Annotated in this window: 51 protein-coding genes (2 of these 51 only partly in view); 31 read left to right on the plus strand and 20 right to left on the minus strand. The window is 62.1% G+C overall.

The genetic code is table 11. The features are described from left to right. The 6 genes from AC3WTO_RS01275 to AC3WTO_RS01300 all read left to right on the plus strand — a co-directional run. Positions 1 to 112 carry the end of an IucA/IucC family protein gene (locus tag AC3WTO_RS01275; protein ID WP_492458866.1) on the plus strand. The gene continues 1,706 nt to the left of window position 1, outside the view, so only the last 112 of its 1,818 coding nucleotides appear in the window; its start codon lies beyond the left edge, outside the window; it ends in the stop codon at positions 110 to 112. A gap of 121 nt (positions 113 to 233) precedes the next feature. Continuing rightward, positions 234 to 1,550: a lysine N(6)-hydroxylase/L-ornithine N(5)-oxygenase family protein gene (locus AC3WTO_RS01280; protein WP_492458867.1), complete on the plus strand. Its 1,317-nt coding sequence runs from the start codon at positions 234 to 236 to the stop codon at positions 1,548 to 1,550. A 383-nt stretch (positions 1,551 to 1,933) separates the two neighbouring features. After that, positions 1,934 to 4,972, plus strand: coding sequence for an autotransporter family protein (locus AC3WTO_RS01285; RefSeq protein WP_492458868.1), 3,039 nt, complete (start codon positions 1,934 to 1,936; stop codon positions 4,970 to 4,972). Next, on the plus strand, positions 4,972 to 5,511 hold the full coding sequence (locus tag AC3WTO_RS01290) for an invasion associated locus B family protein (protein ID WP_492458869.1): 540 nt from the start codon (positions 4,972 to 4,974) through the stop codon (positions 5,509 to 5,511). Before AC3WTO_RS01285 ends, AC3WTO_RS01290 begins: the two co-directional genes overlap by 1 nt. A gap of 224 nt (positions 5,512 to 5,735) precedes the next feature. Then, a complete protein-coding gene (locus tag AC3WTO_RS01295; RefSeq protein ID WP_492458870.1) occupies positions 5,736 to 7,421 on the plus strand; it encodes a hybrid sensor histidine kinase/response regulator in 1,686 nt (561 codons plus the stop codon). A gap of 80 nt (positions 7,422 to 7,501) precedes the next feature. Further along, positions 7,502 to 9,208: an ATP-binding response regulator gene (locus AC3WTO_RS01300; protein ID WP_492458871.1), complete on the plus strand. Its 1,707-nt coding sequence runs from the start codon at positions 7,502 to 7,504 to the stop codon at positions 9,206 to 9,208. Positions 9,209 to 9,216: 8 nt separating this feature from the next. Here the strand turns inward: AC3WTO_RS01300 and AC3WTO_RS01305 are convergent, their stop codons facing one another. Then, positions 9,217 to 9,855: a LuxR C-terminal-related transcriptional regulator gene (locus tag AC3WTO_RS01305; protein ID WP_492458872.1), complete on the minus strand. Its 639-nt coding sequence runs from the start codon at positions 9,853 to 9,855 to the stop codon at positions 9,217 to 9,219. A gap of 209 nt (positions 9,856 to 10,064) precedes the next feature. After that, on the minus strand, positions 10,065 to 11,123 hold the full coding sequence (locus AC3WTO_RS01310) for a LacI family DNA-binding transcriptional regulator (protein WP_492458873.1): 1,059 nt from the start codon (positions 11,121 to 11,123) through the stop codon (positions 10,065 to 10,067). Positions 11,124 to 11,495: 372 nt separating this feature from the next. On the opposite strand from AC3WTO_RS01310, the gene AC3WTO_RS01315 reads away from it, so the two are divergent. The 4 genes from AC3WTO_RS01315 to AC3WTO_RS01330 all read left to right on the plus strand — a co-directional run bounded on the left by AC3WTO_RS01315 (position 11,496) and on the right by AC3WTO_RS01330 (position 16,072). Next, on the plus strand, positions 11,496 to 12,479 hold the full coding sequence (locus AC3WTO_RS01315; protein ID WP_492458874.1) for an ABC transporter substrate-binding protein: 984 nt from the start codon (positions 11,496 to 11,498) through the stop codon (positions 12,477 to 12,479). A 106-nt stretch (positions 12,480 to 12,585) separates the two neighbouring features. Beyond that, on the plus strand, positions 12,586 to 14,082 hold the full coding sequence (locus tag AC3WTO_RS01320) for a sugar ABC transporter ATP-binding protein (RefSeq protein ID WP_492458875.1): 1,497 nt from the start codon (positions 12,586 to 12,588) through the stop codon (positions 14,080 to 14,082). Further along, entirely contained in the window at positions 14,079 to 15,074 is a 996-nt protein-coding gene (locus AC3WTO_RS01325; RefSeq protein ID WP_492458876.1) for an ABC transporter permease, read from the plus strand. Before AC3WTO_RS01320 ends, AC3WTO_RS01325 begins: the two co-directional genes overlap by 4 nt. Beyond that, positions 15,071 to 16,072, plus strand: a complete 1,002-nt coding sequence (locus tag AC3WTO_RS01330; RefSeq protein WP_492458877.1) for an ABC transporter permease — start codon at positions 15,071 to 15,073, stop codon at positions 16,070 to 16,072. Before AC3WTO_RS01325 ends, AC3WTO_RS01330 begins: the two co-directional genes overlap by 4 nt. A 136-nt stretch (positions 16,073 to 16,208) precedes the next feature. Here the strand turns inward: AC3WTO_RS01330 and AC3WTO_RS01335 are convergent, their stop codons facing one another. Continuing rightward, complete coding sequence (locus AC3WTO_RS01335; protein WP_492460009.1) at positions 16,209 to 17,228, minus strand: LLM class flavin-dependent oxidoreductase; 1,020 nt, start codon at positions 17,226 to 17,228, stop codon at positions 16,209 to 16,211. 158 nt (positions 17,229 to 17,386) lie between these two features. Between AC3WTO_RS01335 and AC3WTO_RS01340 the strand changes: the two genes are divergently transcribed. Next, positions 17,387 to 17,758, plus strand: a complete 372-nt coding sequence (locus tag AC3WTO_RS01340) for a cupin domain-containing protein (protein WP_492458878.1) — start codon at positions 17,387 to 17,389, stop codon at positions 17,756 to 17,758. A gap of 15 nt (positions 17,759 to 17,773) precedes the next feature. Here the strand turns inward: AC3WTO_RS01340 and AC3WTO_RS01345 are convergent, their stop codons facing one another. Beyond that, positions 17,774 to 19,183 carry an aminotransferase-like domain-containing protein gene (locus AC3WTO_RS01345; RefSeq protein WP_492458879.1) on the minus strand — a complete coding sequence of 470 codons (1,410 nt, stop codon included), beginning with the start codon at positions 19,181 to 19,183 and terminating at the stop codon, positions 17,774 to 17,776. A gap of 112 nt (positions 19,184 to 19,295) precedes the next feature. On the opposite strand from AC3WTO_RS01345, the gene AC3WTO_RS01350 reads away from it, so the two are divergent. The 8 genes from AC3WTO_RS01350 to AC3WTO_RS01385 all read left to right on the plus strand — a co-directional run bounded on the left by AC3WTO_RS01350 (position 19,296) and on the right by AC3WTO_RS01385 (position 27,176). Next, complete coding sequence (locus AC3WTO_RS01350; protein WP_492458880.1) at positions 19,296 to 20,135, plus strand: SDR family NAD(P)-dependent oxidoreductase; 840 nt, start codon at positions 19,296 to 19,298, stop codon at positions 20,133 to 20,135. 78 nt (positions 20,136 to 20,213) lie between these two features. After that, entirely contained in the window at positions 20,214 to 21,233 is a 1,020-nt protein-coding gene (locus tag AC3WTO_RS01355) for a BMP family ABC transporter substrate-binding protein (protein WP_492458881.1), read from the plus strand. A 20-nt stretch (positions 21,234 to 21,253) separates the two neighbouring features. Next, positions 21,254 to 22,759, plus strand: a complete 1,506-nt coding sequence (locus AC3WTO_RS01360) for an ABC transporter ATP-binding protein (RefSeq protein ID WP_492458882.1) — start codon at positions 21,254 to 21,256, stop codon at positions 22,757 to 22,759. Then, positions 22,756 to 23,781: an ABC transporter permease gene (locus tag AC3WTO_RS01365; RefSeq protein WP_492458883.1), complete on the plus strand. Its 1,026-nt coding sequence runs from the start codon at positions 22,756 to 22,758 to the stop codon at positions 23,779 to 23,781. Before AC3WTO_RS01360 ends, AC3WTO_RS01365 begins: the two co-directional genes overlap by 4 nt. Before the next feature lie 3 nt (positions 23,782 to 23,784). After that, entirely contained in the window at positions 23,785 to 24,672 is an 888-nt protein-coding gene (locus tag AC3WTO_RS01370) for an ABC transporter permease (RefSeq protein WP_492458884.1), read from the plus strand. 10 nt (positions 24,673 to 24,682) lie between these two features. Then, a complete protein-coding gene (locus tag AC3WTO_RS01375) occupies positions 24,683 to 25,891 on the plus strand; it encodes a Tm-1-like ATP-binding domain-containing protein (protein ID WP_492458885.1) in 1,209 nt (402 codons plus the stop codon). A gap of 1 nt (position 25,892) precedes the next feature. Next, the gene (locus AC3WTO_RS01380) at positions 25,893 to 26,726 is read left to right on the plus strand and encodes a phosphoenolpyruvate hydrolase family protein (RefSeq protein WP_492458886.1); all 834 of its coding nucleotides are present in this window, start codon (positions 25,893 to 25,895) and stop codon (positions 26,724 to 26,726) included. 12 nt (positions 26,727 to 26,738) lie between these two features. Beyond that, positions 26,739 to 27,176, plus strand: a complete 438-nt coding sequence (locus AC3WTO_RS01385) for an SRPBCC family protein (RefSeq protein WP_492458887.1) — start codon at positions 26,739 to 26,741, stop codon at positions 27,174 to 27,176. Between the two features lie 198 nt (positions 27,177 to 27,374). Here AC3WTO_RS01385 and AC3WTO_RS01390 read toward each other — a convergent pair whose 3' ends face one another. From AC3WTO_RS01390 to AC3WTO_RS01415, 6 genes are all read right to left on the minus strand, one after another. Then, positions 27,375 to 28,970 (minus strand): GMC family oxidoreductase, encoded by a 1,596-nt coding sequence (locus AC3WTO_RS01390; protein ID WP_492458888.1) that lies wholly within the window; start codon positions 28,968 to 28,970, stop codon positions 27,375 to 27,377. Positions 28,971 to 29,043: 73 nt separating this feature from the next. After that, on the minus strand, positions 29,044 to 30,081 hold the full coding sequence (locus AC3WTO_RS01395) for an extracellular solute-binding protein (RefSeq protein ID WP_492458889.1): 1,038 nt from the start codon (positions 30,079 to 30,081) through the stop codon (positions 29,044 to 29,046). A 100-nt stretch (positions 30,082 to 30,181) separates the two neighbouring features. Then, on the minus strand, positions 30,182 to 30,964 hold the full coding sequence (locus tag AC3WTO_RS01400) for an ABC transporter permease (protein ID WP_054309242.1): 783 nt from the start codon (positions 30,962 to 30,964) through the stop codon (positions 30,182 to 30,184). After that, complete coding sequence (locus AC3WTO_RS01405; RefSeq protein WP_492458890.1) at positions 30,961 to 31,860, minus strand: ABC transporter permease; 900 nt, start codon at positions 31,858 to 31,860, stop codon at positions 30,961 to 30,963. The genes AC3WTO_RS01400 and AC3WTO_RS01405 overlap by 4 nt, the downstream gene beginning before the upstream one ends. Then, entirely contained in the window at positions 31,857 to 33,005 is a 1,149-nt protein-coding gene (locus AC3WTO_RS01410) for an ABC transporter ATP-binding protein (RefSeq protein ID WP_492458891.1), read from the minus strand. The genes AC3WTO_RS01405 and AC3WTO_RS01410 overlap by 4 nt, the downstream gene beginning before the upstream one ends. Positions 33,006 to 33,036: 31 nt before the next feature. Next, a complete protein-coding gene (locus tag AC3WTO_RS01415) occupies positions 33,037 to 34,167 on the minus strand; it encodes a branched-chain amino acid ABC transporter substrate-binding protein (RefSeq protein WP_492458893.1) in 1,131 nt (376 codons plus the stop codon). 289 nt (positions 34,168 to 34,456) lie between these two features. Between AC3WTO_RS01415 and AC3WTO_RS01420 the strand changes: the two genes are divergently transcribed. From AC3WTO_RS01420 to AC3WTO_RS01460, 9 genes are all read left to right on the plus strand, one after another. After that, positions 34,457 to 35,374, plus strand: coding sequence for a branched-chain amino acid ABC transporter permease (locus AC3WTO_RS01420; protein WP_492458894.1), 918 nt, complete (start codon positions 34,457 to 34,459; stop codon positions 35,372 to 35,374). 1 nt (position 35,375) lies between these two features. Further along, positions 35,376 to 36,551 (plus strand): branched-chain amino acid ABC transporter permease, encoded by a 1,176-nt coding sequence (locus tag AC3WTO_RS01425; protein ID WP_492458895.1) that lies wholly within the window; start codon positions 35,376 to 35,378, stop codon positions 36,549 to 36,551. Beyond that, positions 36,548 to 37,333, plus strand: a complete 786-nt coding sequence (locus tag AC3WTO_RS01430; RefSeq protein WP_492458896.1) for an ABC transporter ATP-binding protein — start codon at positions 36,548 to 36,550, stop codon at positions 37,331 to 37,333. The genes AC3WTO_RS01425 and AC3WTO_RS01430 overlap by 4 nt, the downstream gene beginning before the upstream one ends. Further along, on the plus strand, positions 37,326 to 38,027 hold the full coding sequence (locus AC3WTO_RS01435) for an ABC transporter ATP-binding protein (RefSeq protein WP_492458897.1): 702 nt from the start codon (positions 37,326 to 37,328) through the stop codon (positions 38,025 to 38,027). Before AC3WTO_RS01430 ends, AC3WTO_RS01435 begins: the two co-directional genes overlap by 8 nt. 293 nt (positions 38,028 to 38,320) lie before the next feature. Beyond that, positions 38,321 to 39,595, plus strand: coding sequence for a flavin-containing monooxygenase (locus AC3WTO_RS01440; RefSeq protein WP_492458898.1), 1,275 nt, complete (start codon positions 38,321 to 38,323; stop codon positions 39,593 to 39,595). A 175-nt stretch (positions 39,596 to 39,770) separates the two neighbouring features. After that, positions 39,771 to 40,184, plus strand: a complete 414-nt coding sequence (locus tag AC3WTO_RS01445; RefSeq protein ID WP_101935965.1) for a RidA family protein — start codon at positions 39,771 to 39,773, stop codon at positions 40,182 to 40,184. Between the two features lie 10 nt (positions 40,185 to 40,194). Continuing rightward, positions 40,195 to 40,869, plus strand: coding sequence for a DUF1028 domain-containing protein (locus AC3WTO_RS01450; RefSeq protein WP_492458899.1), 675 nt, complete (start codon positions 40,195 to 40,197; stop codon positions 40,867 to 40,869). 29 nt (positions 40,870 to 40,898) lie between these two features. Beyond that, a complete protein-coding gene (locus AC3WTO_RS01455) occupies positions 40,899 to 42,389 on the plus strand; it encodes an aldehyde dehydrogenase (protein WP_492458900.1) in 1,491 nt (496 codons plus the stop codon). A gap of 50 nt (positions 42,390 to 42,439) precedes the next feature. After that, positions 42,440 to 43,375 (plus strand): LysR family transcriptional regulator, encoded by a 936-nt coding sequence (locus tag AC3WTO_RS01460; protein WP_129410818.1) that lies wholly within the window; start codon positions 42,440 to 42,442, stop codon positions 43,373 to 43,375. A 55-nt stretch (positions 43,376 to 43,430) separates the two neighbouring features. Here the strand turns inward: AC3WTO_RS01460 and argE are convergent, their stop codons facing one another. Next, entirely contained in the window at positions 43,431 to 44,600 is a 1,170-nt protein-coding gene (argE, locus tag AC3WTO_RS01465; RefSeq protein ID WP_492458901.1) for an acetylornithine deacetylase, read from the minus strand. Between the two features lie 31 nt (positions 44,601 to 44,631). Continuing rightward, positions 44,632 to 45,048 (minus strand): cupin domain-containing protein, encoded by a 417-nt coding sequence (locus AC3WTO_RS01470; RefSeq protein ID WP_492458902.1) that lies wholly within the window; start codon positions 45,046 to 45,048, stop codon positions 44,632 to 44,634. Positions 45,049 to 45,310: 262 nt separating this feature from the next. On the opposite strand from AC3WTO_RS01470, the gene AC3WTO_RS01475 reads away from it, so the two are divergent. After that, complete coding sequence (locus AC3WTO_RS01475) at positions 45,311 to 47,380, plus strand: oxidoreductase (protein ID WP_492458903.1); 2,070 nt, start codon at positions 45,311 to 45,313, stop codon at positions 47,378 to 47,380. Positions 47,381 to 47,443: 63 nt separating this feature from the next. Here the strand turns inward: AC3WTO_RS01475 and AC3WTO_RS01480 are convergent, their stop codons facing one another. Together AC3WTO_RS01480 and AC3WTO_RS01485 are read right to left on the minus strand one after the other, a co-directional pair. Then, positions 47,444 to 48,790 (minus strand): aminotransferase family protein, encoded by a 1,347-nt coding sequence (locus AC3WTO_RS01480; protein ID WP_492458904.1) that lies wholly within the window; start codon positions 48,788 to 48,790, stop codon positions 47,444 to 47,446. Positions 48,791 to 48,845: 55 nt separating this feature from the next. Then, complete coding sequence (locus tag AC3WTO_RS01485) at positions 48,846 to 49,205, minus strand: nuclear transport factor 2 family protein (RefSeq protein WP_492458905.1); 360 nt, start codon at positions 49,203 to 49,205, stop codon at positions 48,846 to 48,848. 96 nt (positions 49,206 to 49,301) lie between these two features. Between AC3WTO_RS01485 and AC3WTO_RS01490 the strand changes: the two genes are divergently transcribed. Then, positions 49,302 to 50,219 carry a LysR family transcriptional regulator gene (locus AC3WTO_RS01490; RefSeq protein ID WP_492458906.1) on the plus strand — a complete coding sequence of 306 codons (918 nt, stop codon included), beginning with the start codon at positions 49,302 to 49,304 and terminating at the stop codon, positions 50,217 to 50,219. Positions 50,220 to 50,277: 58 nt separating this feature from the next. Here AC3WTO_RS01490 and AC3WTO_RS01495 read toward each other — a convergent pair whose 3' ends face one another. Continuing rightward, on the minus strand, positions 50,278 to 51,120 hold the full coding sequence (locus AC3WTO_RS01495; protein WP_492458907.1) for an alpha/beta fold hydrolase: 843 nt from the start codon (positions 51,118 to 51,120) through the stop codon (positions 50,278 to 50,280). 145 nt (positions 51,121 to 51,265) lie between these two features. Between AC3WTO_RS01495 and AC3WTO_RS01500 the strand changes: the two genes are divergently transcribed. Further along, positions 51,266 to 52,174, plus strand: coding sequence for a LysR family transcriptional regulator (locus AC3WTO_RS01500; RefSeq protein WP_492458909.1), 909 nt, complete (start codon positions 51,266 to 51,268; stop codon positions 52,172 to 52,174). Positions 52,175 to 52,186: 12 nt separating this feature from the next. Here AC3WTO_RS01500 and AC3WTO_RS01505 read toward each other — a convergent pair whose 3' ends face one another. From AC3WTO_RS01505 to AC3WTO_RS01525, 5 genes are all read right to left on the minus strand, one after another. Beyond that, positions 52,187 to 53,062, minus strand: a complete 876-nt coding sequence (locus AC3WTO_RS01505) for an ABC transporter permease (RefSeq protein ID WP_492458910.1) — start codon at positions 53,060 to 53,062, stop codon at positions 52,187 to 52,189. Beyond that, positions 53,059 to 54,018: an ABC transporter permease gene (locus AC3WTO_RS01510; protein ID WP_492458911.1), complete on the minus strand. Its 960-nt coding sequence runs from the start codon at positions 54,016 to 54,018 to the stop codon at positions 53,059 to 53,061. The genes AC3WTO_RS01505 and AC3WTO_RS01510 overlap by 4 nt, the downstream gene beginning before the upstream one ends. 64 nt (positions 54,019 to 54,082) lie before the next feature. Next, positions 54,083 to 55,723, minus strand: coding sequence for an ABC transporter substrate-binding protein (locus AC3WTO_RS01515; protein ID WP_492458912.1), 1,641 nt, complete (start codon positions 55,721 to 55,723; stop codon positions 54,083 to 54,085). Positions 55,724 to 55,759: 36 nt separating this feature from the next. Next, positions 55,760 to 56,545, minus strand: a complete 786-nt coding sequence (locus AC3WTO_RS01520) for a DUF427 domain-containing protein (protein WP_492458913.1) — start codon at positions 56,543 to 56,545, stop codon at positions 55,760 to 55,762. Between the two features lie 21 nt (positions 56,546 to 56,566). Beyond that, positions 56,567 to 57,258, minus strand: partial view of an LLM class flavin-dependent oxidoreductase gene (locus tag AC3WTO_RS01525; RefSeq protein ID WP_492458914.1) — the 3' portion only. It continues 667 nt past the right edge of the window; the window shows 692 of its 1,359 coding nt (coding positions 668-1,359); its start codon lies beyond the right edge, outside the window; the stop codon is at positions 56,567 to 56,569.

The raw sequence follows: 57,258 nt of genomic DNA on the forward strand, positions 1-57,258 counted from the left end.
TTTTGCCATCGGCTATGGCGACGCCGGCGAGCGGCCGGTTCCCGCTCTCGGTACCGAACTCGACAACCCTCTCCATATCGGCCTGTCGACAGGCCGAGACAAAGCGGCATGACTAGAGCGTTTCCGTTTTTCACGGAAACGCGGAAACGCTCTAAGTTTTTGTTTTCGTCGCATTTTTGTAACGCCAAGTGATCCCGCTTGGCTACAAAATGCTCTAAACCACGGAGCTGTCCATGACTTCCCCAGTCCTCGACCTCGCAGGTATCGGCATCGGCCCATTTCATTTGAGCCTTGCCGCGCATCTCGATGCGATCCCCTCGGCCAACGTACAATTCTTCGACGACAAACCAGCCTTCGACTGGCATCCGGGCATGATGCTGGAGGGCGTGGAACTGCAGACATCCTTCATGAAGGACCTGGTGACGGCCACATTGCCGACCAGCCCGTGGAGTTTCGCCAGCTACCTCGTCTCGCAGAAGCGGTTCTATGAGTTCCTCAACGCCGATTTCGATGCGATTCCGCGTCGCGAATTCGCCCGCTATCTTTCATGGGTCGCTGCAGGTCTCGACAATCTCCGCTTCGAGCGACCCGTGCGCGAGGTTCGTTTCGAGGAAGGGGCCTTTCATATTCGCTTCGACGGTGAAACGCAGCGGGCGCACAATCTGTCGCTGGGCGTTGGGCTGAAGCCGAACATACCCAACTGGGGTCAAGCCCTGTTGGGCGACACCTGCTTCCACACCAGTCAGGCTGCCTATCGGCTGGGCGGGCTGGACGGACGGCGTATCGTCGTCATCGGCGGCGGCCAGAGCGGCGCCGAAATCATGCAGCATCTGCTGTCGCAGCCGGAAGCGGCGGATCAGTCGATTGCCTGGATCAGCCGTCGGCAGAATTTCCAGACGCTGGATGATTCTCCCTTCACGGACGAATTCTTCACCCCGCAATATGTCGAGCGGTTCCATGCACTGCCGCGCTCGCGCAAGCAGCCGACGGTGGCACAGCAGAAACTGGCGGGCGATGGCATTTCGGCTTCGACGCTGCGGGCCATCTACCAGAAGAGTTATGCACTGCGTCACCTGTCCGGCAAGAAACACGATCTGGCCTTCCTGCCGCACCGCGAGGTTCTCGACCTGCGCCATGAAGGCGGCGAATTCCGCCTCGTCATGCGCAACGGTTTCGACGGCAGCGTGGAGATGGTGAGTGCGGACGCTGTCGTGCTTGCCACCGGTTATGTCTTCACCGTGCCGGAATTCCTGGCGCCGCTCGGCGAACGGCTCGATCTCGACGAACGCGGCCTTTACAAACTGCGCGAGGATTTTTCCGTGGAATGGGAAGGTCCGGAGGCTGTGCGCATCTTTGCGCTCAATGCCGGCCGCCACAGCCATGGCATCGCCGAACCGCAGCTCAGTCTGATGGCGTGGCGCAGTGCTGTCATCGTCAATGCCTTGCTGGGCCGCGAGCATTTCGATCTGGCCCTTCGGCCATCGGCAGTGAAATGGGTAAGCGATTCTGCGGAGGCACTGTCTCAGATGGTGCAGGGCTCCGCGCTGTAGGAACGCGGTTGCAGCAAGAGTGGCCGCCGTCGCAGGCGGCCTATAGCGATTGGACAAGCGCTTGCCTCGCAAGCGCTTGTTTTATTTTGATTTTCTCAATCGGTGTCCGAAGCGGCGGCGCGCGCACCTGCCGCTAGTGCATGTGTGCTAATGGCCGCCGTACTCCTCAAAAGGCTAGATCGCCCCGTTGCGGTTTGAGCGTGGTCGTCGGGCGGGCGGGCTTTGACGGTCATGCTTCGTTGTTCGGCGACGAACGCTTTGCACTTAATGAGGGACGTGTCTTGATCGGAAATACGATCGGAAAATCAGGCGCAGCGCGCTGGACAAAAATTCTCCTGGCTTCCACGATTCTGGGCAGCGGCGGGGCAGGTGTCGCGATTGCGTTGTCTGCGGCTGTGTCGCTGGCTGGTGTCAGCCAGGCATTCGCGGCAACGCCGCCGGATTCAAAAGATACCCTGCTGGACGGTGTCGGCGAGAGTGACACGTGGTCGAGCGATCGTGCGTTCACCGACGACCTGATCATCGGCCTGTATACACAGGGCGCGGTATTGACGATCGACAGCGGTGCCAAGGTCACGGTCGGTGACAATGTCATCATCGCTGGTAACGGTGGTTCCCAGGGTACTGTTGTCGTGACCGGTCCGGGCTCGGAACTGAATATTCTGCGCACCGGCACCGGAGACAAGACACTCAACATCGGCGGTGGCGGTGATGGCTATGCAGCGGTCCCGATCTACGGCGGCGACGGCACCTTGCGCATCGAAAATGGCGGTAAGGCGGACGCCAAGTACACCTATGTCGGGTACGGACAAAAGGCCAAGGGGACACTGGTTGTCACAGGTCAGGGTTCATCGTTGACCACGGACGAGCTTCGTCTCGGCACGGGTTTGGACGCCACCGGAAGCAGCACCATCACGATTGCGAACGGTGGTTCCGTCGCCACCAACTCTGTCGAGACATTCGGCAAAGGTTCGTCGGATCATCTCAGCGCGAACGTGCTTGTCACAGGCGAAGGATCGAAGTGGGTCAATGCCGGCAACTTCAAGCTCGGCGGCGATATGACCATTGAAAACGGCGCTACCGTCACCACCTCGACTGCCGAGATTTCCAACTCCATCATCAATGAAAACACGCTCTATCTGACCGGCGAAAAATCGTCGTTCAACGTCACCGACAAATTGACCATCGAAGACGGCAATCTTTCAGTTGCGAATGGCGCCAAGCTGAACGTCGCCAACGGCATCAAGCTGACCGGCGAAAATGGTTATCTGACCATCGGCGGCAAGATCGACATGTCGGATGTCTTCGATGAACCGAAGCCGCTTGCCGCCGAGGCGGCAGGCAGCATCAACAAGGAAGCTGTCATCACCTTTGGATCGACGAAGAGCGAGGGTCATCTCAGCTTCAACCATACGGGTGCTGGCGGCACTGCCTATACGATGGAGAATGCCCTGGTTGGCAACGGCATCATCACGGCGCTGGCTGGCGAGACCATCCTGTCGGGTGACCTGACGAAGTTCTATTCGACTGCCGGAAGGTTGGGTGGCGGTGTGGTCGTCGATGGCGACGGCGCCAAACTTGTCTTGAAGGGTGACCTGGGCACGGCCGCGTCCGATCCGCATCCAATCAGCCCGACCCGAACGAGCTTCAGGGTGAACAACGGTACGCTGGTTCTCGGCGGCGCAACCGGCCAGCTTGTTGCGAACAATAGCTATTACTCCAGCGTGTTCGATGTGAACGCCAAGGGCCGGCTTGAAGGCTGGGGCACCATCGGTTCGACGGATGTCAATGGCGGTGTGATCGCGCCTGGAACATCGGACAATCGCATCGGCACCATTACGGTCAAGGGCGACCTGACATTCTATGCCAACTCGATCTACAACGTTGACATTGCAGGCAACGGTACTGCCGACAAGATCGTCGTCGAATCCGTGAACCAAAACGGCGTGGTCGACATCAAGAACAACGTCAACGTCAATGTGACGGCGCTGGATGCGGCGGCGAACTACCAGACGGGCCAGACCTATACCATCCTGACGGCGGCTGGTGGTATCACCGGTCAGTTCGCCCAAGCTCTTTCAGAGTCGGCCTTCCTTGATGTCTCGCTGGACCAGCAGGCCAATCAGGTCGATCTGAAGATCCAGGTCAAGAAAGATCCGACGGAACCCGGCAAGCCCGGTGAGCCAAGCGAACCCGGTAAGCCTGGCGAACCTGGCGGCGAGCCTGGTAAGCCCAGCGAGCCGAGCAAGCCCTCTCGTCCGGGCCCGAATGTCAGTGGCCCGTTCGACGACGCGACCGAAACGCGCAACCAGTACGAGACGGCAGTCGCACTCAATTCGCTGCCGCAGGATGGTGGCGCCGGTCATGCGCTCTACAATGCGCTGCTGCCGCTCAACGCTGCCGACGGCCGTGCCGCCTTCGAACAGCTGTCCGGCGAAGTGCATGCGTCCGGCGCGACCGCGCTGATCAACTCGTCGCAATATGTGCGCAATGCGGCCAATGATCGTGTCCGTGCCGCCTTCGGTGAGGTTGCCGCAGCCGCCATGCCGGTCATGGCCTATGGGCCGGACGGCAAGGACATCGAAGCCGCAACCACCGCCAAGACGGCGGCCTGGGGCCAGGTCTTCGGTGCCTGGAGCAGCATCGACGGCGACGGCAACGCATCCCGCATGAAGCAGTCGACCGGCGGCTTCGTCACCGGTATCGACACAGAGCTGGCGGAAGCCTGGCGTGTCGGTGTGCTGGCAGGCTACAGCCGCACCTCTTTCGATGCCAAGGACCGCTCGTCCTCCGGTGACAGTGACAACTACCACCTCGGCCTCTATGGCGGCACGCGCTGGGGTGCACTCGCACTGCGCACCGGGCTCTCCTACACCTGGAGCAACATCGAGACTGGCCGCACCGTCTCCTTCCGTGGCTTCAATGACGGCCTGTCGGCGGACTACGATGCCGGTGCCTTCCAGGCCTTCGGTGAACTGGGCTATCGCCTCGATGCGGCCGGTGCTGCCTTCGAGCCGTTCGTGAACCTTGCCCATGTCAGCCTGCATACCGACGGTTTCACCGAAAAGGGCGGTGCCGCGGCCCTGAGTGCCGAGGCGCAGACGACCAACACCACCTTCTCGACGCTTGGCCTGCGTGCTTCGACCGACTTCATGCTGGGCTCGGTCGCCGCATCGGCCAACGGAACGGTCGGCTGGAAGCATGCTTTCGGCGACACCACGCCGTTCACCACGGTCGGCTTCGCCGGTTCCAGCCTGTTCACGGTGGCCGGTGTGCCGATCGCCAAGAACACCTTCGTGCTGCAGACCGGTCTCGACATGAAGGTGACCGACAATGCCACGATCGGCATCTCCTACAATGGCGAGTTCGGCTCCGGGTCATCGACCAATGGCGTCGACGCAAGGCTTGGCATCCGTTTCTGATGCCAGCCATCCGATTGTTGATTGGCGCGGCGGCCTTCCTGGCTGCCGCGTCTGCCGCTTCCGGGCAGGAGCAGCAACCAGCCGCCGGCGCTGCCGGTGGTCCGTCGTCGCTGTCGGAAACCTATGACGACTGGCGCGTCGCCTGCGTGGCGGCGGCAGACAACAAGAAGCAGTGTGCCTTCTCGCAGGGACAGGTCAGCCAGAACGGCCAGCGTGTGCTCACCGTCGAATTGAGCCCGGCCGACGATGGCGGCCTGAAGGGCATCCTGGTCATGCCGTTCGGGCTCAATCTCGACAAGGGCGTGACCTTCTCGGTCGATGACACACCACCGGGCAAGCCGTCACGCTTCCGCACCTGCCTGCCTGGCGGTTGCATCGTACGGCTCACCTTCACGCCGGCGACCACCGCGGCGCTGAAGACCGGCACCGCGCTCAAGCTTGGCGCCTTCGCTTCCGACACCGAAAAGGATGTTGCCTTCTCGATCTCACTGAAGGGCTTCAGCCAGGCCCTCGAAAGAACCATGCAACTGGGGAAATGACAAAGGGAGGCTGGCGCAGTTCCAGGCAAACCGTGTAACGGTTCTCCATCTCGAATTGCGTAAAAACAAAGAGTTAGAGCATTCCTGCGCTTCCGTGAAAAACGCAAACGCTCTGACTCTCTTTTTGCATTCAGGAATGTCGCCGGTCCAATGGCGGCATTCGAAATGCCCTGATTGTCGAGCCCCGGGCGATCAGCTTCTGCCCCCTGATCGGGAAGCACATCATGCCTGGTGGCTTGCGTAAAAAATTCGCTGACCTTTTCGTTACCCGTAACGACAGGCCGACCGATGCCGAACGGGCGCAGGCGACCTTTCGTCTTGGTGCCGCCACCCTGTTCACGGTCGGCATGCTGAGCGTCTTCTCGTCGAGAGGCGATACGGCGTTCAGCACGACCCAGACGATCCTGTCGTTCTCATCCTACATCCTTGTCTCGGCGCTGATCCTGTTCTGGATCGTGAAGTGGCCGGGCGAGAACCTGCTTCGGCGGGCTATTTCGATGGTCAGCGACTACATCGCTGTGGGCGGGATCATGACCTTTGGTGGGGCCGCGCTGCTGCCTGCCTATGCTCCCTTGTTATGGGTGACCGTGGGCTACGGCCTGCGCTTCGGCTCGCGTTATCTGATTGCTTCCACCGGCATGGCTCTCCTGAGCATTCTGGTGACTGCCTATCTCAACCCGTTCTGGCGCGAGAACCCCTATGTGACGATCACCCTTCTCTTCACGACGCTTCTCGTTCCTGCCTATGCCTACAGCCTGCTCGAGCGGGTCTACGCAGCGTTTAATGCCGCGCGCGAGGCCAATGTCGCGAAGTCGCGTTTCCTGGCGCAGGCAAGCCACGACCTGCGCCAGCCGATCCATGCCATCAGCCTGTTCACCGCTTGCCTCAAGGATACCAGGCTCGACCGCGAGCAACGCCAGATGGTCGAGAATGTCGATCGCTCGCTGCAGAGCGTGTCGCGCCTGTTCCGCTCCCTGCTCGACATCTCAACGCTGGACAGCGGCAAGGTGATACCGGTTTTCGAGCCGGTTGCGGTGAAGGATCTGTTCGAGGACATCATCCGGCAGAATTCCGAAGCGGCGCAATGGGCTGGTGTCGAACTACGGGCGGTTTCGACGCGAAGCTATGTTACCATCGATGCTACCTTGATGACGACCATCCTGCAGAACGTCATCTCCAACGCCTTGAAATATGCACCGGGTCGCCCCGTTCTGATCGGTTGCCGTCACCGCCAGGGGCAGTTGGCTATCGAGGTCCATGATCGCGGCAACGGCATCGCCGCGCATCATCTGCCGAGGGTGTTCGACGAGTTCTATCAGGTCCGGGAGCGCGGCGACCGCGACGTCGATGGTGTCGGTCTCGGCCTGCCGATCGTCAAGCGGCTGACGCGACTGATGGGCTTGTCGGCCTATCTGCGCTCCGTGCCGGGGCAGGGCACGACTGTCATCATCGAGGGCCTTCAGATCGCATCGCAGACCATCGCGGTGAAATCGCAAACGGAGGGACCGAGACCGGCGATCGAAGGCCTGCGTGTCCTGCTTGTCGAGGACGACGAGGATGTTCTGCAGGCTACCGCCACCTTGCTGCGGCGGTGGGGCTGCGTTGTCGAGATTCAGCCGACGATCCCGGACGAAGTGGCCGAGTGCGACCTGATCGTGACCGACTTCGACCTTGGTGCGAAAGCAACCGGGGTCGATTGCATAGCGCGCGTCCGGAACCTGTTGAAACGCAAGGTGCCGGCGATTGTCATGACCGGTCACGACGAGAACAGGGTGAGAGATGATCTCGGCGATCCGGAGATCGCGATCCTGGCAAAACCGATCCGTCCGGCCGAGCTTCGTTCGATGATGACGGCAGAGAAACTCAAGATCGATCGTTTGGTCAGCCAGGCTGGTGCGCGTTTGCGCTGACTGCGGATGTCGGCGAGTTCACAGGAGGCGGGCATCGGTGTAGGGGGAATACCGATGCCACACGACCCATGGAGGGGGCGATGCTGAAGCGGCGCGATCGCCGGAGGTTTTTTCCCGTTAAGATGGCAGGCACTTTCGAAGCCAGGGAGCACGAGAACTACGAAGCCGAGCGCTCCCAGGCGATCGTGCGGATCGTCCTTGTTCCGATCCTCGCGATCTACATCTGGATTGTCGCCTGGCTCGACAATGCGGCAACATCCTATGCCAATGGTTTTGCCGCGTATTATTCCGCCTATGTTCCCTTTTCATGGCTGTTGCTGTGGTGGGTGGTTGCCAAACCGGTGGTCTATAAGCCGCGGCGGCTGGTTTCGATGGCCTGTGACTACCTGGCATTCTGCTCGGCAATGTCGATCGGTGGTGCAGCCCTGCTGCCGCTCTACGCGGCGTTGCTCTGGGTTACGGTCGGAAATGGGCTCCGTTTCGGACCGCGGTACCTGCTCCTTGCCACGGCGATGGCGTTGGTGACGATCGCTCTGTCGTGCTATCTCAACACCTACTGGCGCGCGAACCCGTATGTGGCGCTGACACTGGTGATGACCACCATCCTGGTGCCGGCCTATATCTACGCACTGCTGCAAAGGGTCTATGAGGCCTACGACGCTGCGCATGAAGCGAACCTTGCCAAGTCGCGCTTCCTGGCGCAGGCCAGCCATGATCTGCGCCAGCCGATCCACGCCATCAGCCTGTTCACCGCCTGTCTGCGGGATACCGGGCTCGACCGCGAGCAGAAGCAGATGGTCGAGAACATCGACCGCTCACTGCATTCGGTGTCGGGCCTGTTCCGCTCGCTGCTCGACATCTCGACGCTGGACAGCGGCAAGGTGATACCGCATTTCGAAGTGGTTGCCGTGCAGGATGTCATTGACGAAGTGCTGACCCAGAACGCCAGCCGGGCGCAGTGGTCGCAGACCACCTTCAAAGTGGTGCGCACCAAACATCATGTGCGCATCGATGCCGCCCTTCTCACCACCATCCTGCAGAACATCGTCTCCAACGCGCTGAAATACGCGCCGGGCAGTGAGGTGCTGATCGGCTGTCGCCGCCATCGTTACGGCCTGTCGATCGAGATCCACGATCGCGGCGAAGGCATCGCCGAAGAACATCTGCCGAGGCTGTTCGACGAATTCTACCAGGTGCGTGAGCGGGGTGACAGGGACGTCGAAGGTGTCGGGCTCGGTCTCTCGATCGTCAAGCGGCTGGCCCACCTGATGTCGCTGCGGGTTTCGATCCGTTCCGTCCGGGGCCGCGGCACCAGCGTACGCATCGCCGGCCTGCCTGCGGTATCAGCGCCTGAGCGGACAAAAAAGATCGCGCCGGAGCGTTTCTCCTCGCCGCTCGAAGGTCTGCGCGTGCTGCTGGTCGAGGATGATGAGGACGTGCTGCTGGCGACCGCATCGCTGCTGGAGAAATGGGGCTGTGTCGTGCAGGCCGAAGCGGGCCTGGAACTGTCCGTCGCGCCATGCGATCTCGTCGTCACCGACTTCGATCTCGGCGGCGGCATCGTCGGTTCGGATTTCATCGCCGAGGTGCGCCGACAGGCCGGCCGTGACATCCCGGCCATCGTCATGACCGGCCACGACGAGAACCGGGTGCGCGAGGAACTGGGACAGCAGGACATTCCGATCCTGTCCAAGCCCGTCCGCCCCTCGGAACTGCGCTCGACGATGATCGCGCTTACATTGGGACGTGCCAGGCAACGGACCCTGGCTCCGCAGCAACGCGCCTGAGCGGCTGCTCAAATACGGTCGACCCAACCCTCGTTGAGGGCCTTGACGGCAGCTGCCGAGCGCGAGCCGACATTGAGCACGCGCAGAAGTGCCGAGACGTGGATGCGGACAGTGTAGTGCGAGATGTCGAGCGTGCGCCCGATTTCCTTGTTCGATTTGCCGTCGGCAAGCAGACGCAGCACTTCGCGCTGGCGCTGCGTGAGGCTGTTCAGGATATCGGCGTCTTCGCCGGGGTAGGGCATCCGCTCGGACGATTTGAGCTTGATGACATATTCGCCGTCGCGGACGGCGGCGATGGCTTCCATCAGCTCGCTTGGCGGTACGGATTTGGAGACGAAACCATCGGCACCACCTGCCATCACCATGTCGATGGTGCGGCGATCGTCGACCATGGACACCACCATGATCGATGACCGCTGGAACTCCTGACGCAACTCGGCGAGCGAGCGCTCCGCGACAAGACCCGGAAACAACAGATCCATGATGAAGAGCTTGGGCTGGCGCCCAGCGCGCGCGGCGGCCAGGACTTCATCCATCGTTTCTGCTTCGACGATGTCGGCATCGGTTTCGACCGTCTGCACGACGCGGCGCAATCCTTCCCGAAATACGGGATGGTCATCGGCAACGATGATCAGGTCTTTTGGCATTGCTTCCCCCTTGTTGCAGGTCGGCTATCGGGGGCAGATCAAGCTCGATTTTGCATCGGCGCTATGTAGCATTGACCAAATGGTCAAACAACACGGCTTACCCTGGGATATCCCGTCTTGGGCTAGTGCATTTGCACTATGGGGGTGCCGCCGCCGCGCGATTGGAACGTGCCGGCCCTGGACAATGTCGCCCTGCAGGGGGCCGAATCTCAACGGGTCCGTGGTGGGGCCGTCGTCTCCCTTGTCACCAGCGGGCCATCGATCTTGACCGTCATCGGACGGAACTGTTTGTGGTGCGCCACCATGTCGATCAGCATCTCGGTCGCGCGTTGTCCCATTTCATAGTTCGGCAATACGAGTGTCGAAAGGCGCGGGTGTGTGTAGCGGGCAAGCTCCTGGTCGTCATAGCCCATCACGCTGAGCTCTGCCGGAACCTTGATGCCCATCTCATTGGCGGCTTCAAGCGCGCCAAGCGCCATGAGATCGTTGCCGCAGAAGATGGCCGTCGGTGGATTGTCGGTCGTCAGCAGATCCCGTGCATGGTGATAGCCGGTCAATGGCAACCAGTCGCCGCTGCGCACCAGCGTTTCGTCGAAGGCTATGTCGGCGGTGGCAAGCGCCTGCCGGTAACCTTTGAGGCGATCGACCGAAGCATCCATCCACGGCTCGCCGTTGATGAAGCCGATGCGGCGATGGCCGAGACCGGTGAGATGGGCGGTCGCGGTGAAACCACCGGCGACTTCGCCCGGCAGGATCGAGATGTGTCGCCGCGCCTCGCCATAACAATTCAGCAGGACGGTCGGGAGCCCTTCAAGGGCTTGAGGCACTGTCACGCGCCTGGTGAAGATCGACGAGTAGATCACGCCGATGATCGATTTGTCGCGTTTGATCGCTTCGATCGTCGCTGCCTCCAGTTGCGGATTGGAGCGCGTGACATAGGCGGCTACGAGAAAGTCCTGTTCGAAGGCGAAGTCGCGGGCGCCGTCGAAGCTGACCACTGGATGCGGGCTGGTGGAGATTTCGTCGATGATGTAGGCGATCGTCCGCCCATCGGCGTCTGGCGAGATCTCTCCCCTGATACCGGGCAGTTGGTAGTTCACCTGCCGCGCGGCCTCCAGCACACGCTGCCTGGTCTCCGGCGAGATCCGGGCGCCGGTCATCTGGTTGAGCACAAGCGAGACGCTTGACTGGGACACGCCGGCAATGCGGGCGACGTCCGTCATGGTCGGTCGCCCCTGGCGTTTCTCGCCACCGTTGCTCTGGCTCACAATGCTGGTCCTCGCCTTGACGTCACGATTGTCCCCGCAATGGTTTCTTGACCCGCCGACGCCATCATAGTCATTTGATCATAAAATTATCAAGCGGCGATCAAATTTCGAAATTGCAGGATGCTGTATGACTGAATTTGCGGGGATTTTCCATTCTCGGTGAATCGTAACCCACTGATTTAAGCAGGGATTTACGTGATTTTTCAGATGGATCAGTGGTTTTTTCTTCTGTTCGGATGCTGAAGCACGCTCGCGTTATCCCGTAAATATCGCGCATTGACTGCTAATAAAATTATCGTAGGATCGAATGGTGATCAGCAGACCCGCGTCTGCCCGGCTGGAGGAGCCGGTTATCCATTTGGAGGAGCCCCGATGTCACTGACCCGTCGTACTTTCTTGATGACCGCAAGCGCCCTCGGCGTGCTGGGCTTTGTGTCCAGCGTCACCATGGCCGCAGATCTTCCGCCTCTGGCCAAGAAGGACACCTACAAGGTTGGCTTTGCCCAGACCGAGTCCAACAATCCATGGCGTATCGCACAGACCGAAAGCATGAAGGCCGAGGCCGCCAAACTCGGCTACCAGTTCGTCTATACCGATGCTGCCGGTTCGGCCGCGAAGCAGGTGGCGGACGTCAACTCCATGATCGCACAGGGCGTCGATCTGATCTTCCTGGCACCGCGCGAGGAAAAGCCGCTGATCCCGGCGGTTCTCGCTGCCAAGAAGGCCGGCATCCCGGTCATCCTGCTCGATCGCAGCGTCGATCCGAAGCTGGCTGTCGCCGGCAAGGACTATGTCACCTTCATCGGCTCCGACTTCGTCGAGGAGGGCAAGCGTGTTGCCGAGTGGCTGGTCAAGAACGCCAATGGCAAGACCAAGATCATCGAACTCGAGGGCACCACCGGCTCGTCGCCGGCCAATGACCGCAAGAAGGGCTTCGACGAGGCCATCAAGGCGGCTGGCGGCTTCGAGATCGTCGCCTCGCAGTCGGGCGATTTCGCACGCGACAAGGGGCGGCAGGTCGCCGAAGCGCTGCTGCAGGCCCATCCGGACGCCAATGTCATCTATGCCCACAATGACGAGATGGCGCTCGGCGCGATCGCGGCACTTGAAGCCGCCGGCAAGAAGCCGGGCACGGACGTGCTGGTGCTGTCCATCGATGGCGGCAAGGAAGCTGTCCAGGCGATCGTCGACGGCAAGATCGGTGCCGTGGTCGAGTGCAATCCGCGCTTCGGCCCGATCGCCTATGAGACGCTGAAGCGCTATGCCGGCGGCGACAAGATCGAAGCCTGGGTGAAGAACAAGGACAAGTTCTACGACACTGCCAACGCCGCGGCCGAGGTCTCCGGCGCATATTGATCGTTCTCCCCCAGCCTGCGGTCGGAGCGTTGCAAGAACGTTTCGACCGCTTTCTTTTTGCGGCATTTCGCGATGGTATAGAAACATTGCCAGCGGAGGATCTGCGATGCTGTTGTCGATGACGGGCATCAACAAAAGCTTTGGCGATGTCCGCGTCCTTTACGATGCTTCGCTTCAGGTCGAGCCGGGTGAGGTCATGGCGCTGATCGGCCAGAACGGCGCCGGCAAGTCGACGCTGATCAAGATCCTGACCGGTGCTTATTCCCACGACGCAGGCAAGATAGAATTCCAGGGCAGGGAGGCTCGGTTCGGATCCACCGCTGAAAGCCAGGCGGGCGGCATCGCCACCATTTATCAGGAGATCAACCTCGCGCCCAACCGCACCGTGGCGGAGAACATCTTTCTCGGCCGCGAACCACGTCGTTTCGGCCTGGTCGATCGCGCCAGGATGCAGGCCGATGCCAGGACGGTGCTGCGGCGTTTCAAGCTCGACATCGACGTGAACCGGCCCCTGCAGGATTTCGAGGCGGCGACCCGGCAGATGGTCGCGATCGCACGCGGTGTCACCCAGAACGCCAGGCTGCTCATTCTTGATGAGCCGACATCCTCGCTCGACGAGCGCGAGGTCGCCGTTCTGTTCGAAACCATCCGGACCGTGAAGGCCGACGGTGTCGCCGCGATCTTCATCAGCCATAGGCTGGACGAGCTTTTCGCCATCTGCGACCGTGTAACCATCATGCGCGATGGTCGTACCGTGGCGGTCAGCCCGATGAAGGATATTTCCAAGGTCGAGCTGGTCCGGACCATGCTCGGCAAGGAACTTGCCGCCTTCACCGCCAAGAAACGCGCGCATGGTGATAGCGATGGGACAGCACTTGTCGGCGTCGAGAAGCTGGGTGCGGGGGTTCGGGTGCGCGATGTCTCCTTCAACATAGGCAAGGGCGAGATCGCAGGCCTTGCCGGGTTGCTCGGCGCCGGCCGCACCGAAACCGCGCGGTTGATCTATGCTGCCGACCGCAAGGAGCGGGGTACTGTGAGGGTCGACGGGCGCGAGACCAACTATGCCGCTCCCGCCGACGCCATCGCCGACGGCATGGGCTTCGTTTCCGAAGACCGCAAGATCGAAGGCATCGTGCCGGAGATGAGTGTGCGCGAAAACATGACGCTCGCCATCCTGCCGAAGCTGCAAAGGGCTGGTATCGTTGACAAGGCCGCTCAGCGTGCAATCGTCGAGAAATACATCGCGGCACTTGGCGTCAAATGTTCTTCGCCGGAGCAGCCGATCCGCGAACTCTCCGGCGGCAACCAGCAGAAGGTGTTGCTGGCGCGCTGGCTCTGCATGAACCCACGCCTGTTGATCGTCGACGAGCCGACACGCGGCATCGATGTCGGCGCCAAGGCGGAGATCCTGAAACTGCTGCGAAGCCAGGCGGACGAGGGCTTGAGTGTGCTGATGATTTCTTCCGAGCTCGAAGAACTGATCGCCGCCGCCGATCACGTCACGGTCCTGAGTGACGGCCTTTCGGTCCGCCGGCTGGGCTCGGAGGACATCACCGAGGCCAATCTCCTGTCCGCCATGGCCCATCAGGAGGTGCCGGCATGACCGCTGCGGAAGAGACAGTCGGCTCGAGCAGGCGCTTCAACCTCGCCACATGGCTGAGCCGCTACGGCACCTTGCTGGCGTTTCTGCTGCTGATCGCCTTCAACGTCATTGCGACGCCGAATTTCCTGTCGCTGCAGACGCTCAATGTGAACCTGACACAGGTGGCGACCATCGTCATTGTTGCGGTCGGCATGACTTTGGTGATCGCGACCGGTGGCATCGATCTCTCGGTCGGCTCGCTGATGGCGATTTCCGGTGCGCTCGCGCCAATGATCCTGATGGGGGCGCTCGCGCCAACCTCGAACCCACTGGTGGTTCTGCCGTTGGCCTTCATCGTGCCGCTCGTCGTGGCGGGGCTGCTCGGCTGGTTCAACGGCTTCCTCGTCACCCACTATTCGATCCAGCCGATCGTGGCGACCCTGGTGCTGTTCACCGCGGGGCGTGGCATCGCCCAGGTGATGACCAATGGCAATCTGCAGGTGTTCAAGAACGAGGCTTTCCAGTTCGTGGCGCTCGGGCATGTGTTTGGCATCCCGACGCAGGTGCTGATCATGATCGTGGTGGTGGCCGCGGCCGCCTTCCTGATCAAGGGAACCGCGCTCGGCCGGCAGATCCTGGCTGTCGGCGGCAATGAAAAGGCGGCACGCCTTTCGGGAATTCCGGCGAAGCGGGTGAAGCGCTTCGTCTATGTCATCAGCGGCGTTCTGGCCGGGCTCGCCGGGCTCATCGTGGTGGCCCGGAATTCGGCCAGCGATGCCAATCTGGTCGGACTTGGCATGGAACTCGACGCCATCGCGGCGGTCGCCGTCGGCGGCACGCTGCTGACCGGCGGCAGGGCAAACATCATCGGCACGCTGCTCGGCGCCTGCGTCATCCAGCTCGTCCGCTACACCTTGCTGGCCAATGGCGTGCCGGATGCCGCCGCGCTCGTCGTCAAGGCCGGACTGATCGTGGCCGCCGTCTATATCCAGCAAAGCGCGGACCGGACATGATGCAGGAAACTTCGCGTTCGAACATCGTCACGGCGTTGATCCCGCGCTCCAATCTGCAACTCGCGCGGCTGTGCGTGATCACGGTCGTGTTTGCCTTGCTGATCTTCGCGGCGTTGCGCTACGACAACTTCCTGTCGAGCTACAACGTCCTCTCATTCCTGCGCTACAATTCCATGTTCATGCTGATCGCGCTCGGTATGGCACTGGTGATCATGACGGGCGGCATCGACCTGTCTGTGGGGGGCACCGCGGCGATGACCAGCGTGGTCGCCGCATTGCTGTCGCCGTATGGCTGGCTGCCCGGACTGCTGGGCGGACTGGCTGCAGGTCTCGCCGTAGGCATCATCAATGGGCTGGTCGTGACGCGGCTGCGCATCCAGCCCTTCATCGCCACTTTGGCGGCCATGCTGGCCACCTACGGAACGGCCTTGCTGCTCTCCGGCAATCAGTCGGTCTCCGTTTCTTACGACACCGCCTTCATCTCGATCGGCCAGGACGATTTTCTCGGCTTTCCGATCCCTGCCTGGATTGCCATCGCCTGCTATTTGCTGGGCTGGGTCGCGCTGGAAAGGCATCCGGTCGGCAGGCGTATCCTGGCCGTTGGCGACGGCGAGGCAACGGCGAAGCTGATGGGGCTGAAAGTCGAGCGAACGTTGCTCGGCGTCTACGCGACCTCCGGCCTTCTCGCCGGATTGGCAGGCGTCATCCTGGCTGCGCAGTTCGGAGCCGGCCAGCCGACCGAGGGCGTGGGCTGGGAGCTGTTCGCAATCTCGTCCGTCGTCGTTGGCGGCACGCTGTTGTCTGGCGGGGTTGGCTCCGTCGGTGCGACGCTGGCAGGCGCCATCCTGCTCGCCATGGTCTTCAACATCCTCAATTTCGAGAATGGCCTTGGCGTCATCTCCCTGTCCGCCTACTGGCAGTCGGTCATCAGGGGAGCTTTCCTGCTGGTGGTCGTCATCCTGCAGGCAAAGCTGATGAGCGGGCGCTCATCGCGATAAGCGGTGAACCACGGGTAAAATACCAATGGTCTTTTGACCGTTGGAGCGCGCGACCGCGCGCCGCCGCCCGTTGGCGCGTTAGCCAAGCGGCCCGGATGGGCCGCGCCGGCGATTGAGGTGTCTTGGAACGACTTCTTCAGCGCCAGCCGAGCGCTGGCGCGACATGCTTGACGATCGACTCGATGACATGAGCGTTGTAGTCGACGCCGAGCTGGTTGGGCACGGTCAACAGCAGCGTGTCGGCTTCGGTAATGGCGTCATCCTGCTTCAACTGCTCGATCAGCACGTCCGGTTCGGCCGCATAGGTTCGGCCGAAGACCGCGCGGGTATCCGCCTCGATGTAGCCAAAGTGGTCCTGGCTATCGCTGCCGCCGAAATAGGCGCGGTCGCGATCATCGACCAGCGCAAAGATGCTGCGGCTGACCGAAACCCGCGACTCGCGTGTGTGACCGGCCTCTTTCCAGGCGGCACGGAAGGCACGAATCTGTTCGGCCTGCTGGATATGCAGCGGCTTGCCGCTCTCGTCGAATTTCAGCGTCGAGCTCTGCAGGTTCATGCCGAGTTTGGCCGCCCATTCAGCCGTGGCGTTGGTGGCCGCACCCCACCAGATCCTGTCCCGTAACCCTTCCGAGAAGGGCTCCAGGCGCAACATGCCGGGCGGGTTGGGGAACATCGGGCGCGGGTTGGGCTGGGCGAAGCCCTGGCCCTTGATGACATCGAGGAAGACTTCCGCATGGCGCCTCGCCATGTCGGCTTCGCTCTGGCCCTCTGGCGGTGCGTAGCCGAAATAGCGCCAGCCATCGATCACCTGCTCGGGCGAGCCGCGGCTGATGCCAAGCTGTAAACGCCCGCCGGCGATCAGGTCGGCCGCGCCGGCATCCTCGGCCATGTAGAGCGGGTTTTCATAGCGCATGTCGATGACGGCCGTGCCGATCTCGATGCGGCTGGTCTTTGCCCCGACCGCCGCAAGCAGCGGAAACGGCGAGCCCAGCTGGCGCGCGAAATGATGCACACGGAAATAGGCGCCGTCCGCGCCGAGTTCTTCCGCGGCAACGGCAAGGTCGATTGATTGCAGCAGCGCATCCGACGCCGTGCGCGTCTGCGATTGTGGCGAGGGCGACCAGTGGCCGAAGGAGAGAAAGCCGATGTTTTTCATGGTCAAGGATGTAGCACATCGACTTCAGGCTTCAATGGAAGGCAATGCAACGCACTGTCGCTGCGGCGGCGACAATCGGACCACTTCCCGCAAAGTGGAGCTTGCGGACAGCGGGGTCGATCGGTTCCTTCGCGCTGCCAACAAGCAGGAGGAAGACCTTGGCTGAAGATCACAAGATCGTTGTCGCCAACAACAAGGGCGAGTTCTGGACCGACGAGCGTTGCTACATCACCGAGCTGCACAACACGGAAGCGTCCCCGGAAGCCTCGCTGGCTGTGGCGCGCGTCGAAGTTGGCGTGACCACGCAACTGCACAGCCTCACTGGTGTGATCGAGCGCTACATCGTTCGGCAGGGCGAAGGCATGCTTGAGGTCAACGGCGTCAAGCGCAAGCTGATGGTGGGCGATCAGGCCGTCATCCCGGCGCAGGCGCCGCAGCGCATTGAAAATACAGGTTCTGTCGACCTGGAATTCTATTGCCTGTGCACGCCGCGCTTCTTCCCGGAATCCTACGTCAATCTCGAACAGTAGGCCCAGCCGGCATCTTCAGGCTGCCGTTCTTCGCTGCGCCAGGTCGGAAATCGTTTCGATCGCGAACTGCATCGTCTCGGCAGGACGCACGAAGGGCAGGCGGATGAAGTCGCCGAAATTCTCCTGCGCTGAATAGCCCGGCCCGGCAGAGAGCAGGAGGCGGTGTCGCTGTGCTTCCTGGCACAGCGACACCGTGTCGACGCCGGGCATGTGGATCCACATGGCCGTGCCGCCGGCCGGTTGCGACCAATGCCAGCGGCCGTGAGCCCGTTCGGAAATGAGGTGTTCAGCGAACTTGAGATGGCTGCTGATCTCCTTGTGCCGATACGCCCGCGCCGCCTGGATGTTTTCAAGCAGGCCGACGGCGAGGTGCTGGTCGAACATCGAGCAACCGAGATCGTTGACAGCCTTGAAGCTTGCCAGCCGTTTTATCATCGGCGGATTTGCGCGGATCCAGCCGATGCGGATGCCACCCCAGAACAGTTTCGAGAGCGTGCCGATGGTGGCGATCTGGTCGGACTTTGTCTGGCTGGCGATCGGCCGCGGTGTCGCCCCGGCTATCGTCGACAGCTCATTCTGTGCCCCATCCTCGACAAGGAATGTCGGATAGCGGTCGAGTAGATCGACCAGATCACGGCGGCTGGCGTCGTCCAGCGATCGTCCCGTCGGATTGTGCACTTCCGGAAAAAGGTAAAGCAGCTTTGGCCGGTTCCTGAGCGCCTTTTCAAGCTGATCCATGTCGAGGCCATGGGCGCTGATGCCGACCGTCACGATCCTGGCGTTGCGGCGACGGAAGACCTCCAGCGAACCGCGATAGGCGGGATCTTCCACGACGACGGCATCCGACGCATCGACCAGGGCATTGGCCAGCAGCCACACCGCCTGCTGCGCGCCGCTGGTGATGAGGATGTTGTCGGAATGGGTGGGCAAACCGAGGTCCGTATAATAGCGCGCGACGGCCCAGCGCAGCGCCGGCAGTCCGGAGGCATCGTAGCCGAGGCCGGAAGCCACGCTTGCCAGATCGGCGCCTCGCAACACGGCCAGCGCCTCGGTCAGGATGGGAGACGGCGGCAGGGCGCCGCTGGTCATGTCGATGTCTTCGGGCAGCGCCTGCATCTCGCCGGCCAGACGCGTATGCGCGACGCCGGGTGCGTTCGCCGATGCGATGATGCGGTGACCGCTGCCGTGGCGGCTGTCGAGCACACCGGCATCGCGCAGCGACGCGTAGGCTGCAACGACGGACCCGCGGCTGACGGCCAGGGCGATTGCGAGTGTCCGCTCCGATGGCATCAGGGCACCCGCCGGCAATTCCCTTGCCGTGATCAGCCGGCCGATCGCCAGGCTGAGTTGCTGGGGAACCTTGCCTTCCGTCGTTTGCCAGCCGCCGATGAGCCGGCTGATGCGCGCGGGTGAAATCCTGTTCATGTGTGGTCCACTTCTCGACAAGTGGACTTTGCCAGATGCTGCCCAGTAGAGCAATTTCACTTTCGGGAAAACGGATAAGAGACCTCGGTCTGGAGGTCCAAGGGGAGGAGATATGGGCTCTTTTGCCACCAGGGGCGAACATCGCCCGCTGGCCGTGCGTCAGGTTGCGCCGGTACGGTCACACGCAAACAAACGTTATCTCGTTCTTGGCGGCGCAGGTGGTGCCGGCAAGGCCGCCGCTGCATTGCTGGCAGCCGAAGGCGCCTCGGTGGTCATCGGCGACGTGCGCGAACAGGCGCTGAACGAAGCGATCGCGGACCTCAACAAGGACGGTGGCAACACCAGCGCCGTCGTGGTCGACCTTAGCAATGCCGCCTCGATCGCGGCCGCGATCGAACAGGCCGAGCAGCGTCTTGGAGGCATCGACGGCCTGGTCAACTGTGCAGCCATTGTCCGTCACGTCGATCCGCTTGAAACGCCCTGGACCGACTGGGAGCGTGTCTTCGCCATCAACGTCTTCGGCGCATTCGAAGCGTCGCGTCTCGTCGCCAAGGCGATGATCGCAAAAGGCATCAAGGGCGCGATCGTCAATGTCGCGTCGGAGGCCGGCAAGAAGGGCCATACCCAGTCGCTTGCCTACAGCGCCAGCAAGGCGGCGATGATCAATTTCACCCGCGTGCTGTCGGAAGTGCTCGCCCCCAACGACATCAATGTGAACTGTGTCTGTCCGGGCGGCATGGCTACCGACATGCTTCGCGAAGTCGCCGTCGCTTACGGCGATCTGGTCAAGCAGGCTCCCGACGACGTGTTCGAGCAACTGATCAGCTCGCAACTGCGCCGGCATATCGACCCGGTCGAAGTGGCCAGGACGATTTCATTCCTGCTCAGCGACGACGCCATGATCATTCGCGGCCAGTCCATCAACACTGATGGCGGCGATACGCCGTATTGAGGCTATTTCCCTGGCGGACTAAGCGGCATCTCCGTGCGTTCCGTTGCAACATTCATGCTTGCCTGTGGGGTTCAAAAAATGACGACTGCCAGCAAATTCCTGCATCTCTGCCTGGGCTCGGTGCTTGCCCTTTCCGCGGCTTCCGTTCCGGTCCGTGCTGAAGACAATTCATTCGTCCTGGTCACGCCAAGCCGCATCGGCGTGAACAAGTTCCTCGGTCTCGGAAAGACCGGCATCGAAAAGGCCGCCGCGGATCAAGGCGCCACGGCCAAGATCTTCGAAGGCACCGATCCGTCCACGCGTCGGCAGCATGTCCAGGCCGCGATCGACCTGAAGGCTTCGATCGTCGCGGTCATGGGCTTCGAATTCGGCGACATCATCGCCGATCTGGCGCCGGAATATCCGGATACCAATTTCGTCATCGTCGACACCTGCATTCCGGATGCACCGAAGAACGTCTATTGCGCGGTCTTCCGCGAACAGGAAGCCGCCTATCTGGCCGGAGCCGAAGCTGCATTGACCTCGACCAGCAAGACGGTCGGCGTCATCGGCGCTCTCGATATCCCGTTCCTGCATCGCTACACGGATTCGTTTGGGCTCGGCGCAAAGGCGGCCCGGCCTGAAATCAAAGTGCTGCCCACCTCATGGATCGGTGGCGACAATCCGTTCCAGGATCCGGTGCGGGCGCAGACGCAGGCAACTTTGCAACTGTCGAACGGCGCCGACCGCATCTATGCGGTTGCCGCCGGCAGCAATGGCGGTGTCTTCAAGGCAGTCGCCGACAAATCCGGCGCGATGGCGATCGGTCTGGACGTCAATCAATGCGGCGATGCGCCCGGAGCTATCCTGGACAGCACGCTGAAGAAGGTGGACGTCGTTCTGCCGGCCACCATCGACGGCATCCTGAAGGGCACGGCCAAGCCGGTGGTCAGCTTCGGTCTCGCAGAGGGTGGTCTGGAACTGGTCGCCACCACCGAAGCGGTCGCCTCGTCCGGTTGCAAGATCGCCGAGTCGCCGGACGTCATCGGCCAGCTCAAGGACATCCAGGCTAAGATCGTTTCGGGCGCCATCACAGTGCCTGACCCGATGGCGCAATAACGCAATCTCGGAGCGCGATGATGACCTTGCTCCAGATGAAGGGCATCACTAAGCGATTTGACGGCGTCGTTGCCAATGACGGGATCAGCCTGTCGGTCAACAGCGGTGAGATCCATGCGCTGATGGGGGAGAATGGGGCGGGCAAGTCCACCCTCATGAACATCCTCTACGGCCTGCTGAAACCCGACTCCGGTGAAATCCTGGTCGACGGCAAAGCTATGGATTTCACCAGTCCGCTGGGAGCGATCGCCGCCGGCATCGGCATGGTCCACCAGACCTTCAGGCAGTTTCCCGACCTGACGGTCTGGGAAAACCTGGTGTTCCAGAACGAACCCAGGCGAGGGCCGTTGGTTTCCGTTGACGCCGCGCGTGATTTCGTCCGGCGTCTTGGCTCCAGACATGGCCTGGAAATCGACCCGGACAGCCGGGTTCGCGATCTTGCGGTGGGCATACGTCAACGCCTGGAGATCCTGAAAGCGCTGTCGCGCGAGGCTCGCATCCTCATCCTGGATGAGCCGACGGCCGTACTCACGCCGCAGGAACGGGATGGCCTGTTCACCGCCATGCGTGAGCTGGCCAGCAAGGGAATGGCCCTCATCCTCGTCACCCACAAGATCCCGGAAGTCATCGCCATAACCGACCAGATCACCGTCATGCGTGATGGCCGCGTCTCCGGCACTCTGGTGACCAGGCAAACGAGCGAGGCCGAGATCATCAAAGCAATGGTTGGCCGTAATGTGCCGCCGACGATCGCCGCCAAAGTCACATCCGATGCCGAGCCGATGCTTTCGGTCAAGGAGCTCTCGGTTCGCAAGGCGGGCGTCACGGTGGTGGATGGTGTTTCTTTCGATGTCCGCCCTGGTGAGATCGTCGGCATAGCCGGCGTTTCAGGAAACGGGCAGCCTCAGCTGATCTCGGCGGTCATGGGCCTCGAGCCGGCTACGGGTGCCGTGAGCATCGGCGGTCAGGACATTTCCAGGCTCCCGATTGCGCGCCGTCGTGCCGCCGGCATCTCGTATGTGCCGGAGGATCGGCATCTGACCGGTACGGCTCCGGCAGCTTCGATTGCCGAGAATATCGTCTTCGGTAGACATCGCGATGCCGCAGCTTCCCGCAAGGGGTTCCTGCGCAAGGACGCCATCCGTGCCCAGGCACGCAGGTTGATCGAACGTTTCAGGGTCAAGGCTGCCTCCGAGCAATTGCCGATCGGCTCCCTATCGGGCGGCAACATGCAGAAAGTCGTCATCGCCCGCGAGGTCGAGCATGGTTCGCCGCTGATCATCGTCGAGGAGCCGACCCGCGGTGTCGATGTCGGCGCCATCGAATTCATCCACCAGACCTTGATTGCCGAGCGGGACAAGGGCCGGGCGATCCTGGTGGTGTCATCCGACCTGACGGAACTGCTCGCGCTCTCTGATCGAATTCTCGTGATGTTCGAGGGGCGCATCAACGCCAGTCTCACCGGAAGCGACATGAACGAGGACACTGTCGGCCGCTGGATGATGGGGGGAGCGGAAACCAGATGATCGCAGCGGCTCTCGATACGAAATCCCGCCTGGCGGCAATCCTGTTCTCCATCGCGGCTGCGGTCGTGCTCGGAGGACTTGTCGTCGGCCTGACCGGCGCCAATCCCATTTCGGTCTATCTGGAGATCGCCAAGGGCGCGGTTCTCGGCCGCGGACTGGATGAGACGCTGGCTCGCTCGGTGCCGCTGGTCGGCATGGCGTTGGCGGCGGCGATTGCACTCCGGGCAGGGCTGGTCAATCTGGGTGGCGACGGGCAGATGCTGATCGGTGGTCTCGCCGCGGCTCTGGTCGCGCTCTATTTGCCTGTTCCTGGTGTTGCCCGGACAGTCCTCGCATTGGCAGCCGCGATCTGCGCCGGTGGGCTCTACGCCTGGCTTGCCGCCATCCTGCAACTCAGCCTCGGCATCCCGTTCCTGATTGCGAGCCTGCTGTTCAGCTACATTGCGCGGGGCCTGACATCCTATCTCGTGCGCTATCCGTTGCGTGATCCGGCCACGGGCATGCCGGAGACCTATCGTGTTGCCTCAGGCGCCCGGCTTCCCGCTCATATATTGGACCTGCCGATCAGCATGGCCATGGTCATCATGGCGGTCGTCGCGGTTGTCATCGTGGTCAACGACCGGAGCGGCGTCAACGGCTTCGAATGGCGCATGACCGGTCTCAACGCCAGTTTCGCGCAGTATTCGGGCGTGAATCTGTCGCGGCAGACGCAACGGGTGGCATTTCTCAGCGGTGCGCTGGCCGGCCTCGTCGGCGCGCTGCTGATCCTTGGGCAGCAATACCGTTTCACCGACGGTGCCTTGCTTGCTCCCGGCTACACCTGGTCGGGGCTGATGGCAGCTGTCCTCGCCATGGCCAGCCCGATTGCGACGATCGTCACCTCGATATTCTTCGCCGCGCTCCAGGTCGGCGGCTTTTCCATGGAACGGGCGCTTGGCCTGCCGGCGGTCCTGACATGGGTGCTGCAGGCGCTGATCATCCTGTGCCTCGCCGCACGGCCGATCTTGTTCAGGAAGCGATAGGCCATGCTCAACATGCTGCTTTCGCAGGTGCTCGATCTGATGACGCCGGTGTTGCTGGCCGCGATGGCCGGCGCATTGTGCGAGCGCGCCGGCGTGTTCAACATCGCGCTGGAAGGCAAGATGCTGGTCGGCGCCTTCGTGGCCGTCGCGACCAGCGTTGCGTTCGGTTCGCCAGTGCTGGCGGTTTTCTCGGCTGTCCTGTGCACGGCGATCTTTGCTTCGCCACTGGCGCTCGGCGGCGCGCGTCTCGGCGGCGATCCGATCGTCATCGGCATCGGACTGAACCTGCTCGCCTCCGGCCTGACCACCTATCTGCTGGGCGCGATATTCGGCGTGACCGGTACGCTGGTCGACCCGGCGGTCATCGCGCTGCCGAAATTCGACATTGCGGCGCTGGCCGATGTTCCTGTCGTGGGAGCGATCCTCGGGCACAACGCGCTCGTCTATTTGTCCTGGCTGCTCATATTCGTCTTCAACATCTACCTGTTCCGCACGCCCTGGGGGCTGCGCCTGCGCGGCATCGGTGAAGTGCCGTCGGCTGCGGCGGCAATGGGCGCGAATGTCAGCCGATACCAGACGGCTATCGTCATCCTGGCTGGTGGCTTGTGTGGGCTGGCCGGAGCGCAACTGGCGCTGGGCTCGGTCGCGCTCTTCGCGGAGAACATGACAGCGGGGCGCGGCTGGATCGCGGTCGTTGCTGTCATGCTGGGCCGCGCCCACCCTTTGGGGATCGCCCTGGCCTGCCTCGGCTTCGGGCTCGCCGATGCCATTGGGCTGCGGTTGCAGGGGCAGGGCTTGCCCAACCAGATCACCGATATCGCGCCCTATGCCATCACGCTGCTTGCGATGATCGGTCTCGGCCTGCGTGGCATGAAGAAAAGAACCGTTTGAGGAGGAAGAGATGAGCGTTCCAAAAACCGTTTATGTGGCGGGATCATGCGACACCAAGGGTGACGAACTCCGTTATGTAACCGGTATCATCCAGGCACAGGGTGTCTCGGCGGTCCTCGTCGATCTTTCCACCGACAAGCCCGTGGCCAATGTTGATATCGACGCCAGGACCGTCGCGGGTTTCCATCCCGGCGGCATCGCGGCGGTCTTCACGGGAGATCGCGGTTCGGCGGTTTCGGCGATGGGCTTGGCCTTCGAACGCTTCATCCTGTCGCGGGATGATGTCGGCGGCGTCATCGGCCTTGGCGGCTCCGGCGGCACCGCCATGGTTACGCAGGCCATGCGTGTTCTCCCCGTAGGCACCCCCAGGGTGATGGTCTCGACGGTGGCTGCAGGCAATGTGAGTGCCTATGTCGGCCCGAACGACATCGCCATGGTCAACTCGATCACCGATATTGCCGGCCTAAACCGCATATCGCGGACCGTCCTGTCCAATGCCGCCAATTCGATCGCCGGCATGGTTCGCAACCGCCAGGAACTGGAGCAGGAAGACAAGCCGGCGCTCGGCCTGACCATGTTCGGCGTCACCACACCCTGTGTCACCCAGGTGGTGGAACAGTTGCACGACCGTTTCGAATGCCTGGTCTTCCATGCCACCGGCATCGGCGGCCAGTCGATGGAGAAGCTGGCCTCGTCCGGCTTCCTGGCCGGTGTGCTCGACATCACCACCACGGAGGTCTGCGACCTGCTTTTCGGCGGCATCCTGCCCGCCACCGAGGATCGTTTCTCCTTCTTGGCGCAATCTCCTTTGCCCTATGTCGGCTCGTGCGGCGCGCTCGACATGGTCAATTTCGCCGGCATCGACACGGTTCCGGAGAAGTACCGCAACCGCAATCTCTACATCCACAATCCCCAGATCACGCTGATGCGTACGACGCTGGAGGAAAACGTGGCGATGGGAAAATGGATCGGCGAACGCCTGAACCGCAGCATCGGTCCGGTGCGTTTCCTTCTGCCGCTTGGCGGCGTCTCGCTCCTCGACGCGCCCGGCCAGCCATTCCACGATCCGGAAGCCGACGAGGCGCTGTTCGCCGCCATCGAGAGCACGGTCCAGCAGACCGCCGAACGTCAGGTGCTCAGGGTGCCGCACGCGATCAACGCGCCGGAATTCAGTTCCGAAGTCGTTCGCCACTTCAATGAAATCAGCAAAGGTCGGTAGTATGAGATTTGAAAGAAGCCAGTTGCTGGGCAAGTTTCGCGAACAGATCAAGGCGAAGATCCCCATCATCGGCGGTGGCGCCGGCACCGGTCTCTCGGCCAAGTGCGAAGAAGCGGGCGGCATCGACCTCATCGTCATCTACAATTCCGGCCGCTACCGTATGGCCGGCCGTGGTTCGCTGGCGGGGCTGCTTGCCTATGGCAATGCCAATGAGATCGTCGTCGACATGGCGCGCGAGGTGTTGCCCGTGGTCAAGCACACGCCGGTCCTTGCCGGCGTCAATGGAACCGACCCGTTCTGCCAGTTCGATCCTTTCCTGGATCAGCTCAAGGAGATCGGTTTTGCCGGCATCCAGAACTTCCCGACGGTCGGCCTGATCGACGGCAAGTTCAGGGCGAACCTGGAAGAGACCGGCATGGGTTATGCGATGGAGGTCGACCTCGTTCGCATGGCGCGCAGCAAGGACATGCTGACGACGCCCTATGTCTTCTCGGTCGAGGATGCAAAGGCGATGACGGAGGCCGGAGCCGACATCATCGTGGCGCATATGGGCTTGACCACAGGCGGGACGATCGGCGCCGACACCGCGCTTACGCTCCAGGACTGCGTTGGCGAGATCAACGCCATCGCCGCAGCCGCACGTGCGATCAACCCCGACATCATCATCCTGTGCCATGGCGGCCCGATCGCCGAGCCGGAGGATGCCCGTTACATCCTGCAGCAATGCCCCGGCTGCCATGGCTTCTATGGCGCATCGAGCATGGAGCGTCTGCCGGTGGAAAAGGCCCTCGTCGCCCAGACGCAGGCCTTCAAGAACCTGATCGTCCAACAATAATAGGAGAGGAAAGTGGCCAAGGCTTATGCGAGCGCGGTGATCGACGCGCCGATCGAAACCGTGTGGAAGACGGTGCGTGACTTCAACGGGCTGCCGACCTGGCATCCGGCGATCGCCAAAAGCGAGATCGAGGGCGGTGCGAGCAGCGATTCCGTCGGTTCCATCCGTTCCTTCTATCTCCAGGACGGCGCCCACGTGCGCGAGCAGCTGCTTGCGCTCAGCGACAGCGAGCACTCGCTGTCCTACAGCTTCGTCAAACCGGCATTCCCGGTGAAAAATTACGTCGCCTCGATCCGGCTGCTTCCGATTACGGACGGCAACCGCACCTTCGCGGAATGGGTCGCGACCTTCGACGAAGAACCGGAAGACGCTGGGAAATACGTGGAGATCGTTTCCGACCACGTGTTCGCGGCTGGCTGGAAAGCGCTGCAGGCACACCTGGCCAAATAGCCACATATGCCTGAGGCGAGCTCCCGAGCGGTACGTTGGTCGCTCGGGAGCAATCCCTAACCTACCAACGGTCATCTTGATTGACCGTTGGAGCGCGCGACTGCGCGCCGCGCCCGTTGGCGCGAAAGCCAAGCGACCCGGATGGGTCGCGCCGGCGATTGAGGGGTCCTGGATGTGTCAGCATCCAGGACCTCAGAATCATTGCAGGATCATCTCCGCCGCGCGCTGGCCGATCATCATGCTCGGCGCGTTGGTGTTGCCGGCGATCAGCTTCGGCATGATGGACGCGTCGGCGACGCGCAGCCCTTCCAGACCACACACCTTCAGTGTTTTCGGATCGACGACGGCCATAGCGTCGTCGCCCATCTTGCAGGTGCCGACCGGGTGATAGACGGTGAGCGCCTCCGCACGCAGATAGGCAAGGATCTCGTCGTCGGAACGGACGTCCTTCCCAGGCAGCATCTCGATGCCGCGCACCGGATCGAACACCGACGATGCGAAGATCGCCCGCGCGATCTTGATGCCTTCGACGAGAACCTGTGCGTCCTTCTCATCCGAGAAGAAGCGATGATCGATCCTGGTGGTCGTTGAAGCACCGTCGCGTGCAAGCGTGATCTCGCCGACGCTCCTGGGCCGCAGCACGCAGGTGTGGATGGCGTAGCCATGACCGTATTCGACCAGCCTGCCGCGATGGCTGCGATAGCCCGGTACGAAATGGAACTGGACATCAGGCTCGGCCCCGGCGAGGCGGGTTCGCGCGAAGCCGCCGGCCTCGACATAATTGGTCGTCAGCATGCCCTTGCGGCGCGCGAAGTAGCTGTAGGGCGCTGCGAGGATGCGGGGCAGGTTGGCAACGGAAAGTCCAAGCGTGCGCGGGCTCGACGAGCGCACCGTGATCATGCCGTCGACATGGTCCTGCAGGTTCTTGCCGACGCCCGGCAGGTCATGGACCGGCGTGATGCCGACGCGCCGGAGTTCTTCGGCTGAGCCGATCCCGGATTCCAGCAGGATCTGCGGCGAGTTGATGGCGCCGGCTGAAAGCAACACTTCACGCGAAGCCGTCAGTGTCGTGTCCGCGCCTTTGTACCGGATGTTCACGCCTGTTGCGCGCTTGCCCGAGATGACGATCGTCTTCACCGCGCATTCACTCAGCACGGTCAGGTTCGGACGGTCGAGAGCCGGTCGTACGAAAGCGGTGAAGGCGCTGAAGCGCTGCCCACGGTCCTGCGTGACGTTGTAGATGCCGACACCGAATTGCGATGCTGCGTTGAAATCGGTGTTCTCCGGCAGGCCGGCATCCTTGCCCGCTGCCACGAACATGCGCGAGAGCTCGTTGGGATCGCGCGGATTGTCGACCCGCAGGTCGCCATCCGTGCCGTGATAGCGGCGGTCCTGGCCGAGCAGGTTGCGCTCCAGTCTTTTGAAGACAGGCAGCACGTCGTCATAGGACCAGCCGGCGCAGCCAAGGCTTGCCCATTCGTCGTAGTCTGCTGCCGCGCCGCGGATGTAGACCATCGAATTGATCGAGGTCGATCCGCCCAACGCCTTGCCGCGATTGACCGGGATCTTGCGGCCGTTCAACTGCGGCTGTGGCACCCCGAAGTAGCAATAGTCGTAGTTCGGGTTGCCATAGAGCGAGAGGATACCAGCCGGGACTTTCACTCGCAGGCTTTGGTCGCTGCCGCCAGCTTCGATCAGGCAGACCTTCGTTGCCGGGTTGGCGCTGAGACGGTTCGCCAGAACGCAACCGGCCGAGCCGGAGCCGACGACGATGTAGTCGTATGTGTCATTCATGATTGATGCCGGAGCAGGAGGGCTTCCCGCCCACGGAATGGGGCGGGAGCGATAAGCGGCGGGATCTGTGCCGCTACTGCAGAAGCTGGGTCCAGACCTTGGTGACCAGCTCCTGAGCAGCCGGCGAGCAGGCCTGGCCCATCTTGACCGGTGCCGTCGGGAAAAGCTCAGGCGCGTTTTCCTTGTTGTAGAGCGCCTTGCTGGCATCCACCTTCACCGGCGAGGAGTGGCCGTAGTAGTTGTATTCGATGGTGGCGTTTTCTTCCTTGGCCATGAAGTCGATGAACTTCTTGGCGTTGTCGAGATTGGCCGCGCCCTTGGGCACGACGTAGGAATCCAGCCAGCCGACAAGGCCTTCCTTGGGCATGGCGTATTCGACATTGGCCTTGTCGTTGCGGCGCACCCGCATGGTGTTGCCATCCCACCAGAAATGCATGGCCACTTCGCCGCCACCAATGCGGTTTTCGATGTTGTCGCTCGAATAGGCGGCGACGAACGGCTTCTGCGCCTGCAACAGGTCCAGCACGCGCTTCATCTCCTTCGGATCCTCGCTGCAATAGGGGATGCCGAGGTAGTTCTGCGCGGCGGGGATGACTTCGTCGGGCTGGGCCAGGCTGGCGATCTTGCCCTTCAATTCCTCGGACGGTTCGAAATAGACCTTCCAGCTGTCGACCGGACCCTTGTAGAGGTTACGGTTGACGGTAAAACCGGCATTGCCGTAGGCGAGCGGCACCGAATAGTTGCCAGTCGGATCCCACCATTGCTTCTGCCATTCCGGCAGGATCTGCTGGAAAGCCGGCATCGAGCTGGCGCCGATGTCTTCGAGCAGGCCGCTGTCGATCATGATCTTCACGAAATGCTGGGACGGCGTGACGATGTCGTAGCCCGAGGAGCCGGCCTGCAGCTTGGTCAGCAGATCCTCGTTCGAGGAGAAGGCGTCGACGGTGACCTTTATGCCGGTTTCCTTCTCGAATTTTGCGACTGCCTCAGGGGCGATGGAGTCTGCCCAGGCATAGATCGACAGCGATCCTTCCGCCCATGCCGAGGCTGAGGCGAGAAGGCTGATGGCACTGGCCGCGGCCAGCATCGAGAGACGGTTTTTTGCGGACATGGAGCTCCCCTTATCGTTGTATTTCGGGGACGATAACAAACGGGCTCCAGTGATAAATTTCATTTGCCCGACGTGGTGCTTAGGAAAAAGCTCGCTCTATTCACTGCCGGCGCTGCAGCAGGAAGGCGACGGTGGCGAGCACCACGGAAACGATCATGATCAGCGTGGAGATCGCATTGAGCTGCGGTGAGACACCCTGCTTGATCAGCGAGAAGATGTAGACCGGCAGGGTCGTGGCGCCGCCCGAATTCAACAGGTTGCTGGTGATGAAATCATCCATGGAGATGACGAAGGCGAGCATCGCGCCGGCGAACACGCCCGGCAGGATCAGCGGCAGCGTCACGCGCCGGAAGGCGACCCAAGCGGAAGCGTAGAGGTCGCGCGCGGCTTCCTCCAGGTCGGCGTCCATGCCTTGCAGTCGCGCCCGTATCGGCAGGAATGCGAAGGGGATGCAGAATGTCGTATGGGCGATGGTGAGCTTCAGCAGGCCGTTGGTCAGGCCCACTTCGGAAAACAGGATGAGCACTGCCACCGCGACGACGATCTCGGGCAGCAGCAGCGGCAGGTTGACGACCGTCTCTGAGACGCGCCGGAAGCGTACGTTCCTGCCGCGCACCAGCACCAGCGCAGCCATCAGCGCAACGATCGTGGAAAGCACCGTGGCGATGGTGGCGACGAACAGCGATGTCTTGACCGCTCCGACCAGCGCGGCGTTCGACAGCGCCGTCGTATACCAGTGCAGCGAGAACCCGCCCCAGTTGGACACGATGCGGTTGGCGTTGAAGGAATAGAACACCACAACGGCAATCGGCAGGTAGAGGTAGACGAAGAAGATCAGGCTGAAGAGGCCAAAGCCTGGATAGCGACGAACGTTGCTGGTCATGCGCCGTCCTCCCGGCTTTCCTTGCGCATCGCCTGGATGCCGCGCCACAGCAGGAAGATCATCACCGCGCACATCAGCACGATCGAGATGGCTGCCCCCAGCGGCCAGTTGCGGGCGGCGCCGAACTGCAGCTGGATCAGGTTGCCCATCATCATCGTCTTGCCGCCGCCGAGCAGCACAGGTTCCAGCACGGCGCCTAGACAGGGAACGAAAACCAGGATGGCGCCTGCGGCCATGCCTGGGCGGCAGAGCGGCAGGATCACGCGGCGAAGCGTCGTCAGGCGGCTGCCGTACAGATCATGCGAGGCTTCCACCAGGGCCGGATCGAGCTTCTCGATCGAGGCGAACACCGGCAGGATCATCAGCGGAATGTAGCTGTAGACGAGGCCGATCAGCATCGCGGTGTCGGTGAAGAGCAGGCTGCCCATGTTCTCGGTGATTCCGAGCGCCCGCAGCGCCTTGGCGATCACCCCGTCATTGCCGAGGATGATGATCCACGAATAGACGCGCACGATCATCGAGACCCAGAATGGCAGCGTCACCAGATAGATCAGCAGCATCTTGGCCGAGGTCTTCTGCAGTGAGATGAAATAGGCGACCGGGAAACTCAGGGTTAGGCAGATGATCGTGGTTGCCAGCGACAGGATGACGGTCCTGGCGACGACGACCAGATATTGCGGATTGAATTCGAGTTCCCCGCTCCAGCCCTCGTTGAACAGGATCTGCTTGTAGGGCGCGGTGGTGAACACATAGTCGAAGCCGCCATAGGGGCCTCTGGTCGAGAACGAAACCAGGATGATGATGCCGACGGGAATGACCAGCGTGAGCAGCATGATGAGCTGCGCCGGCAGAAGCCCCAGAATATTCCAGCTCGGCAATTTCAGGCGCTGGCTCATGCGCCGAGAATCCGTGCCGATTCCGCCGCGAAGCTCAGGCGAACTGGTTGGCCCACGTCCAGCGTGCGGTCACGGCTCTGGCTGTTGCGTTTGGAAACGCGCAGCAAGGTGCCGTTTGCGTTCACCACATAGTGGGTGTAGCCGCCGAGATAGTTTGCTCCAACGATCGTGCCTTCTGTGGCGATCTGACCGTCCTGCGACGACAGGCTGATCTTTTCCGGGCGGATGGACAGCACAGCCTTGCCACCCATCGTAGCCTGTTTCTGTGGTGCGCTCAGCGTGACACCGAGCGGGATCTTGACCGTGGCGCGATCACCGTCGAGGGAGACCACCTCGGCATCGAGGAAATTGGTTTCACCGATGAAGTCGGCCACGAAGCGATTGGATGGTTCCTCATAGATGTCCGCCGGCGTGCCGAGCTGCTGAATCTCGCCGTCCCCCAGCACACAGATGCGATCCGACATGTCGAGCGCTTCTTCCTGGTCGTGGGTGACGAAGACGAAGGTGATGCCGGTCTGGCGCTGCAGCGTACGCAGCTCGTCGCGCATGGCCTGCCGGAGCTTGAGGTCGAGCGCCGAAAGCGGCTCGTCGAGCAGCAGCACCTCGGGTTCTGGTGCGAGCGCGCGGGCCAGCGCGATGCGCTGCCGCTGGCCGCCCGACAGCTGCTGCGGCTTGCGGCTGGCGAATTTTTCCATGTGCACAAGGCGCAGCATGTCGGCCACGCGTGCCGTGCGGCGTTCCTTTGACCAGCCCAGGTTTTCGAGGCCGAAGGCGATGTTCTGCTCCAGCGTCATATGCGGGAACAGCGCATAGCTCTGGAACACCGTGTTCACCCGCCGCTTGTGCGGCGGCAGGGACTGGATGTTGCTGCCGCGCAGGGCGATTTCGCCGGTCGAAGGCTGTTCGAAGCCGGCGATCATGCGCAGCAACGTGGTCTTTCCGCAGCCCGAGGGACCAAGCAGGGTGAAAAACTCGTTTTCGTAGATATCGAAACTGACCGGCTTCAAGGCCTGGAAGGTGCCGAAGACCTTGGAGACGTCCTTGATTTCCACGGCCTTCTGGTGCTGCTCGGCGCGGCTCATATCCATGTAGAGGATCTCGACAGGAGGGGAGTGGATGGTCGCGACGCGATCGGTCGCCGGCATTGCGCGCGATGCGGCAATGCCGGCTGGGCGATCACATCTTGACCCACTTGCCGTCGTGCACCATGAACCGGTCGATCTCGACAGGCATCTGCGTCTGGCCATCCTGGTCGAACGAAACCGTCCCCAGGATGCCTTCGTGCTTGATCGCGCGAATGGCTTCGCTCAGCGCCTGCTTGTCTTCGATGCCCTTTTCCTTGATGACTTCGAGCAGGATCTGCGTCGCTTCATAGGCGTATTTCGCATAGGAGCCGGCCGGATCGGGGTAACCCTTGGCTTCATAGCCCTTGTAGAAAGCCTCCAGTTTGGGATTGGTCTGTACGGCGGGCGTGCCGACGACCGTGCCTTCGGCAGCGCCTCCGGCGATTTCGATGAACTTCGGATCGTAGATTCCGGAGATGCCGTACATCGGCAGCGAACCCATGCCGAGGTCGCCCATCTGGCTGCGCACGAGCGCCGCCTCCGTCACCACGCCACCGAAATAGATGGCATCTGGCGCTGCGGCCTTCGCCGTCGTCAGCATGGCGCGGAAGTCCGTGGTTCCGACCGCAGCTGCATCCGAGAACACGATCTCGCCGCCGGCCGCCTTGAAGAAGTCGCCGAACCATTTGGTGTTAGCCGCACCATAGTCGGTGGTGTCGGAGATGATGGCGATCTTCTTGACCTTGCCTTCCTTGGCAATCGCCTCGGCAAGCGGCCGGTTTTCATTGACAAGCGTCGGCGTCACGCGCGTGACATTGGGCAAATTCTGTTCAGTGATCTTCGGGCTGACAGCCCCCCAGACGATGAACGGCATCTGTGCGCGGTTGAAGACCGGGATGGTGGCGAGCGCGACCGAGCTGTTCCAGTGGCCGGTGGCGCCGACGACCGCCGGGTCGTTGATCAGCTTCTGGGCGGCGGAAACGCCGACCGCCGGATCGGAAGCATCATCCAGGACGACGCCTTCCACCTGATGCGGGTAGCCATTGGCATTGGCCTCGTCGATGGCTTGCAGGAAGCCGTTACGGGCGCCCAGGCCCTGCTGTGCGTTGCCGCCGGACAGAGGGCCGATGAAGCCGAGCTTGATCTGGTCGGCACTGGCCTCGGCCATGCCAAGGGAAAGCGCGAATACGGATCCGGCCAGCAAAGAAGATATACGCGTGAGCGCACTGCGCCTGTTAAGCATGGTTCCACCTCTGTTATCGTTTTTCTGACGCGATGGCCGCGTTCCTTTGGTCCGTGGACCACCATCTGGACGCAACTATATTGCGCGGAGACCGGCCCGCGAAATTCGGAAATTGCTATCCGCTACATCGGAGATTCATTATGTGCGCATGGGGGAGGCACTGCTAATCGTTCCGCCTCCAAACGAGCAATTCCGGGAAAGCGGGTAACGGTTTTCCGTCCAGAGTTGCATAATAACAAAGAGCCAGAGCGTTTCCGTGAGAAATCGAAACGCTCCAGAGAGGGGTGGTATGGCGGAGCTGTTTGTCCAGCAATTGGTGAACTGGGTGACCCTCGGCTGCATCTATGCTTTGCTGGCTATCGGCTTCAGCCTGATTTTCGGCGTGCTCAACGTCATCCATTTCTCGCATGGCGATGTCGCGTTGACGTCGCCCTTCATCGCACTGGCCGCTGCTCAGGCGCTTGCCATCGCGATCGGCGTGTCCGGCCCGGTCTGGCTGATTGTCGCCGCTTGCATTGCCGTGTTCGCTGTCGGCCTCATTGGTGTCATCCTGGACAAGGTGGTAATCCGTCGTTTCAGGGACGCGCCGGCGATGATGGCATTGGTTGCCACCGTTGCGCTTGGCATCGTCATTCGCGAACTGATCCGTCATCTCTACCCGCAAGGCTCAAATCCTCATGCGTTCCCGCGGCTCGCGTCGGGCGTGGCGCTGGAGATTGCTGGCGTCCAGGTCGGCTGGTTCACATTGCTGGTGGTGGCGCTCACGCTGGTGCTGGTGGTCCTGCTCTTTGCCTTCCTGCGTCTGACGCCGCTTGGGTTGCGGATACGCGCGGCATCCGAAGATCGCGTCGTGGCACGCATGATGGGCATTCGTGACACGCGTGTGTTCCGCGCGACCTTCTTCGTCGCCTCGGCCATCGGCGCCATCGCCGGGCTGCTCTTTGCAAGTTATGCCGGTGTGACGCGTTTCGACTTCGGTGTCATGGCTGGCCTGCTTGGTTTCTCCGCCGCCGTCATCGGTGGCCTGGGATCGATGCCAGGTGCCATCCTCGGCGGGTTGATCATCGCCGGGATCGAGGTGCTGGCCCAGACCTTCGTGCCGGACGGAGCTTCCTACCGGCTCGTCTTCGTCTTCCTGCTGGTCATCGGTGTCCTCCTTTTCCGCCCGGAAGGGCTGCTCGGCCGCCCCGTCGTGGTGAAGGTGTAGCATGAGCGCGCGTATATCTTCCAAAATGCCGGGCCTGGGCCAGGCCGCGTTTGTGGCAATTGGCATCCAGTTGCTCGGTGCCGCTTTTCTCTATCTCATCTTGAAAGCAGAGGGTGGTTGGCAGGTGATCGGTCTGCTGGCGCTGCTGGGAGCAGGCTTCTACCTGATCGAGAAACGGCCTCAGATCACCGACTTCGTCACCGCAAGCTTCGCGCGCGTGCCGGTCGTGGCCCTTGCGACCGCTGTCGCTGTCGTGCTGCTGTTTCCTTTCGTTGTCGGCAACAACACCTATGTGTTGCACCTGCTTATCGTCGCGCAGCTCTACGCGGTGCTGGCGCTGGCGCTCAACTTCCAGCTTGGCAGTGCCAACATTCCCAATTTCGCAACCGGTGCATCCTACGGCATCGGCGCCTATGTCTCGGCCTTGCTGGCCGTCAATTTCGGCCTGAGTTTCTGGCTGACCCTGCCGGCTGCCGCGATCGCGGCCACGCTGTTCGGCTTCCTCATCGGCATCCCGTCGATGCGCACGCGCGACACCTATCTCGCGCTGGTCACCATCGCCTTCGGCGTCGTGGTGCAGCAGCTTTTGAACAACTTCACCTGGACAGGCGGTCCGAACGGATTGGTCGGCATTCCGGCGCCATCGCTGTTTGGTCATTCTTTTGCCAGCCCGCTGGTCGTGTTCGGCTGGAAGCTGCCGAGCCAGGCCAATTTCTATTATCTCTCCGCCTTGCTCGTGGTGGTGGCCATCCTCACGGCGCACCGCCTGCATTCTTCTCGCATTGGCCTTGCCTGGAATGCGCTGCGTGCTGACGAGATCGCAGCGCGGGCGCAAGGCATCAACGTTGCCTGGTTCAAGGTGCTGGCTTTCGCCGTCGATGCATTCCTGGCGGCTTTCGCCGGCACCATCTATGCCTTCTACGTTTCCTACATCTCGCCAGACAACTTCACCTTCCTGGTGTCCGTCACCATCATGACGATGGTGATCGTCGGCGGCATGGACAACATCTTCGGGGTCATCGTCGGCGCATTCCTGCTCACCATCCTGCCCGAAAAGCTGCGCGCCTTCTCCGACTACCGGCTGCTGTTCTTCGGCATCGTCATCATCGGTTTCCTGATGATCCGCCCGCAGGGGCTCTTCCCGCAGCGTATCCGCAGCTATGGAGAGAGCCGGTGAGCGCGTTGCTGGACGTCAAGGACGCGACGATGCGCTTCGGTGGGCTGGTGGCGCTGAACGCGGTCAGCTTCTCGATCGGTCGTGGCGAAGTGCTGGCTGTCATCGGGCCGAATGGCGCCGGCAAATCGACGCTGTTCAACGTCGTCACCGGTGTCTATCGGCCGACATCGGGCCACGTAAGTTTCGACGGCACTGACATCACCGGCCACCCGTCGCATGAAGTGGTGGCGCGCGGCATCGGCCGCACGTTCCAGACGTCGCGGCTGTTTTCCGACCTCAGCGTGCTCGACAACGTCATCATCGGCATGCACACGCGCACCAGGACCGGAGTGCTGGCGGCACTGTTCCTGCCCGGGGCATCGCGGCGCGAGATGGCGGCCTGCGTGGAAAAGGCTGAACTGCTGTTGAAGGCCAGTTCCGGCGAGCTGTTCGAGCAGCGCCACCGGCCTGCCGGCACTTTGGCGCAGGCCGACCGGCGACGGCTCGAAATCGCCCGTGCGCTTGCTTCCGAGCCGAAGCTGCTTTTGCTCGACGAACCGTCCGTCGGTATGGACGAGGTCGAGACCGATGCGCTGATCGCCGACATCAGCCGCCTCAGGACAGAGCGTCCGGAGCTCTCGGTGATCCTGATCGAGCACGACATGCGCGTGGTCGAGGCGTTCCCCAATCATGTCATGTGCGTGGACTACGGCAGCAAGATCGCTGAAGGAGATTTTGCGACAGTGAAGTCCGATCCGCGTGTGCAGGAAGCCTATCTCGGGAAGGCGGCCATCCATGCTTGAGCTGAACGATGTCGACACCGCCTACGGCCCGGTGCCGATGCTGCGCGGCCTGAGCATCAAGGTGCAGCCCGGCGAACTGGTCTGCCTGCTCGGCCCGAATGGCGCTGGCAAGACGACCACCTTCATGACCGTTTGCGGCGTCGTGCGCGCGTTGCGCGGCAAGGTCGATGTCATGGGCCGCGACATGACATCGCTCGGCACCGAGAACCTGGCCGCGCTTGGCGTCGGGCTGGTACCCGAGGGACGGCGGCTGTTCCCAAGCCTGACCGTTCAGGAAAACCTGCGCCTCGGCTATGATGCCGTTTCCAGGCGAGGGCCGAACTTCCAACCCCATCTCGACAGGATGTGCGAGCTGTTTCCACGCATCCGCGAGAGGCTGCGCCAGGCCGCCGGAACCCTGTCGGGTGGCGAACAGGCCATGGTGGCGCTTGCGCGAGCCCTTATCGGCGAACCGAAACTGGTCATCATGGATGAGCCTTCGCTGGGCCTGTCGCCGAAGCTGATCGACGAATATTTCGAGATCACCAGCGAAGTGCATCGGCGCGGCACGACCATCCTGCTGATCGAGCAGAATGCAGAGATGGGGCTCGGCATCGCCGACCGTGGCTATGTGCTGGTCAAAGGCCGCGTTGCGCAGGAAGGTCCGGCGCGCGAACTGCTTTCGTCGAAAGCAGCCAAGAGCCTCTATCTCTGATTTCAGGACGACGGTTTCGGGCTTCGCCCGCTCTCTCGCATGGCGGTCGTTCGCGTCGAGCCGGTATTTAGGGACAAGCTAACCACTACCACGTGAAATCGTAATTTTCGTGATCCGACCCCTCCAGTAAACCGGCAGTCAGACCTCCGCTGGGTTGCAGGAAACCCGGAGGCCTGGAGCAATTCCAGCAAAAGTGCGTAGCGGTTTTGCGTCAGGAATTGCGTCAAAACGAGGAGTTAGAGCATTTCCGGCGACTCTGTTTCGCCGGAAATGCTCTAAAGAAGGGCTCTGAAATGTCGGTCGAAAAAATAGACACGCTTGTCGTTGGCGCTGGCCAGGCCGGGGTGGCCATGAGCGAAAACCTGAGCAAGTGCGGCGTGCCTCATCTCGTCCTCGAGCGGCATCGCATCGCCGAACGCTGGCGTTCCGAACGCTGGGACTCGCTGGTTGCAAACGGCCCCGCCTGGCATGATCGTTTTCCGGGTATGGAGTTCCCCAACATCCATCCGGACGGCTTCGTCGGCAAGGAGCAGGTTGCAGACTATTTCGTCGCTTATGCCGAGATGATCGGCGCGCCGATCCGCTGTGGCGTCGAAGTCAAGGAAGTGCGGCGGCTTGTCGGGCGCCCGGGTTTTCGTGTCGAGACATCGGCGGGGGTGATCGAGGCCAACAGCGTTGTGGCCGCCACCGGGGCTTTCCAGCACCCGATCGTCCCGAAGATCGTCCCGGACAATGCCGGGCTGACGCAGATCCACTCCAACAGCTATCACAGTCCGCAGCAGCTGCCCGAAGGCGCCGTGCTGGTGGTCGGCGCCGGGTCTTCGGGCGTTCAGATCGCCGACGAACTCGTGCGCACGGGAAAGCAGGTCTATCTTTCGGTTGGACCACATGACCGCCCCTTCCGCAGCTATCGCGGCTATGACTTCTGCTGGTGGCTGGGGGTCCTGAACAAATGGGACGCTGAAACCCCTGGACCTGGAACCGAACATGTCACGATCGCGGTGAGTGGTGCTCGTGGCGGTGAGACGATCGATTTCCGGCGTCTCGCGGCACAGGGAATGACACTCGTCGGTCGCACCGAAAGCTACGCGAACGGCGCCATGCGTTTCGCGCCGGATCTTACCCAGAACATCGCACGCGGCGATGCCAATCATCACGCGCTGATGGACGAGGCCGACGCTTATGCGCTTGCCAACGGCCTCGATCTTCCGGAAGAGCCCGAAGCACGCAGGCTCGACCCCGATCCGGACTGCATGACCAATCCCATTCTCGAGCTGAACCTGGCCGAGGCCGGCATCACCTCGATCATCTGGGCCACAGGTTACTCCGTCGATTACAACTGGCTGAAAGTCGACGCTTTCGACGACAAGGGCAGGCCGAAGCACCAGCGAGGCGTGTCGAACGAACCCGATATCTATTTCCTTGGCTTGCCCTGGCAGTCACGCAGGGGATCCAGCTTTATCTGGGGCGTCTGGCACGATGCCAAGCATCTTGCCGATCGCATCTCCACGCGGCGCAAATATCTGGCTTATCACGCCGTCGCCAAACGCCAGACCGAAGACGCCTAGCGATCTGAACCGCTTTCAGGCGACGGCAGTCCGCTGATTAGGCAGGTCCTTATCAGCGATGAGAAAGACTGTTCTTTCGGCACTCAATTCGCCCGAAGAATATCTGAACGACAAATGCGGGCGTGGCCGGCTGTCGTATGACGCGAGCCCTCGACCCGATCTGATGGAGACCAGCATGGCGCATACCCGGGTTCGCAAATTCAACACCAAGGACACCTATCCGGAGCAGAAGCTCGACAATGACCTCTGTCAGGCGGTGGTTGCGCGTGGCACCATGATTTTCCTGCGCGGCCAGTGCCCGCAGGATCTGGATACGGCCAAGAACCTCGACAGCCACGATCCCGTCGAGCAGACCCACAAGGTCATGCAGAACATCAGGCAGCTCATCGAAGAGTGCGGTGGCAAGATGGAGCACCTGGTGAAGGTGGTGGTCTACATCACCGATGTCCGCCACCGCGAGGCGGTCTACCGGACCATGGGCGAATACATCAAGGGCGTGCATCCGGTGTCGACCGGCCTGGTGGTGACGGCACTTGCCCGTCCCGAATGGCTGGTCGAGATCGACGGTACCGCTGTCATTCCCGATTGAGGAGCAGGCCATGACCTTCTCCATCGTCGCGCGCTGCAGCCGCACGGGCATGTTCGGCGTTGCCGTCTCGTCGTCCTCACCGGCGGTTGCCGCACGCTGCGCCTACGCTCAGGCCGGAGTTGGCGCTGCCGCCAGCCAGAACGTCACCGACCCGACCCTGGGAACCCGGGCGCTCGACCTGATGGCGCGTGGTGCTTCGGCGGCAGAGGCCGTCGCCATCCTGAAGCGCACCGGTGCGCATATGGAATACCGCCAGTTGCTGGCCGTGGACGGTGCCGGTGTCAGCGCAATTCATTCCGGTCCGAAGGCACTTGGCATCTGGGCCGAAGCGCACGGCGAGAACGTCGCCTGTGGTGGCAATCTGCTCGCCAATGACGGTGTGCCGCAGGCGATGGTCGATGCCTTCCTGGCTTCGGAAGGGCATCTCGGCGACCGCATCGTTGCGACGATGCGAGCGGCGTTGCAGGCCGGCGGCGAGGCTGGGCCGGTCCGTTCCGCTGGCATGAAGCTTGTCCGCGAGGTGAGCTGGCCGGTGGCGGACCTGCGTTGCGACTGGACGGAGCAGTGCCCGATCGAGGAACTGGCCAAGCTGTGGGACATCTACAAGCCTCAGCTCGACGCCTATGTGACCCGCGCCATCAACCCTTCGGATGCGCCGAGCTACGGCGTGCCGGGCGACGAATAGCAGCGCAGCAGAAGCAAGCAGGAGCCCATATGAGCGAACTCAGCCACAAGGACTGGATCGATAGGGCGGCTGCCATCCGCTTTCGCGACAAGGCCTTCATCGACGGCAAGTTTGTCGCCGCGCGCTCCGGCCGCACTTTTGCAAGCATCAATCCGGCAACGGGAGAGACGCTGGCAGAGGTGGCGTCCTGTGGCGAAGAGGATGTCGACCGTGCCGTCGCAGCAGCCCGCCGCGCTTTCCTCTCCGGCAGCTGGTCGCGGGCAGCACCTGCCCATCGCAAGGAAGTGCTGCTTCGTCTGGCACAATTGTTGCGTGAGAACCTGCATGAACTTGCCCTGCTGGAATCGCTCGACATGGGCAAGCTGGTTGCCGATGCCGCCACCGTCGATGTGCCGGGCTCGGCCGGCATCTTCCAGTGGTATGCTGAGGCGATCGACAAGCTCTATGACGAAGTTGCCCCGACCGGTTCCGGCGATCTGGTTCTGGTGCGACGCGAACCGCTCGGCGTCGTTGGCGCGGTGGTGCCGTGGAATTTCCCGCTCGATATGGCGACCTGGAAATGCGCGCCCGCACTGGCTGCCGGAAATTCCGTCGTGCTGAAGCCCGCCGAGCAGTCGCCGTTTTCCGCGCTGCGGCTGGCCGAACTCGCCATGGAATCCGGTTTGCCGGCTGGTGTGCTCAATGTCGTTCCGGGACTTGGCGAGACCGCCGGCCAGGCGCTCGGCCGGCACATGGATGTCGACTGTCTCGCCTTCACCGGCTCGACGGCGGTCGGCAAGATGTTCCTGCAGTATTCCGGTCAGTCCAACATGAAGCAGGTATGGCTGGAAACCGGTGGCAAGAGCCCAAACCTGGTTTTCGCAGACTGCAGCAATCTCGATGCGGCTGCCGACATGGCGGCCTTCGGCATCTTCTTCAACCAGGGTGAGGTCTGCTCGGCCAATTCGCGCCTGTTGGTTCAGCGCAGCATCAAGGACGCCATGGTCGAGAAGCTGGCTGCGCGCGCTGCGGCAACCCAGCCCGGCGATCCGCTCGATCCGGCTTCGAAGATGGGCGCGCTGGTCGATGCTCGCCACGCGGCCAATGTCATGCGCTTCGTCGAAGCTGGCAAGAAGACGGCGCGGCTGGTGACCGGCGGGGATCAGGTTACCGTCAACGGCCGCGGCAGTTTCGTCCAGCCGACGATCTTCGACGACGTGTCGCCGCAGGACACTATTGCGCGCGAGGAGATTTTCGGGCCGGTACTGTCGGTTATTGCCTTCGATGACGAAGAAGAGGCGATCCGGATTGCCAATGACAGCGTCTATGGTCTGGCGGCATCGCTGTGGACGGACAGCCTGTCGCGCGCGCACCGGATATCCGAACGCCTTCATGCCGGCACGGTTTCGGTCAACACCGTCGACGCGCTGAGCCCGATGACACCCTTTGGTGGTTTCAAGCAATCGGGCTTCGGCCGCGACCTGTCGTTGCATGCGTTGGACAAATACACCGCGCTCAAGACCACCTGGATCAAATATTGAGAAGCGCGGACGCCTTGATCAGCGCGCCGAAACTGGCAACATAGCCGGCCATGCCACTCCGCTTTACCCTCAGACAGCTGGAATATTTCGTTGCCGTGGGCGAGGCAGGTTCCATCGCCAAGGCGGCGGAGCAGGTGAACGTTTCGCCGCCGTCGATTTCAGCGTCCATCGCGCAGCTGGAAACGGAATTCGGCGTCCAGCTTTTTGTCCGCAAGCATTCCCACGGCCTGTCGCTGACCGCCGGTGGCCGGGTATTCCTCAAGGAAGCGGCACGCCTGCTGGCTGACGCCGATGCCCTGCATGATGTGGCGGGTGACATCGCCGAAAAGGTGAGGGGGCCGCTGGCGATCGGCTGCCTGCTGACCTTCGCGCAGATCATCCTGCCGGCGTTGCGGCGCAGGTTCGAAGAGAGCTATCCCGACGTTCGTGTCCGGCAATTCGAGCGCAACCAGGGACAATTGCTCGAGATGCTGCAGCGCGGCGAGATCGATGCCGCACTCACCTACGATCTCGAACTGTCGCAGGACATGGCTTTCGAGCCGGTGATGCAACTGCCGGCCTATGTCATGCTGCCGCCTGGACACGCACTCGCCGGCCGGGAGTCGATAGCACCGGAAGAACTGGTCGATCAGCCGATGGTGCTGCTCGACCTGCCGTTCAGCCGCGAATATTTCCTGTCCGCGTTCCAGCAAAAAGGGCTTCGACCCTACATCGCCGAGCGCACCGGCGACATCGCTGTGATGCGGTCCATGGTGGCCAACGGTTTTGGCTATGGCATTGCCAACATGCGCCCGCTCAACACGCTGTCGCCCGACGGCAAGCCGCTGGTGTTCGTCCCGTTGGGGGGCGACATCCGGCCGCTGACCATGGGCATTGCCATGCCCAATGCCGAGCATCGCACGCAGACCGTGCAGGCGTTCATCCAGCATTGCCGTCGCTTCGTGGTCGAGCAGGGCGTGTTCGGAACCGAGCGGGTCGTAGGATAATCGCAAATCAAAGTGTTAGAGCGTGCTTTGCGCGTCTGAAAGGACGCGCGGCGCTCTAGCGGTTTACTGGCGCCATGCCTTCGACCAGCCGATCCAGAAGCGTCTCCAGCATGTCATCGCAGCGCTGCATCTGTTCGACCGTGACGAACTCGTCCGGCTTGTGACCTTGCGCCATCGAGCCTGGGCCGCAGACCACCGTCGGGGTCCCCACATCACGGCTGAACAGACCACCCTCCGTGCCGAAGGCCACCTTGATGGTGCCGTTGGCGCCCGTCAGCGATTTAACGAAAGCCACGGCCTCGGAATTCGCGGGCGTATCGAGACCCGGATAGGTGTTGGTGATTTCGATGTCTATCGCTGCTTCCGGGGCGATATTCGCGGCGGCGGCAGTGATACGGGCAGCCTCACTGCGCAGACGATCCAGAATGACATCTGGATTGTCGGCAGCGACGTTGCGGATCTCGAAATCGACCTGGCACAGGTTAGGCACGATGTTCAGCGCCACGCCGCCATTGATCTTGCCGGCGTGGACGGTGGTGTAGGGGATGTCGTAGTCGCCGTCACGAGCGCCATCCCGCGCCAGTCGCTCCTGCTCGTTGCGCAGAGCGCCGACGAAATCGCATCCGAGATGGATGGCGTTGAGCGCCAGGGGCGCCAGCGCCGAGTGTCCCTCGCGCCCTTTGCAAAGCGCCCGTGCAGCAACCTTGCCTTTGTGGCCTGTGGCAACCTGCATGGAGGTCGGCTCACCGACGATACAGAGCAGCGGCCTATGGGGAGCTGAGGCAAGCATCTCAACCAGACTGCGCACGCCGAGGCAGCCGATCTCCTCGTCATAGGACAGGGCCAGATGCAATGGCGTGCGCAATGGGCGCTCCGCGGCCCTGAGTGCCGCGGCGACGGCGCAGGCGACGAAGCCTTTCATGTCGGCTGCGCCACGCCCGAACAGTTTGCCGTCCCGCCTCGACATCTCGAACGGCGGCAGTGTCCAGTCCTGGCCGTCGACGGGCACGACGTCAGTATGGCCAGACAGCATCACGCCTTGCCGGTCGGTCGGGCCGATCGTGGCGAAAAGATTGGCCTTGTGCCCGTCGTGGTTATGGATGAGCTGGCATTCGATCCCTTTTGCCTCAAGCAGATCGGCAACGTAGCGGATCAGCCCCATATTGGAATCGCGGCTCACCGTCGCGAAGGCGATCAGTCTTTCGAGGATATGGGTGCTGTCCATAGCGCAGCTTGCCTGGTGATTGGGCCGGGTTCTAGCCTGCGATCTGATAACGAGATGGCTCCGAAGGCTGAGCAGCAACGGTTACAAACCGATCGACCGTCACCACGAAGAAGGTCTTGCGGAGGCGGTCCTTGACGTCCCAGGTCACCACTTCGCCCTGGTGGCAGAACCAGCTGTCTCCGGGGCCGTATGTCACGCTGTTCCCGGCTTCATCGCTGATTGTCACTTCTCCATCGAGCACAGTGGCATGCTCATGAAAAGGATAGATCACTTTGAATTTGCCCTTCGTGACCTCATAGATGCCACTGAGAACCTGCCCGCCGCCCGACGAATACAGGTTTTTGCCGTGCATGACCGGTTTGCCCTCCAAGGTAACGGCCGAAAGATTTTCAGGCGGCCCCCATACATCAAGGTCTATGGCTTCTGCACCGAGCTTGAACGCAATCATATAGATCCCCCCATCACATTGATTGTTCTGGGCATCCTATTATCGGGCCTCCTGCGCATGAAGTCGTATTTGGTTTCGCCCTGCATCGGTTGACCCGAACTGGCGATGGCGAGGCGATTAGGGCGCTCCTAAGCGATGCAGAAGAAAACTCTAGTTTTCCGCTGCTTGGCGCGCCTTATGACTAGGCCCATACCGTCTGGATCGCGTGAGGATCCAGTTGTCTATCGCGTCGGCGGGAGGGCTGGCGAGGAGAGGAAATTTCATGCGCGATCCCCGCTACGACATTCTGTTCGAGCCAATGAAGATCGGCCCGGTCACCGCGAAGAACCGATTCTACCAGGTCCCGCATTGCAATGGCGGTGGTTATCGCGATCCGTCGGCTGCGGCCGAGATGCGGCGCACGAAGTCGGAAGGCGGCTGGGGTGTCATCTTCACCGAACAGACCGAGATGCACCACACCTCGGAGATCACGCCTTTCATCGAACTTCGGCTGTGGGAAGACCAGGACATCCCGGCGCTGGCGAAAATGGCGGCTGCCATGCGCTCGCATGGCGCATTGGCCGGCATCCAGCTCGCCTATTCCGGCATCAACGGGCCGAACCTTTACACCCGCGAGGTGCCGCGCGGGCCGACGGCGCTGCCAATTCGCACCTTCACCAATGATCCTGTGCAGGCGCGCGCCATGGACAAGCAGGACATACGCGACCTGCGGCGGTGGCATCGCAACGCCTTCAAGCGCGCCAAGCTGGCTGGCTTCGATCTTGTCTGCCTCTATGGCGCGCACGGCTTCGGCATCATCCAGCATTTCCTGTCGACCGCCACGAACCAGCGCAGCGACGAGTATGGTGGCTCGCTCGAGAACCGTTCGCGCCTGATGCGCGAGTTGATCGAGGAGGGGCGTGACGCTATCGGCGACACCTGCGGGCTGACGCTGCGGCTTTCGCTGGACGAGATGATCGGCGAACTCGGCTTCGCCAATTCAGAAGTCCGCGACATGATCGAAATGCACGCCGATCTGCCCGACCTCTGGGATCTCGCCCATGGCGCCTGGGAGGATTGTTCCGGCCCCTCCCGCTTCAAGGAGGAAGCCGCACAGGAAAGCCTGGTGACCGGCATCAGGAAGCTCACTTCAAAGCCCGTAGTCGGGGTAGGGCGCTTTACGTCGCCCGATGTGATGGTGAAGATGATCAAGTCCGGCACGCTCGATTTCATCGGTTGTGCACGGCCGTCGATCGCCGATCCTTTCCTTCCGAGGAAGGTGGAGGAAGGCCGTATCGATGACATCCGCGAATGCATCGGCTGCAACATCTGCATCACCGGCGACATGACCATGTCGATCTCGCGTTGCACGCAGAATCCGACCTTCATGGAGGAGTGGCGCAAAGGCTGGCATCCGGAGCGTATGCAGGCCAAGGGTGCCAGCGAGACGGTGCTGATCGTCGGTGCTGGTCCTGCCGGGCTGGAAGCGGTGCGCGCGCTTGGATCTCGCGGCTATCAGGTCGCGCTCGCCGAGGCCGGCACGGAGCTTGGTGGGCGTGTCGCGCGCGAATGCCGCCTGCCGGGGCTCTCTGCCTGGGGTCGCGTGCGTGACTATCGCCAGTACCAGCTTGGCCAGATGCCGAATGTCGATGTCTATTTCGACAGCCGGCTTTCCGCCGATGACATCCTGGCTTTCGGCTTCGAGAATGTCGCCATCGCCACCGGCGCCGCCTGGCGTCGCGATGGCGTCGCGCGTGCCCATGTCGTGCCGATGCCGATGGATGCCGCCATGCCGATCTACACGCCTGACGATCTGATGGACGGCAAGGTTCCGAGCGGTAACGTCGTGCTGTTCGACGACGACCATTATTACATGGGCGGCGTGCTTGCCGAGCTGCTGGCAAGGCAGGGTGCGAAAGTCACGCTGGTCACGCCATCGGCCTATGTCTCGGATTGGACCCGCAACACACTGGAGCAGGGCGCGATCCACCGGCGCCTGGCCGAACTCGGCGTCGAGATCGTTCTGAACCGCGTGGTGACACGGGTGATGGCCGGCGGTGTCGCCACGGCTTGTGCCTATACCGGCGCCGAGCGGGACTTTGCTGCCGACGCCGTGGTGCTGGTGACGTCGCGCCAGCAGAATGACGGGCTCTGGAGCGAGCTGAAAGAGCGCCGGGAGGAATGGGCTGACAACGGCATCCGTTCGATCAAGGTGATCGGCGATGCAGAGGCGCCCGGACCGATCGCCTGGGCGACCTATGCCGGACACCGCTTCGCGCGCGAACTGGATGAGCCGGACATCGGCGATGCGCTGCCGTTCCGGCGCGAGGTCACCGCATTGGCGGTCGACTAGCTCTCAATGAAGCAGCCGCCTGGCCTTTTGAGGGATCCAGGCGGCTGCTTCGGTATCGATCAGTCAGTCGATCTGCCCAGTGTGGATGTTGACGCGCGCCAAGGCATCGCCAACCGCATCGGTGACACGACTGACTTCCTGCGGCGTGATCACCAGCGGCGGCGTCAATGCCACGGCGCCGCCATGGATGGCGGTGATGACGCCGTGCTTCTTGCGCGTGAAGAGCGGGATTTCCTTCTTCAGCCCTGGGAACTTGTCGAACAGCGACTGCCGGGTCGCCTTGTCGGACACCAGCTCGACGCCTATCATCAGGCCGCGGCCGCGCACGTCGCCGACGATCGGCAGGTTGATCAACTCGCCCAGTTCGTCGAGGAACTGCTTGCCGCGCAGTCGCGATGCTTCAAGCAGGTTCTCCCGCTCGATGATGTCGATGTTGGCCGAGCCGATGGCCGATGCCATCAGATGGCCGGCATAGGAACCGCCTCCGCCCGCGCCGTCGAGAACATCGGCGACATTGCCGTCGAGCAGAAGCGCGCCCAGCGGCACGTAGCCGCTTGCAATGCCCTTGGCGAGGACGATGATGTCGGGCGTGAGATTGTAGTCGAGCGAGCTGTACCAGGCCCCGGCGCGCCCGAAGGCGGTCACCACCTCATCCGCGACGAACAGGATGCCGTGCGACTTCAGCACCGCAACCATGCGTGGCCAGTAGTCGTCCGGAACCGGGATCATGCCGGCCGGTCCCATCACCAGTTCGCCGAACATGGCGGCGATGTTGTCCGCGCCAGCGCGCGCTATCGCCTGCTCCAGTTCGCGCACGCAAAAATCGGTTACGTCCTCACCGCCGAAAAGCTCGGCATGGTAGGACAAGGGCGGCGTCAGCATGATGGCGTTGTTAGGCACATCGCCGATGCCTGGGCGTCCCCCGGCGAGTTCCACGCCGCCATAGGTGCGGCCATGGAACGAGCCGCGCAGCACCAGGACCTTGGTGCGTTGCTGCTGACCGCGCTTGTGGTGATAAAGTCGTACGAGCTGCAGCGCCTCGTCATCCGCTTCCGAGCCGCTGCTCATCAGGCGCACCTTCGCCATGTTCTTTGGTGCGCGTGCGATCAGCCTTTCGCAGAATTCGATCGTCGGGATGTTGGCGTAATCGCCCATGATCGTGAAATGCGCGAGCGTCGACATCTGCTCGGCAGCGATCCTCGCCAGTTCTTCGCGTCCGTGGCCGACCTGGGTGAGCCAGGCACCGGCATGGGCATCAATGTATTCGCGCCCGTCGGCATCCCACAGAGTCGACCCCTTACCCCGTACCAGGACAAGGCGCTCGGGGTCGGTTGCGTCGCCATGCGGGTGATGCACGACGCGCGCATCCCGTGCTGCCCAGTCGATCGCTGTGTCGGCCTTGATATTCATTTCTGGTCCCTGGGCTGAGTTGGAAAGTGACTTCGGTTGCTGCTGCCGGACCGGTTCAAAGGGTGATGAAGAGCTTGCTGATGATGCTCCAGCGGCCGTCTTCTTCGATGAGGTGCATGAAATCATTGAAGTTGAGCCCAGCCAGGTTGGTCATCACGACAGTGGCGCTGGCGACGGAGCCCTGGATGGTCAGGTTTTCGAAATGGGCCTGGTACCCGTCTTTCGAAACGCCCTGTGACGCCATTCTCTCGATGTCATCGAGGTAGAGCTCGGGTGTGCCGACCACGGCCTTGCCGAGCAGGTAACCCGTCATGATCGCCTTGGGATGAAAGCAGCCTGCCAGCTTGGCGCGATCGAGCTCTCCCGAGCCGTCGATATAGGCCTGAAGGACGGCATTCGGGGTGGTGTTCTGCATGGTTGCTCCGATCATGACGGCGTCGAACAATATGGTCGCCGTCGAAGTGATAAAAGTCGTGACGCCTCGTACTTAGTGTTCTACCAAAGCGAACGAATGACAGACGTTCGTAATATCAATCTCAATCGCCTCTCGATCTTTGTTTCAGTGATCGAGGCAGGCTCGCTGTCGGAAGCGGCGCGCCGTACCGGGCTGGCGAAATCCGTCATCAGCACGCATCTGACCCGGCTCGAAGCCGAGGTGGGCGCAGCTCTGCTGTTGCGCAATCCACGCCATCTTGGCCTGACGGTCGCGGGGCGGCAGTTCTTTGAAGCCTGCACGGCAATCCTGCGTCAGGTCGATGATGCCGTGACGGCGCTGGATCGGGAGAATCTCGACATCCGCGGCCTGCTGCGCGTGACCACCTCGGTAGATTTCGGCGCGACCGTGGTGACGCCGGTCCTAGTGTCCTTGATCAACCAGTTTCCGGGACTGAAGGTGGATCTTATCGCGTCGGACCAGATCGTCGATCTGGTCGGCGAGGGCATCGATGTCGCCATCCGGCTGGGCTGGCCGCGCGACAGCAGCCACACCGCGGCATTGCTTGGTTCTTTCTCGCAATGGCTGGTGGCGCCGCCGTCATGGTCGGATCGTCTGGCGCGCGTCCAGCGTCCGCAGCATCTGGCGGACTGGCCGTTCATCGAACTGTCGATCCTTGAGCGGCCGGAGAACTGGTCCTTCACCAGCCCCGACCAGAAAGTTCAGCAGATCCGCTTCGACCATCGTCTGTCGATATCGACGACCAGTGCGGTCCGCACCGCAGTCATGGCCGGTGGCGGGCTGGCGGTGCTTCCGGACTACCAGGTCGCCGAAGATGTCGCGCTCGGGCGCCTGATGCATGTCCTGCCCGACTGGGTGCTGCCGACTGGTGGCATTTATGCGGTGTTTCCGCAGAAGCGTCACCGGTCCCGCAAGGTCGAGCTGTTCCTGGATGTGATCAGGACCAAGCTCCGCTACCTCCAGAACAGAGGCTGACGGTGACGAACCCGCTTGGTGAAGGCGCGGCTCGATGGCCGCGCCGCCACCGGAGTGGTCAGGCTCGGCCCGGCTTGAGGAACGCCAGGACCTCTTCGAGGAATTCGTCCGGGAATTCGATGTTGGTCAGGTGCACGGCTGGAAAGCTTTTCAAACGTGCGCCTGGAATACCGGCCGCGATGGCCTCGCTCATGGCGTAGGATGTCGCCCTGTCGAACTCGCCGCCGATGACCAGGGTCGGGCTCTGGATGAGGGCGATGGTGCGCCGAAGGTCGCTGTCGCGCAGCGCGCCATAAAGGCCGGCCAGGCCCTGGCGAGGGGTAGCCAGCAGGTCCTTTCGGAATTTCTGGATGACCGGGCCGTTCTCGTCCCTCATTGCATCCGGAAACCAGTTGCCGAGGAACATTTCGGCGATTTCGCTCATGTCGGATGCTGCGCGTGTTGCGGCAATCGCTTTGTCGAAATGCGAAGCGGGACCGATGTAGGAGGAGCTGTTGGCAAGGATCAGGCGATCGATGCGTTCCGGCGCATGGACTGCCAGCCATTGACCAACCCATCCTCCCAGTGAAAGGCCCATGAAGTGGGTACGCTGGATGCCGAGATGATCCATCAACTCCAGCACGTCGCCACCCAGTCGGCCATCCGAATAGGCGCCGACGGGCACGTCGGAGCCGCCATGGCCACGATAGTCGTAACGGATGACCCGGAGGTGTTGCGACAGGTCTGGGATCTGGTCGTCCCACATATGCAAGGTGGTGGCAATGGAGTTTGCGAGGATCAGGGTCGGCAGGCCGGCTAAGCCATCGATCCGGTAGGCTATCTTCACACCGTCGCCGGTCGTGAAGAATGACAGGCTGGCTGGTTCTTCTTGGTTCAGATTGGCTTGGAGAGCGGAGGTCATGACGGCACCTTTCTTTGCATTACCAGCTGTGGCGCTGGCAGGCCGGGCATCCTGCCGGCCTTGATCAGGAATGGTGTGAAGCTAGTTCAAGCCTGTTTCGGGAAATATTTAAAAGATAGAGACATCTTTGTAATAAAATCAAACAATGAGTTCATTCACGCTTCAGGAAGTCCAGTGCTTCGACGCCGTGGTTCGCGAAGGCGGTTTCCAGGGCGCGGCCCTGGTATTGAATCGCTCCCATGCAGCGGTGTTCGCTGCCGTCGCCAAGCTGGACGACAATCTGCAAGTCGTTTTGCTCGACCGCAGCGGTTACCGGGTGACACTCACCGATGCCGGCCGTTCGTTTCATCGCAAGGCGCAGTCGCTGCTTTCCGAGATGGAAACGCTGAAGCTGCACGCGCGCCAGCTGGCGATAGGGGAAGAGACGCATCTGCGTGTCGTCATGGGCGATACCTGTCCGCTCGATGACGGTCTGGAACTGCTGAGCGGCTTCTTCGCAAACCGCCGCAACACGCGACTGGATCTGCATTTCGAAACGATCAGTGGGCCATGGGAGCGGCTTTTCGAAGACGAAGCGGATCTCATTCTGCACTGGGTCGAAAAATCCGATGCCCGACTGGAATGGATCGATCTCGCCACCGTGTCATTCGTGCCGGTGGTTGCCCCGGATTTCCTGCCGTTCCCGCTCGCGGCTGCGGTCACGCCCGAACAGATGCGTGGGCTCACCCAATGCATCATTCGCGACACTGCTCGCACCGCGCAGAAGGCGAATTATTATGTCGTCGAAGGCGCACCGCAATGCACCGTAGGCGATCATCTGATGAAGAAGGAGATCATCCTGCGCGGCATGGCCTGGGGGCATCTGCCGCGCTTCATGATCGAGGACGAATTGGGAAGCGGACGTCTCATGTCGATCACGGGAGAGCATTTCCCGGGCGTTGACATCGAACTTGTCGCCGCGCGCCGCCGCGATCGTCCGCATGGTCCCGTCGCCAATCGTCTATGGGACCACATTCAGGCGTGCGCGCCGAGCTTCGGCGCGGAGCTGCGCTGACGGTCCGTGGTGCTAGCTCTTATCGGGTTCGAACGCGCCCATTCCCTGCGCGATCAGGTTCGCTGCCATGACCAGCGAGATGATCGCGCCGGAGTTGAAGACGACGATCCACCATTTGCCACCGGTCAGGAATCCGTAGCCGTCGGCGATTGCCAGTCCCCAGTCCGCCGAGGGCGGCTGGATGCCAAGCCCCAGAAAACTCAGGGTGGCGATGGAAAAGAAGGCGTAGCCGAGCCTTGTGATGAGTTCGACGAGGATGGTTTCGCGCACATTGGGCAGGATCTCGAACAGCATGATGCCGATCGAGCTTTCTCCCGCCAATCGCGCTGCGCTGACATAATCGCGTTCACGCTCCTGCCGCACAGCGGTCCGCACCGTGCGTGCGACCAGCGGCGCATAGGCGATGCCGATCACCAGGATAACGGTCAGGTTCGAGGGGCCGAGGGCAACCAGCGTCATGGTGACAAGCACGATGAAGGGAAAAGCCATCAGGGCGTCGAGAAGCCTTGCACCGATGGCATCGATCCAGCCGCTAAAATAACCGAGCAGCAGCCCGATCAGGCTGCCGGCAGCAACACCGACCAATGTGGCCAGCGGCGCGACCAGCAGGATGTCGCGCGAGCCGACCACGATACGGGAGAGGATGTCGCGGCCCAGCGAGTCGGTCCCGAACCAGTGCACGGCATCCGGCGGTGCCAGCATGGCGAGGAAGTCTTCCGCATAAGGATCGAAAGGCACGAACAGCTGTCCAAAGACGGCGCACGCGATCCAGAACAGCAGGATGGCTCCGCCAATCAGCGTCGACGGCGCCGGAAGCCTGTTGCGAAAGCTGGCGAAGAGGCCGGTCTTGGGCACGACAGATTCCGGCGCGTGGGCGAGATCGGTCATGTTGCCGCCCTGCGCCGCTGGCGCGGATCGAGCAGCATCTGGATCAGGTCGCCTATGGTGGCCGACACCACGAAAATCGCCGCGATCACCAGCACGCCTGCTTCCAGGGTCGGGAAGTCCCGCGCCTTGGCCGCGGTCAGGACAAGGTTGCCGAGGCCTTGGATACCGAACAGCGCTTCGATCACGATGAGCCCGCCGAGCAGGAAGCCGCTCTGCGTTGCAATCACCGCAATGGTTGGCGTCAGCGCATTGCGCAGCACGTGACGGAAGACGATCTCGCGCTGGGTAAGGCCCTTCAGGACCGCCGAGCGCGTATAGTCGGCATTGACGGCCTCTATCACGCCGGCACGGGTCATGCGCGCTATGTAGCCGAGAAGATTGAGCACGAGCGGCAGCGCCGGCAGGACAAGATAGTAGCTGCTGGTCCAGAAGCCCGAACCGTCCGGAGCGACGCCCGATATCGGGAACCAGTTCAGCCATAGCCCGAACACGATCAGCAGCAGGAGACCGGAAACGAAGTCCGGCACGATCCCCAGGGAAACACCGGAAAGTACGATCGCCCTGTCGACGAAGCTTCCGGCCTTCAGGCCGGCGACAATGCCGGCGCCGATGCCAAGCGGGATGAGCAGGACAAGCGAGACACCGGCCAGCGCCGCCGAATTGCGCAGACTTTCCAGGACCAGGGGCGCCACCGGCTGGCGCAGTGACAACGACACGCCGAAGTCACCCTGGATCGCGCTCTCGAACCAGTGCCAGTATTGCACCAGCACCGGCTGATCGGTGCCGAGCTTGCGGTTGAGCGCGGCGACGGCTTCGGCATCGGCAAAAGGACCGAGCATGACGCGTCCGACATCGCCGGGCAGGACCTGCCCGGCAAAGAACACCAGCACGCTGACCAGCCACAGCGTCAACAGCAGCGAGCCGATGCGCGAAGCGATGGTTCGGCTGAGCGTCATCGGCCACTCCTGCTCATGCGCCACCTCTGCTCATGCGCCACCTCTGCTCATGCGCCGCCTCTGCTCATGCGAAGGACGCGCGGTCGAGCAGGAGATGCGAGATCGCGGTGAAGCGTACGCCTTCGATCTTGGCGCTGGTGATGCGGCTGTATTGCGAGAAGTAGCTGATGATCAGCGGCGTCTCGTCCAGCAACAGGTTCTGGATCTTGCCGGCGACCTGCCTCTGCGCCTGCAGGTCGCGCGCCTTGCTGTAATCCAGCAGCAGACCGTCATAGGTGGGATTGTTGAAATGCGCGGCATTCCACGTGCCGCTGCTCTTGAGCGTTGCGTTCAGGAAAATGTCGGGCGTGCCGCGATGCCCGAAATCGGTGATGCCGAGCACCGAATCCAGCCAGGGTGAGCTGCCGAATGTGGCTGAACCATAATAGGCGTCCTGCGGCAGCACATTGAGCTGGATGTTGATGCCGGCCTTCTTCGCGAAATTCTGGATCAGCACCGCATAGTCGGGAATGTCGTAGGCGCGCTCGGTGGTCAGCGTGACCTCCAGGCCATTGGCGAAGCCCGCTTCCGCGAGCAGGCGCTTCGCTTCGGCAAGATCCTGCTTGCGCTGTGGAACCGATGGATCCGACGATGGGAAGATCGGCGCGAACGGCGTGTCGTTGCCGACGATGGCCCTGCCTTTGAGCAGACCCTTAACCACGGCCTCCCGATCGATCGTCAAGGCGAGTGCCCGGCGCACGCGCTTGTCGGTGAACGGTGCCTGGTCGGTGCGCAGATGAACCTCGTCGTGCGAACTCGACTGCACGCTGAGGATCCTGAAGGCGGAATTGCCTTCGATCGCCAGCGAGGATCGCGTGGTCTCGGGGATCACATCCAGCTGGCCTGCCTGCAGCGCCAGCAGTTGCGCCTGCGGGTCGTCGAAGAACTTGATTTCGACCTTGTCGGGCAGCGCCTGCTCGCCCCAGTAGTCGGGATTGCGTACGAATGTCGCGCCCTGCTTGGGACGGAACGATTCCAGCCTGAACGGTCCGGTGCCGATGAAGCTCCTCTCGAAGTCGCCGCTATAGTCCGCCGGCAGGATGATGGCGTTGACGACGTCTGACGAGACATAGAACGGGAAGTTGCTGTTCGGCGCATCGAGCTCGAAGGCAACCGTCTGCTCGTCGACCTGCCGGATGCCGCCCTTGGAGAGGATGCCCTTGTAGGCGGAAAGCGCGGATGAACCGCTCTTGGGGTCGACCAGCCGTTCGAAGGAGGCGACGACATCCTTTGCCGTGACCGCCCGGCCGTCGTTGAACTTGACGCCTTGCCTGAGCTTGAAGGTCCAGCGCTTGGCGGTTTCGTCGGCCTCCCAGGAAACGGCGAGCCGCGGCAAGAGGCCATCTTTCGGGTCGTCCAGCAGCAGATATTCGCCGACCTGGCTGATCAGTGCGATGCTGGCCGGATCGGTGACCAGGATGGGGTCGATGGCAGCGGTTGGCTGGTCGAGGCCGACCCGGACCGTGCCGCCCGGCTTGGTGGCGGCGCGCGCCGTGCCTGAAAATCCGAGCCCTTGCGATGTTGCAAACCCTGTCAGGCCGATCAGCATGGCGTATTTGAGCAGGTCTCGCCGCTTGAGGAAGCCGGCGGCGTGTTCATCGACGGCGACATTCCAGAGGTCGCCGGACAGGCCGCGCAAGGCATCGATGTCAGAACGTTTGGTCATTGTTTTTCCGATGAATGGAGGAAGGGGTGGGGGCAGTTACGAGACGATCTCGCCGTCGAGTTCGATGCGGTCCACGGCTTGCGGATAGAAGGCAATCAGCCCTTTTATCTTCGGCATCTCGTCGATCGGGTCGCGGTAACTCCACGCGATATCCTTGGCTATCGAGCCATTCTTGAGCTTGCCCGACCGATAGGAGGCGATGCCTTTGTAGGGACAGCGCGTCGTGCTGTCGGACGCGACAAGGCGATCGAGCCGCACGTCGTCTGGATGAATGTAGTAGCGGGTCGGCAGGTGGGTCTCGAACAGCAGCACAGGGCGCTGGCTGTCGGCGACCAGTTCACCGTCGAACCAGACCCGCACATGACTTGTGCTGTGCAGCACATCGATGCGGGCGTAAGGGTCGCGCGCATGAACGAAGACCTCTTCCTCTTCTTCGAGCCATTGGTCGACGGCGTTCCAGACGAAGGCGATACGGCCGGCAAGCGGACCAAGCTCTTCATCCGGTGGCGAAACGAAGGTCCAGGCGGCGTTCGACGCTCTGCGGTCACCGGTATCCAGGTCCCAGTACTGCCGTTCGCCGCCGACTTCATGCGGGTCGCGATGCCCCGACGGTTTCAGCACGGACGACAGCACCGCATCAGACGGGAAGAAGTAGATCGGCAGGAAGTGGTTTGAACGCAGCACGAGCACATCGCGGCTGTCGGCGATGGTCTGGCCGCCGAAACGCACGCGGATGCGCTTCGGACTGGAAAGAACGTTGATGAGCCGCGGCGTGGTGGCTTCGCGCGGCTGCAGCTTGGTGTTTGTGACGGGGGCATTCATGGTCATCTCTCCATACTGCGGTCAGGACACGGCGCGCGCATTGGCGCGCTGCTCGGCGAACCGGTTCGCCGGACGGGCAAGGCCGAGACGATCGCGCAGCGTGCCGGGCTCGTATTCGGTTCGGAAAAGGCCGCGGCGCTGCAGTTCCGGCACAACCTTTTCGGCAAAGGCATGCCAGTCTTCCGGCAGCAGCGGGAACATCAGGTTGAAGCCGTCGGCGGCACCGGCAACGAACCAGTCTTCCAGTTGATCGGCGATCTCAGCCGGCGTTCCGGCGACTGTCGGAACCGAGCCGCTGTTGGAAAGGCGGCGTGCGACCTCGCGCAAGGTGAGGTTCTGCTTGGCCCATTCGCGCACGCGGTTGAGTGAGGTGTGGCCGCCATTGAACGTGCTTTCGTCCGGCAGTGGCGGCACCGGGCCATCCGGCGGATAGGCGGAGAGGTCGAGCCCGCTCCAGCTCGACAGAAGGTCGATGCCGACCTGATCGGGAAGCAGGGTCTGCAGGTAGTCCTGGCGCTCCAGCGCCTCGTCCTTTGAGCCCGCCACGATCGGCAGGATACCAGGCAGGATCTTGAAGCTTTCCGGCCGCCTGCCATGGCGGGCGAGACGTTCGTTGATATCCTTGCGGTAGCGGACGCCATCGTCCTTTGTGCTGAAGATCGCGAAATGCGCGTCGGCATGGGCGGTGGCGAAATTCTTGCCGTCCTCCGAGG

Source organism: Mesorhizobium sp. EU05-FHT14A09 (assembly GCF_058790995.1).

Excerpts from the sequence above, each read along its gene's own strand:
- AC3WTO_RS01480 (WP_492458904.1), bottom strand. The coding sequence starts at position 48,790 with ATGAATATCAAGGCCGACACAGCGATCGACTGGGCAGCACGGGATGCG.
- AC3WTO_RS01440 (WP_492458898.1), top strand. The coding sequence starts at position 38,321 with ATGTCGGTCGAAAAAATAGACACGCTTGTCGTTGGCGCTGGCCAGGCC.
- AC3WTO_RS01370 (WP_492458884.1), top strand. The coding sequence starts at position 23,785 with ATGCTCAACATGCTGCTTTCGCAGGTGCTCGATCTGATGACGCCGGTG.
- AC3WTO_RS01405 (WP_492458890.1), bottom strand. The coding sequence starts at position 31,860 with ATGAGCCAGCGCCTGAAATTGCCGAGCTGGAATATTCTGGGGCTTCTG.
- AC3WTO_RS01505 (WP_492458910.1), bottom strand. The coding sequence starts at position 53,062 with ATGACCGATCTCGCCCACGCGCCGGAATCTGTCGTGCCCAAGACCGGC.
- AC3WTO_RS01280 (WP_492458867.1), top strand. The coding sequence starts at position 234 with ATGACTTCCCCAGTCCTCGACCTCGCAGGTATCGGCATCGGCCCATTT.
- AC3WTO_RS01435 (WP_492458897.1), top strand. The coding sequence starts at position 37,326 with ATGCTTGAGCTGAACGATGTCGACACCGCCTACGGCCCGGTGCCGATG.
- AC3WTO_RS01305 (WP_492458872.1), bottom strand. The coding sequence starts at position 9,855 with ATGCCAAAAGACCTGATCATCGTTGCCGATGACCATCCCGTATTTCGG.
- AC3WTO_RS01450 (WP_492458899.1), top strand. The coding sequence starts at position 40,195 with ATGACCTTCTCCATCGTCGCGCGCTGCAGCCGCACGGGCATGTTCGGC.
- AC3WTO_RS01330 (WP_492458877.1), top strand. The coding sequence starts at position 15,071 with ATGATGCAGGAAACTTCGCGTTCGAACATCGTCACGGCGTTGATCCCG.
- AC3WTO_RS01365 (WP_492458883.1), top strand. The coding sequence starts at position 22,756 with ATGATCGCAGCGGCTCTCGATACGAAATCCCGCCTGGCGGCAATCCTG.
- AC3WTO_RS01335 (WP_492460009.1), bottom strand. The coding sequence starts at position 17,228 with ATGAAAAACATCGGCTTTCTCTCCTTCGGCCACTGGTCGCCCTCGCCA.
- AC3WTO_RS01400 (WP_054309242.1), bottom strand. The coding sequence starts at position 30,964 with ATGACCAGCAACGTTCGTCGCTATCCAGGCTTTGGCCTCTTCAGCCTG.
- AC3WTO_RS01295 (WP_492458870.1), top strand. The coding sequence starts at position 5,736 with ATGCCTGGTGGCTTGCGTAAAAAATTCGCTGACCTTTTCGTTACCCGT.
- AC3WTO_RS01360 (WP_492458882.1), top strand. The coding sequence starts at position 21,254 with ATGACCTTGCTCCAGATGAAGGGCATCACTAAGCGATTTGACGGCGTC.
- AC3WTO_RS01300 (WP_492458871.1), top strand. The coding sequence starts at position 7,502 with ATGCTGAAGCGGCGCGATCGCCGGAGGTTTTTTCCCGTTAAGATGGCA.
- AC3WTO_RS01320 (WP_492458875.1), top strand. The coding sequence starts at position 12,586 with ATGCTGTTGTCGATGACGGGCATCAACAAAAGCTTTGGCGATGTCCGC.
- AC3WTO_RS01315 (WP_492458874.1), top strand. The coding sequence starts at position 11,496 with ATGTCACTGACCCGTCGTACTTTCTTGATGACCGCAAGCGCCCTCGGC.
- AC3WTO_RS01515 (WP_492458912.1), bottom strand. The coding sequence starts at position 55,723 with ATGACCAAACGTTCTGACATCGATGCCTTGCGCGGCCTGTCCGGCGAC.
- AC3WTO_RS01355 (WP_492458881.1), top strand. The coding sequence starts at position 20,214 with ATGACGACTGCCAGCAAATTCCTGCATCTCTGCCTGGGCTCGGTGCTT.
- AC3WTO_RS01460 (WP_129410818.1), top strand. The coding sequence starts at position 42,440 with ATGCCACTCCGCTTTACCCTCAGACAGCTGGAATATTTCGTTGCCGTG.
- argE (WP_492458901.1), bottom strand. The coding sequence starts at position 44,600 with ATGGACAGCACCCATATCCTCGAAAGACTGATCGCCTTCGCGACGGTG.
- AC3WTO_RS01325 (WP_492458876.1), top strand. The coding sequence starts at position 14,079 with ATGACCGCTGCGGAAGAGACAGTCGGCTCGAGCAGGCGCTTCAACCTC.
- AC3WTO_RS01510 (WP_492458911.1), bottom strand. The coding sequence starts at position 54,018 with ATGACGCTCAGCCGAACCATCGCTTCGCGCATCGGCTCGCTGCTGTTG.
- AC3WTO_RS01490 (WP_492458906.1), top strand. The coding sequence starts at position 49,302 with ATGACAGACGTTCGTAATATCAATCTCAATCGCCTCTCGATCTTTGTT.
- AC3WTO_RS01420 (WP_492458894.1), top strand. The coding sequence starts at position 34,457 with ATGGCGGAGCTGTTTGTCCAGCAATTGGTGAACTGGGTGACCCTCGGC.
- AC3WTO_RS01500 (WP_492458909.1), top strand. The coding sequence starts at position 51,266 with ATGAGTTCATTCACGCTTCAGGAAGTCCAGTGCTTCGACGCCGTGGTT.
- AC3WTO_RS01410 (WP_492458891.1), bottom strand. The coding sequence starts at position 33,005 with ATGCCGGCGACCGATCGCGTCGCGACCATCCACTCCCCTCCTGTCGAG.
- AC3WTO_RS01495 (WP_492458907.1), bottom strand. The coding sequence starts at position 51,120 with ATGACCTCCGCTCTCCAAGCCAATCTGAACCAAGAAGAACCAGCCAGC.
- AC3WTO_RS01290 (WP_492458869.1), top strand. The coding sequence starts at position 4,972 with ATGCCAGCCATCCGATTGTTGATTGGCGCGGCGGCCTTCCTGGCTGCC.
- AC3WTO_RS01345 (WP_492458879.1), bottom strand. The coding sequence starts at position 19,183 with ATGAACAGGATTTCACCCGCGCGCATCAGCCGGCTCATCGGCGGCTGG.
- AC3WTO_RS01425 (WP_492458895.1), top strand. The coding sequence starts at position 35,376 with ATGAGCGCGCGTATATCTTCCAAAATGCCGGGCCTGGGCCAGGCCGCG.
- AC3WTO_RS01390 (WP_492458888.1), bottom strand. The coding sequence starts at position 28,970 with ATGAATGACACATACGACTACATCGTCGTCGGCTCCGGCTCGGCCGGT.
- AC3WTO_RS01520 (WP_492458913.1), bottom strand. The coding sequence starts at position 56,545 with ATGAATGCCCCCGTCACAAACACCAAGCTGCAGCCGCGCGAAGCCACC.
- AC3WTO_RS01350 (WP_492458880.1), top strand. The coding sequence starts at position 19,296 with ATGGGCTCTTTTGCCACCAGGGGCGAACATCGCCCGCTGGCCGTGCGT.
- AC3WTO_RS01470 (WP_492458902.1), bottom strand. The coding sequence starts at position 45,048 with ATGATTGCGTTCAAGCTCGGTGCAGAAGCCATAGACCTTGATGTATGG.
- AC3WTO_RS01375 (WP_492458885.1), top strand. The coding sequence starts at position 24,683 with ATGAGCGTTCCAAAAACCGTTTATGTGGCGGGATCATGCGACACCAAG.
- AC3WTO_RS01380 (WP_492458886.1), top strand. The coding sequence starts at position 25,893 with ATGAGATTTGAAAGAAGCCAGTTGCTGGGCAAGTTTCGCGAACAGATC.
- AC3WTO_RS01445 (WP_101935965.1), top strand. The coding sequence starts at position 39,771 with ATGGCGCATACCCGGGTTCGCAAATTCAACACCAAGGACACCTATCCG.
- AC3WTO_RS01395 (WP_492458889.1), bottom strand. The coding sequence starts at position 30,081 with ATGTCCGCAAAAAACCGTCTCTCGATGCTGGCCGCGGCCAGTGCCATC.
- AC3WTO_RS01475 (WP_492458903.1), top strand. The coding sequence starts at position 45,311 with ATGCGCGATCCCCGCTACGACATTCTGTTCGAGCCAATGAAGATCGGC.
- AC3WTO_RS01485 (WP_492458905.1), bottom strand. The coding sequence starts at position 49,205 with ATGCAGAACACCACCCCGAATGCCGTCCTTCAGGCCTATATCGACGGC.
- AC3WTO_RS01455 (WP_492458900.1), top strand. The coding sequence starts at position 40,899 with ATGAGCGAACTCAGCCACAAGGACTGGATCGATAGGGCGGCTGCCATC.
- AC3WTO_RS01415 (WP_492458893.1), bottom strand. The coding sequence starts at position 34,167 with ATGCTTAACAGGCGCAGTGCGCTCACGCGTATATCTTCTTTGCTGGCC.